Raw genomic sequence first — 57,671 nt, 5'->3', positions numbered from 1 at the left:
TGATCAACAAAACGGTTGCTGGATGTGACTTCTTTGTATCACAAGCGGTCTACAACCCACAGGCAACTGTAGACATGCTGAGCCAATATGCTCGCACTTGTCGTGACAACGGCGATGAGCCAAAACGCGTGATTCTGACATTTACACCCTGCGGTAGCGTTAAGACATTAGAGTTTATGGAATGGCTTGGCATTTCAGTACCTGACGCGACGAAACACCGTATTTTGGATGCCGAGTTTCCATTGGATGAATCCATCAAAATTTGCCGCTCAGCATTAGAGCAAATCATTGAAGTAGCATTACCACTCGGCATTCCGCTTGGTCTAAACATTGAAAGTTTGACTAATCGAAAAGAAGAAATCGATGCGTCTATCAACCTATACAAGCTGCTTAAGGCCACACTTGACCTTAAGCTTGCGGAAGAAAACCTAGTTTAAACTAGAAGGCTTAATCACTTTTTGCAGCTGAGCAATAACTCGATCGGCTGCAATCAGCGACATAGCATTTGGATCATGCACTCTTGACGCCCACGGCAATTCCTCTACTGGCTTACCATATTCTTTCTCTGCGCAGGATTCATAAACACTGACGACCTTATCTAAATCTTTAAAGGGACCCGTACGCATAGGATTAGAATGTGCATACAAACCAATCACGGTTGTGCCAACCAACGTTGCCATATGCGCTGGCCCAGTATCAGGGCTGACAACACACTCCGCGTCAGCTAAAACCCTCAACATTTGCGGTAATGAAGTACGTCCAACTAGATTCACTACACCTTGTTTTACCAACGCCTGCGCTAGTTTTTTTTCGGAATCACTAGGGCCACCCGTTAAAACCACTTGTATTCCCTGCTCTTGCAACCATTCGATCACTGACTTATACCCATCTAGCGTCCAATTACGCTCCGCTTTGGAGGCGCTTGGATTAATCGCGACATAAGGACTTTTCAAAGCCGCAGGTTGCTTAGCTAGCGTCAGCGGCAAAGGTAACGTAACCTCAAAGACATCTAATTTAGCTGTTAACGATAAGAATGAGTCCAGCACATGACAAGAATGGGGTATAACGCCATATTCATTGACAAACCAATGCTGCTTTTCACGGGAATAGGCTTTTTGAAAGCCTATCTTTCGTGTTGCTTTTAGCATTTTCGTTAACAAACTGGCTCTTAAAGACCATTGCATGTGCAGCAATACATCAAACTTAGTCGTGACCAAAGACCGACGTAAAGCAAGCATGCCTTTTATACCAGACCGTTTTTCGTATACTCGCACGTCAATATTAGGTAACAAACGTATCAGCTGTGCTTCCAGCGGACCTGTAATCCAAGTAATTCGAGCTTTGGGATAACGCTTCTGAACCGCAGCAACGACGGCCATCGCATGACAAACATCCCCAAGTGCCGAGAGACGCACAACCGCGATGTTTTGAATTGTCTGGTCCATTTGTTCACCTGGGGCTGTTTATATATAAGAACTATTATAAAATAGACGCGTTCAAAAAGACCTTCATATTGCGTCATCTCATTCATTTTTTTAGATTAATTACATGCCAAGCATTCACCCGACCGCAAGTAGCGACATTGTTTTTATCAGCCCCAATTACAAAGGGGTCACAAAGGATTGGTTTCAACCCGAGTACTGGCAAGCACAAGGCAAACTTACCCATACTGCAACAGGGCGAGGTACCGTTTGGTTTATAGACACTCCGCAAGGTACAGCTGTTTTACGCCAGTATCGACGTGGCGGATTGATCGCAAAGTTTAATAAATTTAAATTCTTAGCTCAGCCAATAGAGCAAACTCGTGCCTTTAAGGAACTCGCTTTGCTGGAAACACTGCAGCAATTTGATCTCCCTGCCCCGCTCCCTATTGCAGGAATGGTGCGAAGAGAAGGCCTATTTTACCAAGCATGGTTGCTTACAAAAGTGATCTCTAAAGCCCAAGACTTATTTGAGGTGTTGCAACAACACACTTTAAGCATGGACACTTGGCGCCAAATTGGTCATACCATCAAACGCTTCCATGATAAGAACGTCTACCACAGTGACCTAAATTGTCACAACATCATGCTAGACCACGATAAAAAGGTTTGGCTAATCGACTTTGATAAGTGTGCAATTAAGACCCATCAGAACCGCTGGAAGAAAGATAACCTAGAGCGATTACAACGCTCATTTGAAAAAGAAGCCAATAAGCTCAGTGACTTTAAGTTTTCGGACCAAGCTTGGCAACATTTACTAGATGGATACCATAATAGCTAACAAAAAAGCTTTGCTGGAGAACCAGCAAAGCTTTCAGATAACACTCAATTAGTAAGTACTACCGATTTTCCAAACGATTGTAATCTAATATACCACTTGATAAAGGCTTCATTGCTTTGTTAAGACGGGCCATTTCGTCACTGGTTGCCCAAAACTCACGGCTGGTACGACGAACACCAAACTCATTCAATAGCTTAATGTAGTCTTTCTCAGAGCGAATATGCGCAACACTCTCAACAAAGGAGGAAACATCCTGTTCACGCATTTTTAACAGCACATTCGGATAATCACCCACAATCCCACGGGCCACTATTAAAGTGTCTTCTTCAGGCAAAAGCGTGGACTCCTCATTTAACAAGCTGGTGATATTTGAGTGAGCTCTGTTATGAATTATCGTAGCTAATTCAGCAGGTTTCTCACCTCGAGTAATCATTAGCATCGCAAGTTCTGGGAAAAACTCGGCACTCTTGCCTTGTAACTTTTGTAAACTCAAAAGCTGAGTTTGAGTTGCTTGACTCAACGAAGATTTTTGTAATTCATGATGATGATTCAATACTGGGCTTAACCGCTTATGGATCAACGATAGCAACTCTTTTTTCGGGTGGTCCGTCTGATAATCAATGGCGGAAGGTACATCAACTTTTAAAAGATCACTGAAAATATAATCTTTAATCTTTTGATCGGCATCTCGATACCAAAACTTACGGATCTCCTTACGCTCTTGAGCCGGCAAGAACATCAAAAAGTTCATCTCCCCTTCCATACGAAGAAAGTCCATATACAGACGAGTGATCAGCTGATGACCAACGTTACCAAAGACATCAAAGCCAGCGACTAATAAATAATGAATACGCTCTAAAAGGGGATAATCGATTACCCAAGCCGTTTTAGGGATAGGGCCAATCAAACCTTGCTCAACTGTCGCATTATCAAAGTGGCGCATGACGGTTAAAGCAGCGTTTGAATTTTTGCCTTCACCATCCCAAATCATCGACGTAGAAAACTTCATGCCATCTCGCCCCATTTTTTCCATCAAATCCGCTTTTGAAGATAGGTATTCTTTCTGCTTCTCAGAATATTTGACCCATGAAGAAATTGGCAAAGCATTACTGCTTTGCGAAGCGGGTAGACTCAATGCAGACGCATTTTCACGCAAGAAGTCACTACCGATATTATGTAAATCGAACTCAGGGTCGATAAAATACACCCAGAATTGTTCATTAATGACATTTACAGCAACCTGCCCCCGACACACTGGGCCTTTAATGAAAGACATAATAGTATTTTGAGCATGATCTAAAAGAAAACGGTAGCGGCTATTCGCTGGTATTTGCTCAAAGGTCTGGAAGGGGTTACTTGCATGCTCAACCTCGTAATCGGCCAACGACGTAACCTCATAATCAACATCGTAAAACCAATTAGACCAACGCTTGTAGCGAGCTTCATCCATTTTCATCGGGATAAACGTTTTTTGCACTCGGCTTTCCGGATCAAGCCATAAGCGGTAATAGACACGGTCTACCCCCGGATCGCCATAAGGACGTCGCGTACTTATTCTTTCAATTGGTTCACCTGGAGGTGTGCTTGAACGCACCAACTTAAAGGTATAACGTGCCTGATCATCAAAATATAAGCTATAAAGATAAATATGCTCAAAGATGTAGCGATTGACTAACTGTTCCTTGAGTGAATTACCATTGAGACGCTTCTCCCAAGTTTGTTTAAGCTTAATAATGCTGTTGGGAAGGTCATTAGGCACACTCTTTTTCGCACCCTTAGCCAGCCAAGTCGATAAAATGTCATATTCACTATCGCTTAACTCTGGTAAACCATATGGCATCCCCCACGTTGGATGAGATTGCTCAAAGTCGGAATATTCTTCAACGGTCGCACAGACTTGATCACGATTTAATGAGAAGTCGTATTGATCTGAGGGCAATACATCTGTTTGAAAAGCTCCTTGTTGTCGGCGCAGCGCAATGGATCGATACATTACACTGCCTTGAAGATTGCCTGCGGGGCTCTGCTCTCGCTCATTCAAAATGGGATAGAAGCCTTTCTCGCGCCATTCTTGAGTCGTTCGAGCATCTTCAAATAATCGTGTAGGCTTTAAAGCAAGAAGACGATCACCCTCATAAACCTTTTCTTTACTGCCGCCACGCTCAATACCACTGAACGCCGTCAATTTAATCTGACAAGGAGCGTCATAACAGGCATGGCAATTAATACACCGGCTTTCAAGAATAGGCTTAACTTGGTCTTGGTAAAAATTATCCGGAATGGCTTTAGATGTTACTTGGCGGTTTTCTATTTTGGCAGGACCAAACACATTATCTAAATTATTGGTCGCATAGACAGCACAACCCGACAATATGACTAAAAACAGTGCTAAAGACCATTTTGAAATCACTTTCATTCACTCATCCTAACCAGTTCATAGATTTTCAATACGTTTAAAAAAAGCAATTGGTTTACCTTTTGTACAAAAACAAAAAAGGGGAAGCAAAGTTCCCCTTTTACTAACACCTTAACTGAAAGGGTTATTTCGTTTCTTCTTCGTCATGAAATTCAACTAATTCAAAAGCGTCTTCGCCCATGTCTTCGTTGGCCAGTAATAAGGCATCCTCATAGGAGCTACCGAATTCGATGCGAGTAATGTCATATAGGTCGTATTCGTAAGTTTCATCGAACCAGCGTGCATCGGAACCAATTTCTTCCAACTCAAACGTCGTTGAATCTGCACGAACCACACGACCGATTTCACAGCCATCAGGATCGACCTCCTCACGATGAAGGGTTACTAAACCGTATTCTTCACTGACATCCATTAGCAGAACAGCCAAATCTTCAAGTTCTACTTCAGGATCCTCAATGTCTTCGCCACGTAGCTCTAGGACACGTTTTTGGAAATCATTAAACGGTGCAGGATGCATAAAATCGCTAATGTCTTCCAAAAATAGAACTTGATACCCATTCAGGTGAACACCATCGTCCACTAACTGCATCAGTACCATTTCTTCGTTTGCCGCAATAATAAAACCGTCAGTCCAATTATCTGGTCCGTCGATTTCTTCGCGAAAGATACGTACGACATTCTTACGCGTTCGGGCTTTTTCCAATTCGATGAGCATAATGGCTCCTACAAGGACATCATTAAAAACAGTGGCTAGTTTAAACCTTGACTACCAAAGGAACAACTCATTGCTGAAAATCATGCCAATTTTCAATCAAATCAATTAGATCATCCAAACCACATTCGGATTCAACACCATCATTTGAGGCTTGAAAAAAGCCACTTTGAGTATCAAACATGGCTTTGATTTCATCTTCTGCTTGGCTCATGTCAACGCGACGTTTAACAGCTACACCTTCTGGACTGATCATCACATGAAAAATACCATGCTGAAATTCGGTAATCTCATTGTCCTTTTCGGCTAGTGAAGCGGCTTGCCAAACACGTTGCACAGCTTCTTTATCTTTTAAATATTCGCTGACCCATTCAGCAATGGCGGCAAACTCAACGTCTGCAAAAACGCGGTAAGCGTTTTCTTCTTGATCAAATGCTATTTCATAGTCCATAGAGCAATACCTCACTCTTTATCATCGCTAACTGGCGCACTGTCATGTTTATTCTGACGGTATTCCACATTTTTTTGTTGCTGTCTTTGTGGCACAGCGGCCGCAAGACGTGCTTTACGAGCGGCTTCTTTGGCAGCTTTCACTTGCTCAACTTTAACCCACTCTTCTGCCACCATGTCAGGCGTCTCCATAACATAGGGACCAATCGCACCGCTTCGAACATCGACAAGAAATACTTCAGCCGCTTTATGCATATCGACTTTACCACCAGAACGCAGTGCTCCACGCTTAGAACCAATGATTTTTAAGGTCTCGACAGCATCAACTGGAGGCGTTTTAAGCTTATAGCGGGCCACCATGGCATCAGAGTAATCCGATATGAAAAAATTCAGACCAACAATGGCAACATCTTCATAGTCGATCGCGGTATCCCGCACTGCACCGGTCACAGCTAAACGATAGCTCGCATCAGGATTCTCAATCTTTGGCCATAAAATACCCGGTGTGTCTAAGATTTGAAAACCATCGCTGACACGTAACTTCTGCTGCGCTTTCGTTACCGCAGGCTCGTTACCTACTTTGGCAACACGCTTACCGAGCAAGGCATTCATTAAGCTGGACTTCCCAACATTAGGAATGCCCGCAATCATGGCTCGAATCGGCTTTTCTGCAGTGCCACGATGCGGCACAAGCTTTTGCACCCAACCTGACAATTTTGCTAAATCGGCTTTATCCTGCGTACTAAAAGGGTAAGCAGTAATTTGGTCAGCCTCACGCCAGTGCTCTAACCATAAGTCGACGCGACCACGGTCAGCTAAATCTTTTTTATTCAGCAAACGTAAAACCGGCACATCGCCACGCAATGTGGTTAACATTGGGTTTTGGCTCGAGTCAGGTATACGTGCATCCAGAACTTCGATGACCAGGTCTACTTGGGTCATGACCTCTTCGATTTCTCGTCGAGCCTTGTTCATGTGCCCAGGGAACCATTGAACGCTCACGTTCTCACCTCTTTGTTACGATTCAAAAATTGGCGCGCAGTCTACCACAAAGTTTAGTGCACTACGGCAAAAACTCCGTGTCGAATTTTAAAAACAAACCATTAAGGTAAAAGTCAAAGCAGAAAAGCCCTTTGAATCCTATCGAACCTTAAAGCTGACCTGCGTCAACACACGCAAATCGCTCCCCCCCTATACTGCAAAACATCCAGAAACCTTAGGTGTTTAGGCGCTTGAAGCTCTCTCTGGGTGTTCTCTCGATCGGGCTATCGCCCCTTAGGCCGCAGCGACATTTCGCTGCGGCTTTTCTTTTTTAAATCCCGTCTAAAACCCTTTTTTGTGCTGCGCTAATAACATCAGGGTACAATCGTTTAAACGGCTCATGAGCTTGCTCGAGTAGCACATCCAATTCATCAATAAAGGGGTCCAAATAATGCCCCAATGACCAGCGTTTCTGAATCGAATGAATTGCCCGCTCGACACCTTGGTAAGTGCCCAACTCCTTTAACCAATTATAGTCTTCTAATGACGTAATCATGCGCTGCAAACGTTCAGGACAATAGGCCTTATCTGCGATCAGAGCCAATACGGCCTCCGAAGCAAAACTATCAAACGGCTGTACGTCATAATCTGACCAATGGCGAATCAGCCAATAGTCCATCGCAATATCTTGTACGATTCCAGCGAAACGTCGACGACCTTGCCTTGGCATAGATTTAAAGCGAGCAGATTCAGTATGCGCGTCAACAAATGTGTCAACGGCTTGATGCAAACGCCACCCCTGCAATAACTTCGGCACACTTGGATCTGGCTGCCATGGAAAATCCCCTAACAAGCTTCCGGCATAGGAAGTTTGGGTAATCTTGGCTAAATGGAGGTGAGCGACATAATTCACAACAGACTCTTACAAATTTTAATCAGCATACTTGCAACCTATAAATAGTGACGATCAATAAAATTTGCTAGACTGCAGCAAATTTTAATCAATTGGATCATCTCTTGAACGCACCAACACCCATGCAGCTTTCTGAAACACTACCACCAAAACTTACCCAGCTTTTAGCAGATATGGGCATTCACTCCTTTACCCCTATCCAAGAGCAAGCTCTGCCTGACGTACTGGATGGCAAAGACGTGATCGCACAAGCACAAACAGGTAGTGGTAAAACGCTGGCCTTTGCGATCGGCTTGGTGATGCAATTGAACCCACGCTACTTTGGCTGCCAAAGCCTAGTCATGTGTCCAACACGTGAATTAGCCGACCAAGTTGCCAAAGAAATTCGTAAAGTGGCGCGTTATTTGGAAAACATTAAAGTTTTAACACTTTGCGGCGGCATGCCATTTGGGCCACAAATTGCTTCTTTAGAACACGGTGCTCATATTGTAGTCGGTACTCCTGGTCGCATTATGGAACATTTGCGCAAAGGTCATTTAGACCTAAGTGGCGTTAATAATCTCGTACTTGATGAAGCCGACCGCATGTTAGACATGGGCTTTATCGATAGTATTCGAGACATTGTTGAGATGACCCCTAAATCTCGTCAAACATTGCTCTTCTCTGCCACGTACAGTGACAACATCGCTAGCATTAGTAATGAGTTCCAACGTCAGCCTCGTTTCGTAAAAGTGGAAGTCGCAGAAGAAACGCGCCCAAACATTGATCAATACTTTGTTCGCGCAAACAACCCAGAAAAACCTAATCGTCTACTAGACACTTTAGCGCATTTTGAGCCGACTCAGGTCATTGTATTTTGTAACACAAAAGTAGAATGTGACGACGTTGCCGAGTGGCTAGTCGATCATGACATCAGTGCTTTAGCCATTCATGGTGATTTTGAACAAAAGCAACGTGACCAAGTGTTGGTGCGCTTTTCTAACAAAAGCTGTTCAGTATTAGTCGCAACCGATGTCGCCGCTCGTGGTATCGACGTCAAAGAAATCGATTTGATTATTAACTACGACACAACACGTGATACGGATGTACATACACACCGAATCGGTCGTACGGGTCGCGCCGGTGCTGAAGGTATCGCCGTTAGCTTTATTACCGACCGAGATGATCGAAAATTGGCTGACATCGCAACACGTTTTAATATTGAACCCGAGTTTTTAGACTTAAAAACGTGCCCAAGCAGCTATCAATTACAGCCTGAAGTGGCGACTATTTTGTTCGATGCTGGCAAGAAAAACAAACTACGCGCTGGCGACATTCTAGGTGCTTTAACAGCAGGCTTAGGCCTTGAGAAAAGTGCTGTTGGGAAAATTGATATCTTTGACTTTCAGGCCTATGTAGCGGTTGAAAAAGGCCAAGCCCGACAAATTGTGAAATCCCTTTCCGATAAAAAAATTAAGGGCCGCACCATTAAATCTCGCGTACTTCGTTAATCATGGTTTGGGGTCGATGGTTGTACAGTGCTCGCACGCAATACCTTGGTTTTACTGTAGGTGCAGCAACGGTATTATTAGCAACACTGTTACCGGTTTCAGAGATCGCGACACCACCCGGTTCAGATAAATTACACCATGTACTGGGCTTCGCTTTCTGGGCAAGCCTCTGTGCATGGGGTTCGAGCCTCCGTTATTTTGTCTTCGCATCCATCATCATTGCCCTAGGTGGTGCCATCGAGCTTATACAGCCCTTTGTTCATCGCCATGGTGAATGGAACGACTTCTGGGCCGATGCCGCAGGCGTTGTCCTAGCCTCATTGTTACACCTATTTATCCGCTATGTTAAAATGCGTGGTACAAATACTGCATAGTCTTACTTTGTATGTTCAGGCAACACATCAGTCATGCCTGACCAATGCTTACAGAGGGAGATTTACAATGACCAGCTCGACGACCGCCCACACACAGTTATTGCATTCACTGTTTGAAGCCGCATTGGATGTGGCACAACCTCATCGATGTGTTCCAAGACATATGCCCTGCCCAGTAAAAGGCAAAACCATTGTCATTGGCGCCGGTAAAGCGTCCGCCGCAATGGCGCAATCCTTTGAACAAAACTGGACAGGAGGTGAGATCAGTGGTTTGGTCGTCACTCGTTATGGCTACGCTGTGTCGTGCCAGCATATCGACATTGTAGAGGCCGCTCACCCAGTGCCGGATGCAAACGGCTTAACAGCCGCTCAAAATATCCTCAAAAGGGTTGCCAATTTAACCGAGGATGATCAAGTTGTCGTGCTCATTTCTGGCGGTGGATCTGCTCTCTTACCTCTTCCCTACGATGAAATCAGTTTATCCGATAAACAGACAATTAACTCTGCTCTGCTTAAAAGTGGTGCAAACATCATAGAAATGAATACGGTGCGTCGCCACCTATCACAAATAAAAGGGGGTCGTTTAGCCGCTGCCTGCTATCCAGCAAAGGTCAGCACTTTATTAATATCCGATGTCCCAGGAGACGATTTACCATCGATTGCCTCAGGACCAACGGTAGCCGACCACACCACCTGCCTAGACGCATTAGCGGTCATCGATAAATATCAAATCGACATTTCTAAAGCCGTACGTCAAAAGCTCGAACAAAGCGCCTACGAAAGCATCAAGCCTAACGATCCGTGCATCAAAAACACCGTTACTAAGCTCATCGCCACCCCCCAAATGGCGTTAGAAGCTGCGGCAAAGCGTGCCAAAGAATTGGGCATTCACAGCATGATTTTAGGGGACAGCATCGAGGGAGAAGCCAAAGAAGTAGGCAAAGTCATGGCCGGTATCGCTCGCCAAGTACGTACCTTTGGCCAACCCATCAAGCCACCTTGTCTGTTATTGTCCGGAGGCGAGACGACTGTCACCATTAAAGGGGATGGCGTTGGTGGTCGAAATGTGGAGTTCCTTTTATCCCTTGCCATTGAGTTACAGGGGCAGCCTGGTATTTCAGCCATTGCCTGTGACACAGACGGTGTTGATGGCGGTGCAGACATCGCTGGCGCCATGATTACGGAGCATTCTCTAGACGACGCCATCAGTAAAGGCATCAACGCTTCAGACTACTTAGCCAATAACGATGCTCATAGCTTTTTTGAAAAAATAGGCCAATCTGTGATGACAGGACCAACGCTCACCAACGTGAACGACTTTCGCGCTATCTTCATCGATTCTCTTCCTGAGTAGCACTGCAATACCACGCACCAAGCATTTGAAGTTGGTTCATCGATTGTGTATAAACGATCGGTCAAAGTTTTAACCATTCATTTACATCTATCATCGAGGCCTCATGGCATACATCAAAGCATGGCGATCTGCTATCCTCCACTGCATCGAAAACCCTACTGACGTCGGCTCTGAGAAGGCCTTTGAATATTATCCAGATGGTATTCTAGTCGTAACTGATGGCATCATCAGTGCTATTGGACATGCCTCGGAAATCCTTCTTGAGCTGCCCAATTCTATGGACATTGAGCATCATCCTGAGGCCTTGATCATTCCAGGCTTTATCGATACGCACATTCATTACCCACAAAGCGACATGATTGCTTCGTACGGGGAACAGCTATTAGATTGGTTAAATCACTACACCTTCCCTGAAGAGAGTAAATTTTCAGACAAAGAGTATGCCCGTGACGTAGCAGACCGTTTCTTAAAAGAGCTCCTACGTAACGGTACAACGACGGCATTGGTATTTGGTACGGTACATAAACAATCAGTTGATGCATTTTTTGAAGCAACAGAGTCGCTCGATCTGCGCATGATCTGCGGAAAAGTCATGATGGACCGTCATGCACCGGATGACCTAACGGATACACCTGAAAGCAGCTATCAAGACTCCAAAGCATTGATCGAGGCCTGGCATGAGAAAGGTCGCTTACATTACGCTGTTACACCTCGCTTTGCCCCGACTTCAACATCAGAACAGCTGTCCGCTGCAGGAAAACTACTCACCGAATACGATAATCTTTACTTACACACCCACTTGTCGGAAAACGTGCAGGAGTGTGAATGGGTACAGGCACTCTTCTCAGAGTCGAAACACTATTTAGATGTATACGACCAACATCAGCTTCTGAGTGAACGCTCCGTTTTTGCTCATGGCATTCACCTTTGTGACCATGAATATCAACGCCTGAGTGAAACCGGGTCGGCCGTTGCATTTTGTCCAACATCCAACTTATTCCTTGGTAGCGGATTATTCGATTTATCCAAGGCTGAGTTTCATAAACTGAATGTCGGCATGGGTACCGATGTGGGTGGCGGGACAAGCTTCTCTATGTTCAAAACGCTCAACGAAGCCTACAAAGTCATTCAGCTACAGGGGCAGAACTTAGATCCAATAAAGTCTTTCTATTTAGCCACTCTAGGAGGTGCCAAAGCACTAAGACTGGAACATAAGGTAGGTAATTTGGCGGTCGGCACAGAAGCAGACTTTGTGATACTAGACAAAACTGCTACACCGTTAATCAAAACCCGCTTGACGCGTTCTAAAGAGATTGCCGACACCTTGTTTGCATTGATGATTTTGGCTGATGATCGCGTCGTGAAGGCCACTTATTCAATGGGCAAGTGTGTTCACCGTAGAGAGGAATAATCACATTAGGCAACGGCAACGCTAGGGATAGAGTCTCACTATCCCTGTTTTGCCTTCCATATCACCGACCATCCAAATTTTTTCAAACGGATGGTTTTCTGGCACAGAAATATGGCCAATCAGTCCTTTAATATCGTCCTTGGTCCATTGTGGGTGCGCGTTTCGAATGACCAACCAAGTTCGATCCGAGCTGTAGCGCTTACCCGCTTTGTTTTGCAATATTCGATTCAGTGCTTTGAGCAAGCGTTCATCCGCCTCCTGATCCAGTGAATGAAGCTCACGCTTTGTTTGATCGGTTAAGTCCCGCCCGAGAATAGCCATAGCCTCTGCTTCCGAGCCATAAAGATGCGCTATCTCCAAATCCAGCTTCTCACCTTCAAGCACACATGACACATCTGGCCGCATAGGTTGATTATGCCAAATATGACGGATAGGCTTATGAGTGTTGGTTTCATACCAGCGCATAAATAACTTGGCTGCCTCGTGCTCCAACCTAATTTTCTCATGTTCACTACTATGACCTTGAGTGACTTCTAACATACTTACTCCTACCGAAGGCCAACACTGATCTCTTTATATCTATATTAGATGAGTTTAACGCCTTCTCAACTTTCAAGGTATAAGCCCCCCTAGGAGACACGTCATATATAATTAGTATTTACAGACCATCCCATAAAAACAACGATTTAGACACAGCGACAATTAAATTTTTTAACAGAGGCTAAAACATGCGTAAAACAGATAAAAAAATCGAAAATAACATCCGTGAAAGTCTCACTGAAGTATGTGATGAGTTACTTGAACTAAAAGTGGGCTTTGAATGGATTACTCATTTAGTTGATTTTCAGCGCTTCCCTCAGAGCTTAAAAATAGTCTGTATCTTTAACGATGATGAAACAGAACAGGCCTTTTTGAACAGTCCCCATTTTAATGACCTTAAACACGATCTGCTCATTCGCTTCAAAGCTATGGACATATCGCTAAAGGACATCGATAAGCATCTTTTTCTTGATAATGAAGCGGCCTGTCTACGCACTCATGAGGGAAAATGGGGAGATCGACTCAGAGCGCAATAATTAATTTGCGCCATTTCATGACGAAAATTTTATCATCAAACACAACATTATGAACTCACAGTAAAATTGTACACTTTCTTTACAGTCATGTTGTTTTATCCCCATTCATAACATGTTTCTTGCGCTTAATTCTTTTTTAGCTGCTCTATTCTGAAATTGTTCTAGAGAAAAACGCACACACTTACAGGAGAAAGGATTATGTTAGGCTGGTCGTTATTATTTTTAATTGTGGCATTGATTGCAGGCGCGCTTGGTTTCACTTCCATTGCTGGTGCTAGTATTGGTATCGCTAAAATTTTATTCTTTGTGTTCTTGATCTTGATGATCGTATCTGCGGTACTGCATGTTGTAAGAGGCAAAAAGCCCTTGTAGAGCCCCTACTGTAGAACCGCGAATTCAACTACTAAATCGCACACTAAAAAGCCCATGATTTTTTCAAATCATGGGCTTTTTTAATTAACGCTTTATTTGTCACTTTTGATCAAGCACATTCACGTAGGATAGAGTTACTTATAAATTCAAATAGCAAGGCAATGGATATGACTTTACGCAAGCGCTTCGGACTATTATCTCTCACACCGGCGGTGTTGCTCACTTTCACTGCAAATGGCTACGCCACTGAATGGAATGCATCATTAGGCGCGACAGGGTTATGGCAGCAAAGCCATGTTGTCGGCGAAGACGATCGTAAGAAAATTTTACCTTACATTAATCTAGCATACGAAAAATTCAGCGTTAGTACAGGTGGTATAGGGTTTACCCAACCGCTCAATGAGCGCAATAAAATCAGTGCTTTAGTTACTTTGCGCCACTCTCCGATCGATGTTGATGACAATAATGCATTGCGAAATTTTCGAGAGCGCGACAACGCAACGGAATTAACCCTAAAATGGTCAACGTCTTTATCATCCCTCAATATTGACTCCAGTCTTGCAACAGACATCAGTGACAAGCATCAAGGCTATGAAGCCAAAGTGAAATTGTCCAAACCCTTTAAAACCCAACTGGGTATGTTTATTCCAGCATTTGTGGTTGGCTATCAATCTGACAAACTTGTCGACTATTACTATGGCGTAAGCCAGCAAGAGTCTAGCAATGGATTTGCTGCCTACGAAGGTGATGATACGGTCGTAAGCCGATTAGCATTAACGCATATCTTTCCGTTAGGCGATCATTGGCAAACCATCACCAATGTTGGCTACACTAATTTGGGCAGCGGCATTAAAGACAGCCCTATTGTAGAGCGCTCTGATATGTGGGGCGGGAGCTTAACAGTCGCTTATAAATTTTAATAGAATCAATGAATTGTCATGAGATTGCTGTGTTGCATAAACGACTTTTGCTTTAGACTGCTAAGAACGCCATAACTGAGGTGCTTATGAAAAAACTGAAGAATGAAGCTCAACTCATTAAAAAAGCCATGCAAGTAGGCGAAACCTACGCACAGAATCGTGGTTACGCAGCTTTCTCTGCACAAACATCGGCTAATAAAAAAGTAGAATCGCTGTATCGTTTGCTGGTGCAAGATAAACTTGTGGTCGCTTTACCACCCGATAAAGAAGACCTACCAAGCATGAAACACAAGCTGGCTATTTGGATCGACAAAATGCTGCCAGAAGATCACCCTCTTAAAGCCACAGGTTAGATCACTTCACATTATACAAAGCAAAAAATGGGCGATTAATGGCCCATTTTTTATACGCCAAGATGAGTACATAGTTAACATCTGTAATAAAGATCATCTATCACGACATAAGACTCAATGGCTTGCTTGAACATCAAAATGCCGTGATTCTACTTGGCCTTTTCGATCTGCTACTACTAACTGATGCGATCCTAATGGCGGCACGAAGTGCCAGCTACGATCACTAATTGGTTGCAAAACACCATCTAAATACCAGAAAAACGGCCCCTCGCCGCCTGATACACTGAGCTTAAGAGACAACTTTCCATCTTGCGTAAATCGTTGACCTGACTCCACCCCCTGTAGACTAAGACCGGCTTGCAAAGGCGGCTCACCATTAAGTTGACAGCGAGGGTCTAGAGCTGGAATACGTGATTCACGCCGGAATCCAGCTGCTAACCATGGTTCAAGCGGTGCAGGCCAAACACTTGTGTTGAAGGTATAAGTACCAATACCACTTGGTAAATTACAGGTAACCGGGACGCGCAACCCGAGATCTTGACTGAGCGTTAAATCGACAGAAGGCGACACAAATGCTTGCTCCTTTTGACGCGTACTGTACCAAGTAATCGGCATAGTATTGTCTAGCACCCAAGCAGAACGATGTTCATCACATATATCGCTAGCAAACCCCTGAGGCCAACAGATGTCTTTTTGCGTTACGGATATTGGTTTCGCTTCCAACATACCGCTTGACCCACCATGCAAACGCGTGACCTGACGTAATAAAGGCACGGCGGTTACACGACCATAATGTCCCGTTACGGGTAAATTATCTGGCCGTCCAATCCAAACCCCGACCGTATATTGACCTGTGACGGCGATCGCCCACGCATCACGATAACCATAACTGGTACCCGTTTTAATGGCCATATTTTGATCGCCCTTCATTACGTTACGTATAATCCAAGCGGCCCCCTCACTCAGCATAGTCTTGGTCTGAGATGGATCGGATACCTGATAGCGCAGTGATTGACGTTTACCTTGATTACCAAATGCTGTGTAGGCGCTAACTATGTCCTCTAGTCGCATACCAGTGCCACCCAACGCGATTGATAAATTGGGGCGCGCGCCATCCGGTAAAAACATGGGTAAATCTGCTTCACTAAAGGCTAAATACAAACGTGCTGCCCCTAACTGCTCTAACACCTGAACAGCGGGCATATTAAGACTGCTTCGTAATGCGTCACTGACTGCGACGGGGCCACGAAAACCGCCGTTAAAATTTTCCGGGCGGTAGTCGCCGAAGCTCAACGGTACATCCATTAATAAAGATTCACTGTGAATCAGGCCATCATCCAATGCTAAACCATAGATAAAGGGTTTTAGGGTGGAACCTGGAGAGCGTATCGCTTGGTTCATATCAACAAACCCAAATCGCTCGGTGGACGAAAAGTCCGCTGATCCGACATAGGCTTTCACTTTACCGGTGGTGTTTTCCACGACCAGTGTCGCCGCTGATACATGGCGGCCTATTCCGCTCACATGGCGTTTCACTAACCCTTCGACAGCACGCTGCCAACGCGGATTAATATAGGTTTCAATTTTGGCTGATTGGCTCAAATTCGCTAGCCTGCGTGCTAGCAAAGGCGCATGCATAGCGTGTTCTAACGGCAATACCGAAACCCTTTCTAAAATCGCATCGTCAAATCTTGCAGCATTCCAAACCCCTTGCTCGACCAAACGCTGCATAAGTTTATTGCGGGCTTGCAGTGCTCGTTCAGGGTGTCGATCGGGGCGGTAATAAGAAGGTGCTTGAGGCAAAATAGCCAGCAGTGCGGCTTGAGCGTCCGTTAACGACTCAGCGCCATAGCCAAAATAGTTCATTGAAGCCGTTTGTACGCCTTCTAAGGTGCCACCAAAAGGTGCGTGATTCACGTAATAGTTGAGAATGTCAGACTTGCTATAGTGTGCCTCTAGTTGCAAAGCACGCAGGACCTGCATCAGCTTTGCATATATAGATCGCTTAGCGTATTGAGGGTAACGTATTCGCGCCACTTGCATCGTCAGCGTCGAGCCGCCGGATACGATTTCACCGTTGCGCAACCATTGCCAACCTGCTCGCATGAGCGCTATTGGATTAACGCCGGGGTGCTGGAAGAAATACTGATCTTCGTAACCCACAAGCGCTTCGATATAGTTGCTCGACACGGCATTTAGCGACACAGGGTAACGCCAAACGCCTTGTCGATCTGCGAATGCACGCAACACCGAGCCGTCTTCAGCTAACACCACTCTACTTTGGTCACGAGAAGCCAAATCCACTGGCCAAAAGTAATCGAGACACAAAATCAGGCTCAGTAGGAAAATCACACCACCGAGCCCATATTGCAACAGCCTGGTCACGGTAAAGAAGGCACCACTGTTAAGATCGGTTGTGCTGCACTGCTGCCTTGCAGCGCAGGTCGGTACATATCTTCTGCGATCGCACTAGGTACTAGGTATTGCCCTGGCGTGACAGCTCGTAATAGATAGAAGAGTTTCACAGGCTTACCTTTCTCAAGTCGCAAGGCCGCAACGTATCGATCATCCTGATAAGAATCGTATTGCACTGGCGCACCGTACTCGAAATAGCGGTCTAGATTCACACTGCCAATCTGCAAGTCACCCAGCTGGACATTTGCGTTGTCTAAATTCTGATTTTCTGGCTCTAATCCAGCAGGTAGAAGATCGACGTACAGAGCATCATTTATGGACTCTTCAGTGGCCTCAAGTGTCGCGGCGGCAATCACAAGCTGCCCACTTTTTACTTGATCTAAATTTAGCATCTTGCCGTCTAAATTATAGTAATCACGAGTCACATGAATACCATGAGTAGACTGTTCAGGAGCCGATACAGGCGCACCTTGATACACAGCACTGACAAAAAGACGCTGATCGCCAGCTTTGACCGCTTTGAGTTGCCTCATATTTGTTTCATTGAGGCGATAACGTGCAGCGCGTTCTGTGGTAACCGCTTCCTCATTGGCATCCGTAAGCCATGTGAATTGGTACTCATCAGCGTCGGTCCATTGACTCGCAAGACGCAGTAATGCAATACGGTCCTGTGTACTCAGCCAACGACGCAGCTTTAGTGCCTCAAACAGCATTTGGTAGCGGCTACTTTCGTTACGCCCCATTTCCTCTGCCAAAATCAGCTTCAAGGTAAGATCGCGCAAGCTTGAACCGTAATCGCCATAATAACGTTGACTAGAACGCTCATATTGCCAAGCTTTAGCGTAGCTTTCATCAGCTCGATCATGATCTTTCAATCGATCAAACGCCGCAGCCAAATGCATCCAAGCCAATCCAGACTCGGACATTGCTTGATCTGAAACCTGATCCAGCAAACGACGCACGTCACTCAAACTGGCACTGTTGGCTTTTGCCAACACATAAGCCGAATATGCTCGATAACCAAACTCACTGTAACTTGGAGAATCACTCCAAGCGATGGTCTCTCCCTCTTGTTTTAAATAGGTGGTTAGCCGAGACAATGCGCGTTTCAATACGCCTTGATCCACCTCAAAGCCAGCTTTACGAGCATCAACCATCAACTCTGTTGCATAGACAGTTCCCCAGCGACTTTCTTCTGAGTTACGCTGCCAATAGCCGAAACTGCCATTTTCCTGCTGCTTTTTATAAAGTCGAACAAGCCCCTGCTCAAGTTGCTCTGCACGAAGTTCATTGGAAAACGCTTGATCCACTTGGCGGTTAACATCGCCTTGCAGTTGATAGTAATCGACCACCGCTTGGTCCATTAACAGCCATGGATACGTGCTGCTGGTCGTTTGTTCAAGGCAACCATAAGGGTACTGCAATAAATATTGTACATAGGCACTGACATTCAAAGCTGGACGATTGGACAAGGTCAAAAAGCCCGTCACGGTCTGTGATTGTAAATCCTCAAGATTAAAATCCGGCTGCCAACTTTGTCCCGCTAAAATCTCAGCGTAGCGGCTTCGGGTCGGCCAGCTATACGGGCTGCGAACGCCCAGTTTCCAATTGCGTGACACAGCAACACCATTGCCATTGCTGACCGTTAGATGGACACTGGCTTGACCTTGCTTTTGTCCGCCTTTAATGGGCAGCGTTAAGACTTTCTTTTCTCGATCCGAAAGGTCAATCGTCTGTGTTAATGCGTCTGCCATAAGAGGTCCGTCGACCCAAGCTTTCACCTCAAACGTTTGCTCAGTGCCCGACATATTACGCACATCAAACGTTAACTGAGAGGTGTCATCCATCGCTAAAAAACGTGGCATAGAGACTTGCGTGACCACTTTATCCGCGACAATGGTTTGCTGTGTGGCATTACCGTAACTGCGATCACCATATACAACCACCATCCACTCTAATCGTCCGTTGAAATTGGGAAGATCGAAACTTATTTCTGCCTTGCCTTTTTCGAAGGCAACTGGATGGCTAAAGTAAGACACAATTTGCACATCACTTTTCGGTTTTTCGCCACCACGTGTTAAGTCATCTTCGGCCGCCGCCCTCTCAAAAATATCGCCACCAAAACGCTGACGCACGGTGTCATAGCCAAGGTTATTGATGATGTCGTCATAGGTGTCGAATATATCCGTTTCGTAACGGCGCTGTCCATAAAAGTAACGCTGAGGATTCGGTGGTTTAAAGCCTGTTATATTGAGAACACCTCGATCGACTAACGCGACCGTAGCGTACAGCTTTTGACCCCCTAGCTGATCGATATTAGTCACCTCAATCTGCGCAGTGATCGCTTTATTTGGCTCCGTACGTTGAGGCACGTTAAGTACTATTTCTGCGATAGAGTCTTGACGTAATATCGGTAAATGCAGCACACCCAACGCTCTCTCAGGTGCCAATTCCGTGACTTGATCAGCCGCATTAAGTGCCAACAAGGTTACGTATACATCATGACGATTCCAATTCTCATCGATGTCGAGCGCTAAGGTATTTTCACCTTTTGCCAAGCTCACCATCTGGGTATGCAATACACCATCGGCAGACTCAACGGTCAGTCGAGCGTCCCCACCTATAGGCGACTCCACTAGTAGATTGGCTCTTTCACCCGGTGCGTAATGGTCTTGATCAAGCCCCATATCAATCTGTGTAGGCTTCATGCGATTAGAACGATTACCGCCGTACCACCAGCTACCAGTCGTTCTAAAATAATACCGAGCGACCGCACCCGATTTTGACTGGGCCTCTAAGTAGTATCGCCCCCAATCAAGTTGGTAATTTTGCTCAATGCCTGATTTCTCAGCCACCACATTACGTAAATCAACCAACGTTGATTCATCACTGTATTCGCGATACCAGCCACGACTGGCATCGTACTGCCAGTGATAATTCCAACCGTAACGATAGAGCTTCAATTGCAGATCATCTGTCACCGGCTGACCATCGGGGCTTACACTGCGCAACAAGAAGGTGACTTCCTGATCTTCATCGGCGGGCAAAGATGAAAGTGCCTTAATGCCGGGTAATTTATCATGGCCCGTCATACGAACAACTTTTTGGTGACGAGTAATAGGCCGACCACCACTTTCATAAACACTTGCCGAGACCGTTAAATCAAGAGGGACTGACGCCCCTTGCCAGCGATCAGGAATGTCTAGCACACCCGCACCTTGTTCATCCAAAGTAGTACGAGGGATGGTCATGCGGCGTTGCTTTGGCTCGTACCTTTCATCACCAAATACGGTCTCCGGGTACTCTTCAAATACCATCTGAGCTGCTTTCGCCGTGATGATCGCGTCGACTTGATTACCCGACGCAGGCGCGCCATATAAATAATCGGCTTGAATAGGAATGGTCAAAGCATCAGGTTGCACCCGTCGCTGCACCGAGCGATCGCCATCATAAAATTGCAATGCCAACATTTCTGGCATGAAATCTTCTACTTTGAAGCGATAAGATTGATGGAGCTGCAGTCCTTCAGAGGTCACTTGTAAGGTCCATGTGCCCATGGCCGCATTCTCTGACAGCTGATGTTCGAATTCGATGAGACCGGTATCGTCTGCTTGACGCATTTGACGTAGAACTTCTTGCCCTTGCGCATCGAGCAGTACCAATTGCAATGGTTGGTCTCGCATTTTTTGGCCATCGTAATCGCGCAGTAACACATTCACATTAAGCGTTTCGCCGGGTCGATAAAGATCTCTCGGGCCGTATAAAAAAGCTTGGGCACTTTGATGGCGTATATTGCTGTTATTAAATTCGGAAAGGTCTAAACCGTTGTATTCTAAGTTTAAAAAAGCAACTTCCTCGCCTTGGGTGGCAATAACGTGCTCGGGGGCTTTATCAAACACATGTTGGTAAACCCCTGACTGATCTGTTCTCCCCCGCTTTGAGGCGCGTTTTTTATCTCGATAAATAAACTCTAATTCTATATCCGCCCGTGGTGAGGCCGTTTTGATTGAGTGCGTAAAGGCTATTAACTGCTGATCCAAACGACGTACCTGCAGCCCAATATCTGTCAAGGCAAAAAACGTGGTGGCATAGGAATAGTCAAACTGACGAGGATCTTTAGCGACTGCGACAAAAATACCTTGGTCATACTTGTTTACCACTGAGGAGATATCTAGATTGACTGTGCGGCGCTGATTAACACGCGCTTCGACCGGAAAGAATGCGGTGTGTACTAATTCAGACGATTGGCGCAAGGTATCCAAATTATAATAATCTACATTGCCCTCAAAACCTTGCGAGTTATATAGCTGGTTTAAAAAGGCGCGCTGATCCGTAACTCGAAAAACTTGTAGCTGGACTTCAGGCACATTTATGACAGAAACAGGTAAACCGCCAGCCAAGTCAGCATTAATAAAATTACCCTGGCCAGAGAAATTAACCGATGCATCATAGGCTTTTGTTGTCAGGGTGCGTGTCAAAGGGAAGTCGGGCTCAGATTTTTCCTCTACATTAGGTTCATAGAGACTTAAACGAGCACCAGATTGGGCTTGCAAACGTTTCGACACATTTACTTCGTAGGTAGTACTGGCGTCCACAAAAGGCAACACCCACGTTTTTCCATCCTCTGTAATCCAACGGCTGCCTTGTTCAGGTTCAGGCGTAAGTGACACATAAGACGATAAGTGGGTATTGGATCTAATGGATTGAGTAAACGTCAACTGTAAAGCGGGAGCTTGATCGTAACTGACTTCTGAAAAGCCCGTTAGATAGTAAGGCGTCGCTGCGCTAGCCTCATCGAGGTTAAAACAAAGTAGTAATAAACCAAATAACACAGCACGCAATCCTTGCGCGCTCCCTGCTTGTTTAGCCTGCATAATCATTCCCTAGCATTCTAGTAAAGTGTCCACTGAATGCTAAGCTCATTCTTTGAAGAAAGCGATTACACCGTCTAATTTTTTACGTAAACTTTGCAACCAATGATGAATTCACATTACAGCCCCGTAGTCTCCAGCAGTACAGCCGTTGTCTGTAGCGGACCAATACCATGAATATCCGTTTCCATAAGTGGTAAGTAGTAATGTACGCAATCGGTAAACCGTTGCTCAATCGTGTTTAAGTATTTTTGCTCAACTACACGCCGTTGAGCAAAAAACTCACCAGCGTCATCAGCAGGTAATACACGGTTAACTACGATACCAAACAAGGGGATGGCATTTTCTTTATACGTTTGAAAAATACGTTTAGAGGCGCAAGTAGCACGTTTATCTGGCGTAATCGCCAGTAATAAGGCTGTATTTTCTACGTCTTGAAAACGTTTTAGGCTACGCTGATAAAAAGAACCCTGTTCATGAAGCGAACCCGACTCATCTTGATTAGAGGTGTTGTTGAGCAAACGTAAAGCATAGTCACTCGGCGCCCAATCAAGAATAATCGTGTCATAGTACTCTTCCGCGTCGTCTATCAGTCGACCAATACGTTCCAGTACCGCAATTTCTATCAATTCAGGCGACCACTCAGAGAGCGGCTTTTGCTGAGCAAAGCCACCTTCAGTATACGTTTTTACGGCCGCACTCGGGGCAATTTCCAAAGCATGAACGCCAGCACACACCGCAGCACCTGCTTCCCCTATTTGCCAATCAAAAGCATCGCTTAAACTGTTTGCTGAATCGACTGATATCACTAATACACGTTGTCCTCGACGGGACAATAACAAAGCCAGAGCTGCGGCAAGCGTGGTTTTCCCTACGCCATGGTGCCCACCAATTAAAATCAAACGCTTATCTGTAATAGATGACATCATGGCCTCAATTCATTTCTTAACTACAAGCTGCAACTCAACTGTACGAATTCTTTGGCGCTGACCACACTTACCGAATATTAAGACGTCTTACTCGGAGCACGATTCTGAGAGCGGCTACGATTCGGAGTACGCTTCGGTGCATCACCAGACTCAGTTTGCGGTTTTGGTCTGCGCGCGGCAGGTTTCGAAGCGTTCTGACCCTCAGCAGGCTTTCTGTCTTGTGGTCTTCGCGAAGGCGCACGCTTTGTATCAGACGATGGCGCTCGATTAGAGCCTTGCTCTGGCGATTGCGACTTCGGTTTCTTAGGCTTTTTCGGCTTACTTGGACGTGTATCCAATTTTGATTCTGGTAATGGCTGAGACGGTTTGAATTTCGCTTCAACACTTCGCGGAATCAGCTCACCGATGACACGTTCAATAGCAAACAACTCTTTGACATCTTCACCAGTCACAAATGACACAGCATGGCCTGTTTCACCAGCACGGCCAGTACGACCGATACGATGCACATAATCTTCAGGCACTTTAGGCAAATCAAAATTCACAACATACGGCAGTTGATTAATATCAATACCACGCGCAGCAATGTCCGTTGCGACCAGCACTTTCACATCACCTGACTTAAAATCAGCCAATGCTTTTGTACGAGCTCCTTGACTCTTATTACCATGAATCGCCGCTGCTCCAATACCGGTGCCATTTAACGCCGTTGCGATACGGTTTGCACCGTGTTTGGTTTTCGAGAAAACCAACACCTGACGCCAACCTTCTTGCTTGATCAAATGCGTCAGCAACTTCAGCTTATTGGCCTTATCGACCTCAAAGACTTGATGGGTAATGGACGTAGCTTTGGTATTCGCTGGGGATACAGAGACTTCAGCAGGATCATTCACCATACGCGCAGCCAATTCTTTAATTTGCGCTGAGAATGTCGCTGAGAACAGCAATGTCTGACGCTTAGGTGGTAACAACGCCATGATGCGTTTTAAATCATGAATAAAGCCCATATCCAACATGCGATCGGCTTCATCCAATACCAAAATCTCAATCTGATTCAGTTTCAGAGCATTTTGGTTATGCAGATCCAACAAACGCCCTGGTGTTGCAACCAATACGTCTACACCGCCACGCAGTCGTTGCATTTGCGGGTTAATTTTCACACCGCCGTAAACCACAGCGCTTTTCAAAGGTAGATGTGAACTGTACAAAGCAACGTTATCGGCCACTTGCTGAGCCAACTCACGAGTCGGCGTCAAAACCAATGCGCGTACCTGATTGTTACGGGCGCTACTACCTTTCAACAGGTTCTGTAACATGGGCAATGTAAAGCCCGCTGTTTTACCTGTACCGGTTTGCGCAGCCGCCATAAGATCTCGACCTGACAGCACCACTGGAATGGCTTGCTCCTGAATAGGGCTTGGAGTGCTGTACCCCTTTTCAGCTAAGGCTTTCAATATACGGGGATCTAGGCCAAGTGACTCAAAATTCATAGATATTCTCAATTGATACAAAGGCGCGAAGCTTAACCTTTGTGGGCAAAATATGCGAAGGATTTTGAAAATGATTAGGCATTGATTGGTCGCTTAATAGCCAAAACTGCCAGCCTTGCAGTAAGCCAAGAAATGACTCACTCGCAAGGACTCAGTCACTTAATGGTATTGATCGCTTGCCACGTCTCCCCAGAGCTCTTCGACACGGCTATCACGACCACAATTAAAGCGATAAAACTTGTAACGCAGACTGTTTTTCAAATAGTAGTCTTGATGATAGTCTTCTGCTAAATAGAAGGTTTTAGCGGGCATAATTTGCGTGACAATTTTGGCGTCAAAGGGCTTATCCATAATCGCTTGGTTAAGAGATGCTTCAAATACATCTTTTTGCGCTTCAGACTGAAAGAACAACCCCGTGCGGTAGGGCTCGCCCTTGTCACAGAACTGACCTTTAGCATCCGTCGGATCAATGGTGCGCCAATAATAATCCGTCAGTTCTCGCAAACTTACAATGTCATCGTCAAAAGTAATTCTGACCGCTTCATAATGTCCGGTTTTTTTACCCGATACTTGCTGGTAAGTTGGGTTAGCAACATGGCCTCCGGTGTAACCAGATACCACATCGGTCACCCCATCAATGGCTTCAAAATCTGATTCGATACACCAGAAGCAACCTCCGGCGGCAATCATTGTCTGCTCCGCAGCGGATGCTGTCGGCGTTAGTATAACTGCGCCAACTAGTATGGCACTGCTTAAAATTGTACGTTTCATGTTCTGTCCTCACATGCTTGCAAGCCTTGCAAGAACAGCGTTCACTACAAGCTTGCGGCTATTTTGGTTCCTTGAGCAATGGCTCGTTTGGCATCTAACTCTTTCGCCACATCGGCTCCGCCGATTAAAGTGTACGGCTTATCTAATCCTTCACATAAGCGACGATCTGAATCCTGACCCGCACACACAATAATTGTGTCAACCTCTAAACAGATCTCTTCACCATCACGCGCTAACCAAAGACCTTGGTCATCGATATGAGAGTAATTACAGCTAGAAAGCATCTTAACACCATGCTTATTGAGCTGCGCTCGATGTATCCAGCCGGTCGTTTTACCCAATTTGGCGCCCACTTTCGACGATTTTCGTTGTAACAAATAAATTGTACGACGTGGCGATGCGCTTAGTTCATTTTGCTGGCTATGGTCATTAAGACCGCCGCGATGCTGCAACGTTTGGTCAATTCCCCACTCTTCAGAAAATTCGGTGTCCGTCTGGACACGCTTATCTTCTCCTAATAGGAATTCAGCGGTATCAAAGCCAATACCACCAGCGCCAATAATCGCAACCCGCTGGCCTACAACGACGCGCCCTTTCAGCACATCTAAATAGGAAACCACTTTCGAATGCTCGATACCCTTAATATCAGGTGTTCTAGGACGAATGCCCGAAGCAATCAAAACATGGTCAGCGTTCGATTCATTGAGTGATTGAACATTGGCGTTAGTATTTAGACGTAGCGTCACGCCCAAATCTTTCAGTTGATGCGTAAAATATCTTAATGTCTCACTAAACTCAGACTTTCCGGGGATGGTCTTCGCCACATTAAACTGTCCGCCAATGCGATCATTGGCGTCGATCAAGGTCACTCTATGTCCCCGTTTCGCAGCGGTGGTCGCTGCCGCAAGACCTGCTGGCCCTGCACCAATCACGGTAATATTCCGAGGCTCTTCTGTCGGCGTAATCAGTAATTCTGTTTCATGACAGGCTTGTGGGTTCACTAAACAACTGGCGATTTTGCCTTCGAACACATGATCTAAACAGGCTTGATTACAAGCAATGCAGGTATTGATCGATTCACTTTGCTGGGACTGAGCTTTATGGACAAAGTCGGGGTCTGCTAGAAACGGTCGTGCCATAGACACCATATCTGCTTGGCCTTCTGCCAGTACCTGCTCAGCAACCTCTGGCGTATTGATACGATTCGTTGCAACCACGGGAATAGTAAAAGCCTCTTTGAAATATTCAGTCACCCACGCAAACCCTGCTCTGGGCACACACGTCGCAATGGTTGGAATACGGGCTTCATGCCAACCAATCCCAGTATTGATAATACTGGCACCCACCTTCTCAACTGCTTGCCCAAGTGTTATTACCTCGTCTACGCTCGAGCCACCTTCGACCAAATCCAACATAGATAGCCGGAAAATAATGATGAAATCTGTCCCCACCGTTTGGCGGATACGCTCTACAATGGCCACTGGCAAGCGAATACGATTCACATATTCTCCCCCCCAATTATCGTCACGCTGATTGGTGCGTTGACAGACAAATTGGTTAAGTAAGTATCCCTCGGAGGCCATTACCTCAATACCGTCATAGCCCGCTTGCTGAGCGAATACGGCCATATTCACAAAGTCATTAATTTGTTTTTCGATGGTTTCGTCGGTTAACTCGTGGGGTGTAAATTGATTAATTGGCGCTTGGATAGCAGAGGGTGCCACTAAGTTTGGATGGAATGCGTAGCGGCCCGTATGAAGAATCTGTAAGCAGATCTTACCGTCTTCTCGATGTACCGCTTCAGTTACCTTTTGATGGACCTCTAATCGAGGTGGATGATAGGGAAATGGATAAGGAGAGCCTTCAGCATTGGGGCTATAGCCTCCAGTCACGATTAACCCAACCCCGCCACGAGCACGCGCGCTATAGAAAGCGGCTAACCGATCCCCATCTTGGTCAACCTCTTCTAGCCCCGTATGCATGGAGCCCATTAAAAAGCGGTTTTTCAATGTGGTAAATCCAAGGTCTAACGGAGTAAAGCTGTGTGGATACGCTTTGTTTTTGTTATTTGGGTGTGACATTCACGACGCTCCAGTGTGATCCATTATCATCACTTCATCATGGCAAAACCTTGGTTTTCTTCATATAACAAAAGAGCGCATAAGCTCTTGCAAATTAGCTTATTCGTGTTCAACTCCGGAGTAACGAAAAGCCTCTCTGGTTCGCGCGTCAATTTCTTCAGCCGACATTTGATCATCCACCACTTCAATTCGCCCTAGATAAATCTTTGGAATCTCAGAAGTACGACCTTCTAGGGAGAATTTGATGGCTTCAGCTGTTGCAACGCCCACATCATCACCCATACGCATTGGCGTAGCATTCAGGTTACCCTGCTTGATTTGTTCTATCTCTGCCGCCGTGCCGCCCCAACCTGCCACATACATGGAATCGGTTAATGCTTGTTCTGCCAAATATTCTAATGACCCTAAGGTCATGGCAGTATTAGCGTTATGAAGCATTGTTACCTCAGGAAAATTTTGCGTAATTAATGCCGCGCCATCACGTCCACCACCTGCTTGATATTGACCAAAATGTTCATAAAAATTCATCCACGCCCCCTCTTCTTCGACACACGATTTGAAGTCGCCCGAGCGCTGATCATCCGTAATCCCCGGTATGCCTCGATTCATAGCAAACGAGACATCACGACCAAGGCGTTGTATCATAAATTCACATAATGCAAACGCACCTGCTGAGCTGGAAAAGTCGAACCAAGCATCGGGTTGAAATTGCCAACTCTTCATCGGTGTATGAAAAGCCCAAATGTAAGATTGAAAATTTTCTGATTTTGCTAAACGCTGAATGTTGTCGGCTTGTACATACAATTCCGAAGGACCATAAATGACATAATCGTATTCATTTTGCCTAGCTAATACTTCATCAATATAACGTGTCTGTAATGCATGTTCGATCTGACGAGAGCTGAATTCATCAATCACATAATCGATATTTAATACATTTAAACGTGCTGTCAAAGCTTTGTAGTTTCGTACCCAGAAGTCCGATAAATCGGCGCTGGGATAAATTAGCGCAATACGTGTAGGTTTTGGCAAAGGGTCGGTAATTGCCCGAGGGGCTGAACTAACAATAGACTGAAATTCTTCCACCACTTCTTCATCGTTAACTTCATTCGCTAACCAATAGTTCAAAGCAGAATGTTCCTGGTCTGCATTAACCATCTCTATTGCAAAAGCAACAGAAGGAATCAAGACAGTGATGAATACACTTTTTACAAATAAAGACATTTATCAATCCTTTTTAAACGGAACAGATGCTTCTTTAAGCATACAATACATAAAACTCGCTACACGGATTTTCTCTTAAAAGTTTCTATAAAATAGGTAACTGATTGTAATCGTGAAAACCTTTAAGTTGTCTAATTACCTTTATAACAAGCTGATTGTATTAACCTTTATGTTGATCATATCTAGCACTCTTTATTCCGCTGATGACTATGCGAAAGTAGATCAACGCGTACAAGAAGCAATAAAAGTTAGCACCTCTTGGCAAGGACCTACCTTCGGCAACCCTATGGCACCGGACAAGTACATTGTTTTTGTTGCCTCAGACTTACGTAATGACGGTGTTAACAGTGTCGTCAAAGGCATGACTAAGTCGATTGAGGGTCTCAAATGGAATCTACATCTGCTTGACGGAAAAGGCTCCAAGGTTCGCCAATCAGCAGCGTTAAATCGTGCGATTATGCTAAAGCCCGATGGCATTGTTTTGGGCGGTATCGACGCTAAATATCATGAAAATACATTAAAAGCAGCACAAGCATTTGGCATAAAAATCATTGGCTGGCATGCGGCAAACGAAGCAGGGCCTCACCCTAACTTAGGTTTATTCACCAATATAACGACGGATGCAGAACAAGTAGGAGACATTGCCGCATCACTTGCGATCGTCGACTCAAAAGAGAAAGCCCAAGTCGTTATATTCACTGACTCCAACTATAGTATTGCCACTCTAAAAGCAAATAGCATGGCTTCACGCATCATTGCATGCGAAACATGTGAATTACTTTCTGTTCAAGACATCCCTCTTGACAATATCGCTAATGAAATGCCTAACGCCATCGCAAGGTTACTCAAACAGTTTCCAAATCAAATCACGCATTTTCTTGTCATCAATGATCTTTACATCGATTTTGCAATCCCTTCATTAAAAACCTCAGGCTTGGCCCCGGAGGATTTACCTAAAAGTATCTCAGCAGGTGATGGTAGTCGAGAAGCTTATCTGCGCATTCGCTCAGGTAAGCATCAACTGGCCACAGTTCCAGAACCTCTATTTATGCAGGGCTGGCAAATAACTGATGAATTTAACCGTGCTTTTCATGATGCACCGGATAGTGGCTTCTTAACACCGGTGCATTTAATTGTTAGAAGCAATATCCAAAACATCGACTTAAAAATAGGCGTTTACGACCCTGACAATCAATATCGTGACGCTTATAGAAGGATCTGGAAATGATATTCTTCAATAAGATCAATTTAAGCGTTCGCTTTGCCTTAACCGTTATTCTCTTGTTAGGGGTATTCGGCATGGGCATTGCTATGCTTATTCGTTCATTGAGTGATATCGAAATGTTACTTGAAGAAGAGTCTACTCGTCATGTCCAAGAGCTCAGTATTAACTCTGCAATTAGTCGAGAAACCTTTGAGCTTTCTTCTCGAGTGAAGCTGCTTGAACAAAAATTTTTATACGATGAGGCCATCCTCTCAGAAGAAGGTTTTAATATTGATGAGCAATTACAACGTATTCGCTCACTGTCAAAAGATAAAAACTTTGTTACTAAAATGGACGGATTCATAGTCGATTTTCATCGTTTTCTAGGTAATTCTGTTACCTTAAACCGTATTCTTAAAGAAGTTTCTATCATTGATGCTCGTCTTGGGGTTGAAATCGATCAGTTAGATGACGCACTTGCAAAAAGCTCAGTTGAAAACCTTGTTGTGGATCCAAAATACGACTTTAGGAATGATCTCGATGTTATGTACTTAATTCGAGAGTCCTATTTAAGCGCAGGTAAAATGGCTGCATCTGTGCGTAGCAGTATTACACCAGATACCGAGCAGGTCGTTATTATTAAGGTTTTGAAAGAGCTTAATATCCTTGAAATGCATCTAAGCAACATGAGGAAAGTCTCTCCTCTAGTAAGCCAAGCAAGTCGAAAAATGCAGAACACCATTAAACGCTACAAGGTCAGTTTACGTAAGATGACTGCAAACCTTAACCAACGCTGGCTAGTCATGTCAGCATTAGTTGACGCTCAAAATACCTTGATTGGCTTTGTTGAACAAACTGAAAAAAATGTACAGAGCAGTGCATTACGAATCTCGAATGATTTGCGTAGTGATTTAAGTGACATGCGTGGCTGGATTTTCATGACTGGCTTCTTTTCACTCGTCATTGGTATCGGTTTAATTTTGTTCATGGTACGCCACCACATAACCAAACCGTTAAATCAACTTAAGCAAAGCTTCAAGGAAATTGAAACAAACAATTTTGATGCCCCTATTAACCTGAACCGAACAGATGAATGGGATGTAATTGAAAATGCCTTCAACAGAATGGCCAGTCGCCTTAAAAAAACATATCGTGACTTAGAAAATGAGCGTTCTAAGTTGCATGAACTCGCGCATCAAGACCCTCTCACAGGTCTTGCTAATCGCTTACTTATTTACAAAAGCATCGATACAGCTATTTCTGAAGCCAAAAGGTCGCACCAGCATTTCGCTTTACTGTATTTGGACATTGATCACTTTAAAACCGTCAATGACTCAATGGGGCACAGTGCTGGAGATGTATTACTGCAGGAAGTATCGCAGCGATTATCCAATCTAGTTGAACCGTCGGATATGGTCTCTCGCTTAGGCGGAGATGAGTTCATGATCCTAGTACACTCAACCCAAAACATTACAGAAGCCGCCATGCTAGCGGAAGCGGTAAACGAAGTATTACGCAAGCCATTTATAATTGAACAAGAAACGCTGTTTGTTGGCAGCAGTGTAGGCGTCTGTCTTTATCCAGAACATGGGGGCAGTGCTGAAACCTTGGTTCGAAATGCAGATACAGCCATGTATCATGCTAAACGAGGTGGTCGCGATAGCCATTGTATCTATAAAGACGTTATGACTTCAGAAGCCCATAACTTGATGTCAAAAAGCTCAGGGCTAAAACAAGCGCTCTTAAGCAACGAACTGTTTGTACAGTACCAACCGCAATATGACAGCTTTACTGGAAACATTTATGGTGCTGAGGCTCTCGTTCGCTGGAATCACCCCTCTAAAGGCGTTTTATTACCAGGAGAGTTTCTAGACATTGCAGAGCAAACAGGCATCATTGTAGACATTGACGACTATGTTTTTGATATGGTGTTTAACGATCTTTTAACACTCAACCAACAAGGGCTAGTTTCTAAAGACTTTTCCTTATCCGTTAATGTTTCAGGGCGTAAACTGCTCTCCGAACATTTATTAGAACACCTTAAAATTTGTCATGAACAAGCACCTGATATCACTTCTCGAATGATTCTAGAACTCACTGAACGAGATATGATCACCAAACTTGATCAATGCAGTGACTTTATCAGTGAAGTCAAAAAACTTGGTTTTAAAATAGCCATTGACGACTTTGGAACTGGTTACTCTTCCTTAGCAACATTGAAGCATCTACCAGTCGATATTTTAAAGCTGGATCGAAGTTTCGTAAGTGGACTAGGCTCTGACAACGTGGACTTTGTCATTATCGACTCTATTTTGACGGTCGCCCGCGGTTTGAATTTAAGTGCTATTGCAGAAGGCGTAGAAACAGTTGAACAATTAGAAGCACTCAAAACTCTTGGCTGTCAAACCGTACAAGGATATCTGCTGTCTTACCCGATTAACCGAGATGAGTTAATCAAACTCCTTATAGAGCAGTCCCCTCCTTCTCTTCCTCTGGAATAAAGATTGCCTTAGCCAATATTAACCGAACGGTTTATAATAGGCCGCTTTTTAGCGCTCTACTACGCTATCACGTTGTCTAAAAGGGAAGGAATATGGCAGGCGCCAACACACCATTGCAAACAGAGCCACAGCAAACCGCTTGGTTAGAAGTATTCTTACTGTGGTTTGCAGGCATCAGCGCTGCTATGCAATTTGCTAAATTCTCTGTTTCTTACAACGAGCTGCTCGATTATTACCAAGCCGGTCCAACGTTAACCGGTGCTTCGATTTCTGTGGTGGGTACCATCGGCCTAATCTTTGGTGTTACCGCTGGCCTTGTAGCAGGAACAATAGGCTATCGTAAAGTGCTGATTGGTGCATTGTTGCTCGGTGCCAGTTTGTCATTGATACAGTCATTTATGCCAGCTTTTGAAGTCGTTATGGCGACCCGTGTACTCGAAGGCTTTTCACAATTAGGAGTTGTAATTGCCGCGCCCACCATGATTGCAAAATTAAGTGCACCGCAGCATCGCTCAATCACTATGGGATTATGGGGCACTTTTTTTGGCGTTGCCTTTGCCATTACAGGGTTAGTCGGCAAACCGCTGATCGCCCACTTTGAATTATCAGGGTTGTACCTTGCTCACAGCTTACTGATTGGTTCGATGGCCATTGCACTGTTCGTACTGTTGGAACGTAACGAGAGTCGTTATGGCTCAGCACCGCAAGCCAGCAGTGACAGCTACCTGACCAAACTTGGAAAAGTATATCGTACACCGCGAACGCTACTGCCAGGTCTCGTTTTCGTCTTTTACACTTGTACTCTAGTATCGTTACTGACGTATATACCCAACTTTATTGAGCAAGACTCGCTACGTACCACCATGCAAGTAATATTGCCATTACTTAGTACTGCTGGCACCTTCATTGCCGGCGCATTGTCACAGTATGCTTTAAAGCCCCAACGCGTAGCACAGATTGCCTACATAGGATTGGCATGTGGCGCACTGGCCTTAATACAAGGCATCGAGACGCCGCTTATTTTCTGCCTAATCGTGGGGCAAATGATCTTGTTTGCTGGTTTAATTCCGGGAGCCGCATTAGCAATGATTCCACGCTTGGCACGCAATAGCGAAGAACAAGCCAATGGTTACGGCATTATTGCTCAGCTAGGTAACTTAGGGGCAACCGTTGGACCGCCAAGCTTTGCTACGTTCATCACGCTTTTTGGTCTATACGGCTTGGCAGGTTTTGTCATGTTTATTTGTCTAATGGGCAGTCTATTCGCCTATCTATCACTGCGTCTTGAGTCATAACGATTGCAATAAAGGTGTCAGGCTAACCTCTTCATCAAGCTGTCATCATTGACTCGCTACTATGAGGTATGAAGACGACCTTATTACAATTTTTTCAATTTAGCCTTGTGGGCCAAGTAAGCTTCACCGTAGACGTTGCTGTTCTATGGCTTCTAGCGGATCACGTTGCACTAATCTGGGCACGGATCATTGCCTTTACGCTTGCTGTACTGACAAATTGGCTGTGTCATCGAATCTATACGTTCAAAGAACATGCAACGCAGGACGCGAAGTTTAAAGAAGCCGTACAATTTAGTGTGGCCTCGTTACTCGGGCTAATCCCTAATGTGGGTTTATACTGGTGGGCTATCAGCACCGCGACTTATCAGACCTATGCTAATTATGAGCTGGCCCCAGTAGCCGCTATGCTACCGGGGATTCTCGTTGGACATTGCTTGAATTTTTTACTGTCAAAACACTGGGTGTTTAAAGGTAAAGCAGATAACGTGGTGGACTACCCTTGATGTTTAGACTGATCTACAAAAATTAGTTTTTCGGTATCAAACCCTTTCTTAGCAGCAATATCTATGAGTTCAGCTTTCTTTTGCTCAGTTAACTCAGGTGTACGCGATAGTAGCCAAAAGAATGAGCGACCAGGTCCCGTAACCAAAGAATATTGATAATCGTCGTCAAGATTGAAAATTACATAAGCCCCATAGAAAGGTCCAAAAAAAGATACTTTGAAATGCCCCGTTTGAGGATCTTTTACAAAATAGGCTTTGCCTTCTGCTTCGTCCCAAGCTTGATCTTTTTCAGAATAGCCGCGATTGACCACTGTCACACCGCCATCTTCACGCATGCTGTAATTCGCAGTTACGTTTGTTAGACCTTTCTCAAAACTATGATTCAAGCGAGCAATTTCATACCATGTTCCTAAATATTGGTTCATCGAAAACTGTTTGACCGGCTCAATGCCTTTAGGTGGTGTAATCGCACAACCACTCAGAATCACACCTGTAGCCACCGCTAAACCAACTAATGATAATGTTTTTAACATAACACCTCCCTCCGAATGAATAATCACTATACGGAGGAAAGTAAGCGTTGGCTTAACGAGTTAAAATATTCACACAAGTTGTTTTATTAGTTGCACGAAGTCCTCACATTTCCCGTCACGGTGAGTGACGGCAGGCATCAATAAAGCTTCTTTTGACACCGCATTCAATACAAAGAAATGCTCTGAAGCAATATTATGTACAGCCATCCATTGACGCAGTTGCTCTGAAAGCATGCCTTCAAATTGCTCGAAATACACTTGCTCTTGTTCGGTCAATTTGTGGCTCTCTCCCCAGTGGATACGATACACCGCTAAGCGATCTGGCGTGTCGATCCAAGCAAGCCAAATAGCTTGCCATCCTTTGTAAAAATCCACATCGTTGTCTTTCAGTGTATCCAATGTATCGATTAGAATGGATTCGCTACGCTTGATAATTTGGCAAAGTACTTCTTGCCATAAACATAATTTGGACGGGAAATTACTATAAACCGTCGGCTTTGATACCCCAGCCTCTACGACCACTTGATCTATACTGGTCGCTTGGTATCCCAACACTTGGAACAAATTTAACGCTGACTCTGCAATCAAGCCTTTTTTGGAGGGTCTGCCTCTGGCCATTACTGATCTCTTATTCATGAATAATTGTTCAAAGTATGCCATTTTTAAACGATAAAAGGGGGAAATTGACTTCGACGAACTTATTGGGTTCCCTGTAAACAATAACAGCGATTTTTGAGATATCAGAACTGATACGCCTCAAACATTAATAAAGCGTTACATTAAAATTCACCTGACGGTCAAAAATCGCTGGTACACTAATGAACATATAATCTATTGTAATTTTACTAAGCTTTAAGGATGTAAAAATGAGCAGTGAAAAATTTCGACTTGTCACTCGCAGTGACTTCGATGGCTTGGTGTGCGCCGTACTTTTAAAAGATCTAGACCTCATTGATGACATATTATTTGTCCACCCTAAAGACATGCAGGATGGCAAAGTAGACATTACTGACAATGACATTACGACAAACTTGCCCTACGTTTCAGGCTGTCATTTGGCCTTTGACCACCATTTAAGTGAAACCGTCCGTAACGACAGTCACATTGAAAACCACATCATTGATCCAGATGCGCCATCTGCCGCGCGCGTGGTTTACGACTACTATGGTGGTAAAGAGCGCTTCCCAACTATTTCTGTAGACATGATGGATGCGGTCGATAAAGGTGATTCCGCTCAGTTTAATGAAGACGAAGTGCTTAACCCTACTGACTGGGTACTATTAAACTTCATTATGGATGCCCGCACAGGCCTTGGTCGCTTCCGCGATTTCCGTATCTCAAACTACCAATTGATGATGCAGTTAATTGACTACTGCAACAGTCATACTATTGAAGAAATTTTGGCACTTGATGATGTCAAAGAGCGTGTTGACTTATATTTTGAGCACGACGCGAAAGCAAAAGATCAAATTAAGCGCTGCGCGACCGTTCACGACAACCTTGTTGTGCTCGACTTGCTAAACGAAGACACCATTTACACCACAAACCGCTTCGTTATTTATGCGATGTACCCAGATTGCAACATCTCGATCCACAAATTGTGGGGACTGAAAAAGCAAAACACGGTATTCGCTATCGGCAAATCGATCTTGAATCGTTCATCCAACACCAACGTTGGCGAGCTGTGTTTGCAATACGGTGGTGGCGGTCATATGAACGCAGGTACGTGTCAGATCGACAACGACAAAGCAGATCAGTCATTACAAGACATCATTGCCATTATTAATAAAGATGGCTAAAAACGTGCCCGTCGAACAACCGGACCACACTGGCCAGTTAACAGGAAGCGTATTTCTGAAAACTGGCCAATCCAGCGATTTTGCATCGAACCAGATTGATTTGCTGCGTGCCGTCCAAAAATGCGGCTCAATCTCAAAAGCCGCGAAAGAAGTGGGCATTAGCTATAAAACAGCGTGGGATCGGATTGACGCAATGAATAACCTGTCCACTACCCCACTGGTACTGCGTGCAAGTGGCGGAGCCAAAGGCGGCGGCACCCAACTGACTGAGCTGGGTGAACGCATTATTGCAGGCTTTCAAGCACTGATGGATGAACATGCGACGTTTCTCGCGCGTCTAGGGGATCAATTGCACAACATTGACGACATAGCCAATTTCGTTCGTTCCGAACAAGCTCTAACCAGTGCTCGCAATCAATTTCGCGGCACAGTCATTGAACTCACCCCCGGTGCGGTGAACACAGAAGTCATTCTTGATATCGGTGCTGATCAACATCTTGTTGCCATGATCAGTTGTGACAGTGTTACAACGCTTGGTTTAGCCATCGGCAAAGAAAGTATTGCGATTGTCAGTGAGTCGACGATCATCTTAAGCCGAGAAACAGCGCTGGCCACCAGTGCAAGAAATCGCCTTTTGGGCACTGTTGCACGCATTACGCAGGGTGCCGTAAACAGTGACATTGCTCTCGACATCGGTCAAAGCAAAACTCTTAATGCCGTGATTACCAATGCGAGCTTAAGTGATTTGATGATTACCGAAGGCGATGCCTTACTGGCTCTATTCAAAGCCCCCAGCGTTATCTTGATGAAAGCCGACTGACCGTCGGCTTTCGTTTCTTCTTATCGAACAATGGCCACAGACTTAATCTGTGCCCAAACTTCTTGGCCTACCTGCAACGCCATCTTATCCAACGATCGTTTAGTCAATCGAGCAATCAAGACTTCCTGACCACAATCCAAGCGTACTAATATCATAGCCTCATCACGATCTGGGCATATATCAGTGATCGTCGCTGGCATACGATTCAAAATACTGGTCTCATCCAGCGCGGTGCGTGCCAGGCTCACGTCACGCGCTAAAATACGCACTCGGATTGAACTGCCCAAGGCCTCTCCGGTATCTCTGACCCAAAGCTCAGTCTGCTGGAAAGACACTTTTACCAAATGCCATTGTTCGTCACGTGCGACTAACTTGCCTTGCCAAACAGCCCCCGTATCAAAACCAGATAAGGCGTTCAAATCCGTTCGCGCAAATACCTCACCAATGTCACCTTGAGCCACCACGATGCCTTGTTCCAGAACCACCACATGATCGGCTAACTGAGCAATCTCATCCACTGAGTGACTGACGTATAAAATAGGAATCTTAAGCGAAGCTCGTAACCGCGCAAGATACGGCAAGATCTCTTGCTTGCGCTGATGATCTAACGAAGCCAGTGGCTCATCCATCAACAGCAAGCGTGGTTGAATCAACAATGCTCGCGCAATAGCAACACGCTGACGCTCGCCACCGGACATATGTTTCGGCAAGCGTGTCAGAATAGACTCAATTCCCATCAATTCGATAATCTGCTGTAAGTCCGCATCTGAAGTTGGCGTTGGAGCACGTTTCATAGCAAAGGCCAAATTGCCCATGCCAGTTAAATGCTCAAATAAACTCGCCTCTTGAAACACATAACCGATGGGACGCTGATGGGTCGGCACATGACGGCGCTCGTCCTGCCAAACCTCACCTTGCACGGTTAACTGACCTGCTTGGGCTCGCTCAAGACCAGCGACACAGCGCAAAAAAGTGGTTTTTCCTGAACCCGAATGACCAAATACAGCGGTCACTCCACTGCTAGGCAATTGAATATCCACATCGAGTGTAAACGGCTCGCCAGAAGCGTGTGATCGAGACAATTTGAATGCGGCATGAATCCCATGTTGACCTGAATTTACCATCACTTAACCCCCAACATTGAATTATTACCCTGACGTTGAAAGCCATAAACTCCTAGCAGCACCACAAACGAAAACGCCACCATCAAACCCGCCAATAAATGCGCTTGGCCATATTCCATGGCTTCCACGTAATCATAAATCTGCACCGACACCACTCGTGTTTCTTGAGGGATATTACCGCCAATCATCAGCACCACACCAAACTCACCGACTGTATGGGCAAACCCTAAAATCGCCGCCGTAATAAAGCCAGGTTTAGACAAAGGCAACACCACACAAAAGAAACGCTCCCACGGGCCAACACGTAATGTCGCCGCAGCTTCTAACGGGCGTTCCCCCAATGCCTGCATGGCATTTTGAATCGGCTGAACCACAAAAGGCAACGAGTACACCACCGACGCTATGACCAACCCCCAAAAACTAAACGGCAACAAGCCGATCCCTAGTGCTTGAGTGAACTGGCCAATAGCTCCGTTAGGTCCCATAGCAACCAGCATATAAAATCCCAACACTGTCGGCGGCAACACCAATGGCAACGCCACAATGGCACCGACCGGGCCTTTCAGCCATGATCGTGTGCGTGCTAACCACCAAGCAATCGGTGTCCCAACGATTAACAATAACACCGTCACTATCGAAGCTAACCGCAAGGTAAGCCAAATGGCATCCAAATCCGCTGTTGTAAACATCTCGCCTGTTACTCTGTTGTATAACCGTAAGACTGAATGATCTGCTGCGCCGCATCGCTTTGTAGATACGCCAGCAACGCCGTAGCGGCAGAATTGTCCTTAGCCGTTTTTAGTAATACCGCATCTTGACGAATAGGGCTGTATAAATCGCTTGGCACAATCCAGCTGGAACCTTCTGTCACATGCCCTTTCGACATAATTTGCGACAGCGCCACAAAGCCTAAATCCGCATTGCCCGTCGCGACAAATTGATAAGTTTGGGCAATATTTTCCCCCTGCACCCATTTAGCTTGCGTTGCATCCTTCAAACCTAACGCTTGTAATACCTCCGTTGCAGCCAAGCCATACGGCGCGAGCTTAGGGTTTGCCAATGCCAGCTTATTGTAATCATCCGACGTCAAACGGCTATAATCGTTTTCAATAAAATCTGGCAGAGACGACCATAAAGCAAGCGCACCAATGGCATAGGTAAAACGACTGCCCTCTTGCACAAGCCCCTTGTTTTGCAACGCTTGTGGCTTAGCTTGATCGGCCGATAAAAACACATCAAACGGCGCACCGTTTTGGATTTGCGCCAGAATTTTACCGGACGAACCAAACGACAGCCGCACATCATATCCAGTGTCTTGTTCGAATTGCGCAACCACAAACTTCATCGCCCCAGTGAAATTCGCAGCCACCGCCGCATGCACCTGCTCCGCCCACGACTGACTTGTCACCGTTAGCCCCATCGCCAACCATGGCAGATACTTAGCAACATTCATGTCACCCTCCTTATTGTCAGATACTTAAATTAAGCCGCACAACTATTACGCTATATAATCATTTATATAGCGTAATATCACAATACTAGTGTTTGAAAATTTAAAGAGGAACTGACTGTTATTAAATTATGGACGGGGAAATAATAGAAGGGGTGATAAGATATTATGAAAAAGTCGTTAACCATACCGCCTGCATTTGACTAAAATCAGAGCGAGACTAGCGAATCATTAAAGACTACCTAACATAGTCACCTGATTTCTACCGTTGCGTTTTGCCTGATAAAGCGCCTGATCAGCCATTTCAATAACCGCATCAGCATCCGCAAAACCTTCAGCGCTGCACACTATACCCGCTGAAAACGTACAGTTAAAATGGCTGTCTGAACAGCTAAACTGAATACTTTTAAACGAGTTTAAAAGTGACTCAAGCCGTTTTTTGGCATCCGCCGCTGAACAATCAGGCAACACTACCAAAAATTCCTCCCCGCCATAACGACCTGCACGGTCAGTGCGACGCAATTTTTTTTGTAGCAAGGATGCTATGGTGCTGATCACCACGTCACCCACGGCATGTCCTTGAGTATCATTGACGTTTTTAAAGTGATCCAAATCGATCATGGCGACACAAAATTGTTCACCACTGTGTTTCGCTTTATCAAACTCACTGTAAACCGTATCCTTAATCGCACCATGTCGCACTAACCCGGTCAAACTGTCACGCTCAATCAACGATTTAATATCACGATTACGCGCCAAGCGAAGCTTTACCGTGCTGACCAAGTTCTGATTGCTGATCGGTTTAGTAATAAAATCATCCGCCCCAAATGACAAGGCCTGCAGTTGTTGCTTAATATCATGCTCCGCAGATAAGAACATAATATGAAGGCTGCTTAATTGATCATATTGACGAATCACACCAGACACTTCAGAACCTAAGTATTCTGGCATATGCATATCCAACAGCAACAGGTCCGGTTTAAACGACAGCAAATCCGACACCGCTTGATCAGGAGACTCGATAATCTGAACCTCTATTCCCGCGGACTCAAGCACCCAGCTATAATGTTCCGCCAGTAACAGGTCATCGTCTAAAATGCTGACTTTTTTATCTGAAAAATTCATCTCATCAAACAATCGAGTTATTTTTTGCAATAAAAGCGTCATGTCGGGCAAACCGACAAAAAAGGCTTGAGCTTGGTGTCGCACGGCATTAACTCGCGCTTCAAAATCATCATCTTCGGAGCAAAGCAGTAGTTTGGTATCACTCTGTATGACATGCTCAAGCAGAGCATCTTGTGAAAAGAAAAGTTCATCAGCCACACGGGTGGCACAAAATAACAAAGCCGGCATATGTTCGTATAATGCCACCCTACAGTCGGCGAAAGATGAAAAACTTCGTACGCTAAAATCAAATGCTGTCAGTTGGGTTTCAATCGTTGCGCGATATTCAGAATCGGGCAACACAAGCCAAACATCTTGATTTATTTTTGCGGCGCCTTTAGCCTTGACCAAAGGCTGAGTCGATACGGAACGATCTTGGTTAGTCTCTCTAATAAAATCATCAATCGCGTCACTTAAGTTTAAACACGCAATATCAGAGTCTGGAGAGTCACGCACAAGCAACGCATTCACTTCAATTTGACGAGCCAAACGACCTAAGTAGTGCCACCCGAAACTACCGCAAGCGCCTGCCAATTGATGTGATAGGCTAATAACTTCGGGCACTTGAGAGAAGTCATGCAGCTTAAGTGAACAAGAAGCATCCGTAAGTAAAGCCGCTTTTTGTATTAACGTTTGATCAAAGTTGGCCTGTAACGACTTCATTGCCAGCTGTATCTCCTCAGGCGACTTTTTAATAGGCAAAACTCGTTACCCCTTCCTCATATTCATTTAAAAAGCTGGCGTAATTGGCAAACGCACATAAAACCTAGCACCACAACCAACAGCTGAAGTATAGCCTATACTGCCACCCATCCCTTCGGCTAATTCTTTACATAAAGAAAGCCCTAACCCTGTCCCGCCTTTTGTTTTGGAGCTGCTTGCATCCGCCTGTGAAAAGCGCTGAAAGATACATTAGCTCGCTGGCAACTAGCTTGTCGTGATCATGCTCTTGAAGTCGATCATGGATTTCCTGCTCGATCGCAGCTGCAAAACCTGTGGCGATTTCTCGCTCTTCAGCAGAAAAAATACGTGGTCGCAGACTAATAAAGCAGAGCGTACCAATCAACTGACTCCCATGCTTTAGCGGCACCCCCAGATAGGAGCGAACGAATGGCTCACCTAATACAAGAGGATTATTTGCAAAGCGCTCATCCTCAAGAGCATCAGCTATCTCAAAAATGGACTCACTAAGAATCGCATGACCACAAAATGATACGTCTCGCCCCATTTCGCACACGGTTAACCCTTGCTTTGACTTAAACCATTGACGATCGTTATCTATCAATGACATGAGCACTATATCGCTCTTCAAAGTCAACTGAGCCAAATGAGTCAATCGGTCAAACCTTGGCTCTGGAGACGTATCTAGCAATTGTGTCAACGTAAGAGCTGCCAGTCGATTCGCTTCATATGTAGGTTTGTCAGGCGCTTGCATAAAAGATCTCTACAAATTATTACGTATTTATAGTTTTTAAGTGTTGCTCGAAAATAGCCTCTAGTTGATTACCCAAATTGGCGACGTCAAAAGGCTTTTCAATCACCGCGATGGCACCAGCATCGAGATATTGCTGTTTCTCCGCGCTCTGCACACGAGCGGTCATAAACACCACGGGTATCGACTGGCAACTGTCTTTTTTCCGAATCTCTGATAACGTTTGCAACCCGTCCATACCCGGCATCATGGCATCCAGCAAAATTAAGTCCGGCTGCAGCCCAACGACTGCATCGCACGCCTCTTGTCCGCTACTGTAAGAGAAAAGGGTATAGCCGAACAAATCCACCAATGACATTTCAACAATGACCCTAATCGATTGATCGTCTTCTACATGTAAAATGCTATTTAATTGCATGTGATCTCCAAGAACAGCGGGGCTAGAAAATAGCTGTTACTAATAATGATAAAACTGGACTTTTATTGAAAATAAGCGTCTCAGCTAGTGTGGACTTACAAGCGCTTTTTCACCATAGAGTAACTTCCCTTTGATCTGCTTGCTTTCTCATAGTTCAAACGCCCTAATTCATTTATTCCACATAAACTAGGAGCAAGACAAAATAAGAATCAATAATTATAATCTATTATTTTTTATCGATTGGCATTATCACGGTTACTTAAATGCACAAATCATGACAAACACAAACTTATTATTTACTAAAAGATACCTTAAGGTATTTATTGACCATTATCATTTATCAACCACAATCATCTATAACAGTGCTACTTAGGAGTGTCTCGATGGACGTTTTGAGTCGAAACAATGTGCAAATCTCAGGAATACCGAGCAAGCCTGTGATTCTCTATGCCCACGGTTTTGGTTGCAGCCAAGCCATGTGGGACAGTACTCTTCCCGCTTTCAATGACAAAGCACGCCAAATTGCTTTTGATTTTGTAGGCAGCGGTCAATCTGATGTAAATGCATACCGCTTTGAACGTTATAAAACATTAGAAGGCTATGCTGAAGACATTATTGAAATCTGTGACACACTGAACCTTGAATCGGATGTCATTTTCATAGGCCATTCAGTCAGTTGCAGTATTGGCACTCTCGCCGCCAATGCTAGACCTAATCTGTTTAAAAAAATGATTTTTCTGGGGCCTTCCCCTTGCTTTTTGAACATGCCACCAGATTACATAGGCGGTTTTGAGAAAGCAGACTTAGAAGGTTTATTGGAATTAATGGATCAAAACTACCTTGGCTGGGCAAGTTACCTTGGTCCGGTGGTTGCCGGAGCGGATGCCGATCCGAAAATATCGGGGCAGTTGTCCGACAGCTTTTGTTCGACTGATCCTGTTATTACTCGGCATTTCGCCAAAGCCACTTTCTTTTCAGATAACCGAGAAGATTTTGCCAAGCTTGAAGTACCTAGCCTCATATTACAGCACAAGGAAGACGCGCTTGCGTCTATTGATGTGGGCAAGTATCTGCATCAACAGATAAAACACAGCACCCTGAAAGTGCTTGACGTAGCAGGCCACGCAGCTCATATGAGTCATCCGCATTTAGTCATTAATGCAATTGAAGAGTATCTTGGTTCGGATTTAAGTCGATGACGCCACCGTCAGAACTTAATGCACTTCCCTGCCCTCTGATTATCACGGATCAGGAGGGCAGAATCGTGTTCATTAACGACTGTGCTATAACGTCTTTTGAGCTAACAAAACCACACAACCTAGAACGTATTGAGCAGTTACTCCCCGCACCAGCTAAGGTTTTTATGCAAACCCACCTCTGGCCAATGCTTAGAGCTAATCGCGCGATCAATGAAATTTATTTAAAAATCAATCTGGCTAGCGGAATCACTATACCCGTATTATTGAATGCCGAAGCAGGTCAATTTAATGAGAAGCCCTGCTATCGGTGGGTTATTATGCCCGCGGCAGAGCGAGCCAGCTTCGAACAAGAATTACTGAAAGCACGCCAGCAATTACAAGAATACGCTCAAGAAGCAGATTCCAACCGCCATCTTTTGCAAACAGTGCTCGATGGTGCAGAAGACATTGCTATTTTGGCCATCTCAAAACTGGGTAAAGTACGTTTTGGCAATAAAGGTGCTGAAACGTTACTAGAACGGCAGACAGACAACTTAATTAACCATGCGATCGATAGTTTGTTTCATACCCTCGACCCCTGCCCACAACTAGAAGCATTTTACAAAACAATGAGCCTTGGTTCCTTAGCATCGAAGACAACCGCTGAAGACACTCCAAGTCCATATGTGTTCGAAACGAATATTCATCGAAAAAACAACACCTTCATCGATGTCCAAATCCAAATACGATGCCTTGACAGTCAGCTCGTGTCTGATGACATACATTATATTATGCTCATCACAAATATCAGCGAACGAAAACAGTATGAGACCTTACAAAACAACTTTATTGCCACCATCAGCCATGAGCTAAGAACGCCTCTCACCTCTATTTTAGGCAGTTTAAACCTACTCAATTCTGGTAAACTGGTGGACCTACCTAGCCCCGCAAAAAAACTCATACACATTACGGAAGAAAACACCCATCGCCTGAAACATCTTATCAGCGATATTATGGATTTCTCCAAATTGAAAACCACTAAAATGTCCATCAATATGGACTATCACCCTCTTTCTACTTTATTAGAAACCGCTGTAGAAGAGCATCGTTTTTATCGTATTGAAAAAAACATCTGCATCATCGCTGATACGCCCCCTGCTACCTTGGTATACTTGGATCCACAACGTTTCTTACAGATCATGTCGAACTTATTATCCAATGCCATTAAGTTTTCACCGAACCAAAGCACCATTACCTTAACCTCCGAAATTCTAGAAAGCAGCGTCTCTATAACCGTAACCGATCAAGGACCTGGGGTAAGCGCAGAGTTTCTTCCTATGTTGTTCACACCTTTTCGCCAGCAAGACGAGGTCACCAATAGACAATTTGAGGGATCAGGATTGGGGCTGGCTATCAGTAAGGGCCTAGCTGAAGCCATGGGAGGAAACATCACCTACGAGACAGCCGCAAACAGTGGAGCCGCCTTTACGTTGCACGTCCAACGAAACGCTGAATGATCAAATTGGTGATATGGTAATACGCCTTGACTCTAAGGTTTTCATTGCTGTGCAAGCTGGACAAGTCCATCTTATTTCAAACAAGGAATGGGGCTTATCAGTAGCGTTACTCTTTTTAAAAGGACTTCATGTAAACTTCACCTTACGCAAACGATAATCCGCAGTGGGTAGTTCTTTTTCGCTATTGGCGTTTCAACATAAGGATGCACTATGTATTTATTGCTGGTCGAGGATGATTTAGGCCTAGGCAATGTCTTGCTCAAGATTTTAAGTCGCACTTATCGGGTAGACTGGGTTCGCAATTTAGCGTCTGCTAAAAGTCACTTTCAAGCGGCACAATACGATTTAATCTTGCTTGATCTTGGGTTACCTGATGGTGATGGCATCGACTGGCTATTGCAATTACGTCGAGAAAGCGCTGATCAGCCTATTCTCATTTTATCAGCGCGAGACGGATTAGACGATCGAGTACAGGGCTTAGATACCGGAGCGGATGATTACTTAGTAAAGCCGTTTGAACCAGAAGAGTTGCAAGCGCGCATACGCGTGTTACTACGACGACACTAGGGCCGCCAACAGGAAATCTGTGAGCATGGCGACTTAAGCTATGATCAAAAATTAGATCAATTTCATCTCAATGGCGACGCTCTAAATCTGCCACAAAAAGAAGCACAATTACTGCTTATGCTTTTGCAATCGGCGGGTAATAAAGTGCATCGCAAGCGCCTTCTACAACGTATCTATGGCCTCGGTAATGATTCCGAATCCAATACGCTAGACGTTCATATTTACGCTTTACGAAAAATCATTGGCAAAGAACGCATTGAAACCGTGCGCGGTTTTGGTTATCGCTTGGTGAAACGATGAAATCAGCCAAAAAGAGCTTCAGCATTAAATCCATCGCATGGATTTTAGGTGCGTCCATGATCATCTCCAGTTTGATGGGGGTTTTCATTACCTACTTAGCGGCCGATGAAGAATTCAACGAAGTCTTGGAAGACGATTTGCAACAAAACGCAGACTTATTAAATGCCATGCTGGTGGCAACGGACGCCACACCAGAAGAGCTCACTGTATTTCTAAAAGAACACATTCGTAACGATGATGAAGACACAATATGGGTGACGGTTTATGACCTTGAGCAAGGCTGGCAAGTCTCTAACTTAGATCACACACGTCCTCTTGTAGAGCGAGGCTCCGATTTTATCAAAGCGGATTTTGAGGATTACGGCTGGCACGGTTATCAACATGACGAAGACGGGTTGGTCGTACAAATGTTTCGCCGTGATGACTTAACCGACGACATCATTGGTGATATCGCAGAAGACATTACCGCCCCAACGCTGATCGGCTCTGCATTGAGCGTATTCATTTTGATCTGACTTGTACGACTGATTGTGCGCCCCCTAACCGCTTTATCTAAAGAGCTTGATCGTCGTAGCAGTGATGATCTGTCCCCATTGCGCTGCGACACCCGTAATCAAGAAATCCAAATGCTGACCAATAAACTGAATCGTTTAATGTCAGAAGTCGATGAGGTGCTGACACGGGAGCGTCAATTTGCCAATGACGTGGCCCATGAGCTCCGTACACCATTAACGACCATTAAACTCGAACTGTCTTGCCCTGACCCAGACACACAAGCAATTAAGTCCGAAACCGAACGCGTTAACCGCATTGTAGAACAACTGCTAACCTTAGCGCGCTTAGAGCAGCAACATTGGAAAAAGCGCTTTGAAACCGTGATACTTGATGCACGTATGCAGGGTATTTTAGACAAATATCAAGATCGCTTTGCAGACCAACACATCGAGTTAATGACTGATATTACTCCCTGCTCAGTCCAAGGCGATGCCACCCTATTGCAGGTACTGATCGAAAACGTGCTGAGCAATATATTGCGCCACAGTAACGACTGCAAGACCGTTCAAGTAACACTCAGTCAACAGCAACTGGTCATACAAGATAACGGGCAAGACGCGCCAGAAAACTTACTCAACACAATCGATACTTCATCGCGCCGCCTCGACAGTAAAGGCGAAGGTCTAGGCCTAGGCTTAACCATCTGTCAGCGTATTGCAGCGATCCATCAGGCTTCGTTGCACTTTGAAAATGCCCAACCTGGGCTAAGCGTATGCCTTACCTTCTCTCACTCAATGACCACTTCAGGTTAACTTCATCTAAGACCAGTAATCTCTTCATTAACAACGACCCAAAAGGAGATGAACAATGAAGAGATTACTACTGACTACCGCCCTACTTGCCGCTAGCACTGTGACGATCGCAGCTAATGACATGCACGTATCTGACGCCTTAGACGCGCGCGACAACACTCAAGCCACTCTTACCGGCACACTGGGTAAATCTCTTGGTCATGAACGCTACGAATTTAGCGATGACAGCGGTCAAATGACGGTAGAAATTGATGATGATATTACCCGTCACATCACCTTGAAAAGCGGACAAGATGTAACGCTTTACGGCGAGATTGACCGCGAACACGACACCAATGAATTTGAAGTCGATTACCTAACCGTTAACTAATCGTCCCACGACTACAAGGAGTTCATAATGTCTGATCAATACCGCTTTAACATTCAAAAAAACCAGGTCGTCGGCATTCTAGAATGGGACGATGGCCGCTGGCAGCAAGAACATATCGATGCGGACGAGCGTTACTATGTTGAAAACAACATCGTCTACAAAGAAGAGCGAGACGATGGTGGCTTAGAAGTAACCGCATTTACCGATGATGACAACGACGGCATCTTTGTAGAAGGTCAAACGACCTACAGTCAAAGTACAACGGGCCAAGATTACTATACGTTCGACGTACAAGATAATGTCGTCATCGGAAAAACCGAATACGAAGCAGATGGCGATGTAGAGGACGAATCGATCTTTAATCACAGTTTTGAGATCAACAACAACCTCATCACAGAGTTTGAGCCTGAGCGTTCAGTTTTCGAAAAGACGGTCTACCAAGATATAAACAACGACGGTCAATACCACAAACTCTCCGAAGAATTTGTCCGCGATAACCATGACAGCGATCGCCAATCGACAGACCCTTTTGAGCCATTAAACACTGAGGATCAACAAGAAACCGTGCTGATTTTAAACACCCATCAGCAAGACAACGTTAGCTTTAATGTGGGCGATGATCTGAAAATCTTTAATTTCAACGCCACTGAAGGTGATCAGATTAACCTTTCGCAAGAATTTGGCATCAGCAACGCAGAGGAATTCGTGCAGCGTATAGAAGACATCGAACACGATGGTCACACCCTAGAAGTCGACCTAGGTCAATTAGGCGAAATCGAAATCGTCGGCATCACCAGCGAAGACATAACTTGGGATATCGTTAACTTTAGCAGTTAATGGCTATATTGAGCCTTACTGATCATGAAGAAGCCAGTTCGTGACGGAACTGGCTTCTTCGATTGGCTAAACTATTAATAAGTGACACATCACGCTTTCACGTAAGTGATTTTTAAACTTTTTTGCTTCAATCACTTAAGACTCTTTAGCATCATGTTTGCGCTCTTGCCAAGGCCAACGTCCCGTCAGCTCAAGATCCAGTGTGAAGCTCAAGAAAGTACGTATCAACACCACTAAGGCCAATACACCAACGGACTCAAAAGTCAGCTCAACCGCCACGGTATGAATAATATCTGCTGCTACAAGAAACTCTAACCCAAGCAAAATACCGTAACCCAACGTACGACGAACTTTTTTAAACACATCTTCTCTTGGTAGACCTTTGATAAGAAGCATCACGCCTTTAATCAAAGATACCGCCGCAAATAGAATGATAATACTTAACCCGAGAAATTCGATTCCCGCTGCACACCACTCAGCGATGGGCCTGATAAACTCGCTCATAGAAATCCTCACTTTAATTGTATTAACATTTAATAAGCAAAATTCTGACTTTCTTTACATCTCCAAAAAGACTAATGCATTTACAAACGAGAACCAATAAAGCGGCTTTACAATCCTCAAAGTGTGCTCATAGCGCTTTTTTTACTGCTTATTTGATATCTTGGAACATAGCAACCCAAAGGCTAGCTTGTTTTCGACTGCGTTCTTCATAATCGTCAATAGCCGTTTGTAGATCAGGCTCGTTATTATGTTCATCGACATTACCTAATCGAGCTAAAGCCATGGTATACCATGCCGTCATTCCTCCCTCAGGAGGCGACTCGAATCGAGGAAACTCTGGAATAGTGTTTATACCGTGTAACCAATCTGTTGGTAATTCTGGTTTCAGGATTAATACTCTCCCTAATCCTATAAAATCTACCATCTTTGAAGACATCACATTTAGAGCTTGTGTACACTCCTTAAAGCCTCCCGTTAGCGCTAAAGGTTTATTCGTTATACTTCTTGCCCTCATTGCAAAATCAATATAATAAGCACCACTAGACGCCCTATCAGAACTTGCTTTTGCTCCGGGAAAATAAGAGCCACCACTTATCTCGATCAAATCAACCGTTGTATGATTAAGAACCTGAACAACACCTAAGGCCTCTTCCTGAGTTAGTCCGCCCTCTAATTGATCAGAAGAATTCATCTTGATAGAAATGGGAAAAGCACCTCCAACCATTGCTCGAACTTTACTGATAATTTCTACAACAATCTTACTGCGAGCTTCGACAGAACCACCGTATTTATCTGCTCGACGATTAAAAAGCGGAGACAAAAATTGGCTAAGCAAAAAACCATGATCTGCATGAATTTGCACACCAGTAAAGCCTGCCTTTTTGGCGATTTTTGCTGCACTGGCGTACTGATCAGGTAAGCAAGATACTTCTTCTTCGGACATGCCCAAGCATTCAAACTCTCCGATTTTAAGTGTCGAAGGACCTTTCAATTGGCGTATAGGCTGGTAAGCAAGCGCCCCAGCGTGACCTAATTGAGCCCAAATATGAGCGCCATTTATTGAGGCTCGACTGGTTAACGCCTGTAGCGATTCATAATTTGAATGATCACCTAAAACAATGTTCCCTGGTGATTCTGGATAATTTGGATCCACTTGCACCTCTCCAACGATCGACAACCCCACGCCACCTTCCGCCCAACGCTGATAGAGGCGAATTTGGCATTCAGTTGGATTGCCTTCGCCATCAGCAAGTCCATCGGACATTGCAGATTTAAGAAGACGGTTTTTTATGGTTGCGCCACAAGGCAAATCAAATGAGCAGTCCAATAAAACATTGCTTTCTAAAGTTTGAATCATATCGGCCTCTTGAACTCGTCGTGTTTAGATACTGTATTAATTCTTAGCACTAGAGACATTATGGCCACATACTACTAAACTAAAAACAGACCAATCCTATAAACACTATTAAATATTTGTTAACAATGAACCTATCTGATCTACAGTTATTTATTCGAATAGTTGAAACTGGCAGCCTGACAGAAACAGCTAATCAGTTAAATATCACGACTGCTGGTGTCAGTTCAGCGCTTAAAAGATTGGAAAAAAATTTAGAGGTACAACTGTTTATTAGAAGCACTAGGCAACTTAGAATTACTCCTCAAGGGGAACAGTTTTTGTTTCACTGCCGTCAAGCCTTAAATAGCCTAGAACAGGGCCGCCTTTCAGCACATCAAACACAGGGTAACGTAACCGGTAAACTCAGACTGTCTGTGTCATCGGATTTAGGTCGTAACACCCTATTACCGTGGATAGACGAGCTATTAGAAGAGCATCCGTTATTGTCGATTGATTTAACCGTCGGTGATTCAGTTTCTGATTTTTTTCTTGAGCAAGTTGATATTGCCCTGCGTTATGGGAAACCTGAAGACTCATCCATGGTGTCGTTTAAAATCGCAACGGTAAAACGAATCACCTGCGCCGCGCCTGATTACATATTGGAGCATGGTGAGCCTATTACGCCAGAGCAACTCACCACTCATAAGTGTTTATTATATCGTCGAGCAGGCCGTTTTTTTGATCAATGGCATTACTCAAATCTTACGAATACCTACAAAATTAAGGTCGAAAGCAATCGCGTCAGTAATGACACAGATATTGTCAAACGATGGGCCGTTGCAGGAAAAGGCATTGCATACCGTTCTTATATAGATATCTACTCAGAACTAAAAAACGGACAACTTGTTCAACTGCTGCCTAACTATGAATCACCAACAGTAGAATTGCATTTGATCTGTCCTAGTAGAGAACAAATTACCCCTGCCGTTATTGCCCTCAGGGAGCTACTAAGAAGCAAGCTATCGGCAAACGTATTCGCACCGTGATAGACGCTAGAAGAAATAGGTTTGAGAGCATAAAAACAGTTCAGGCAAGAATTTGGGGATGATCCTCAGGTATTAGAAGCCGCCTGAAAGTCAGTAATAATACTAATTAAATCTGGCCCCCGATTGATTTTAACAGTCGTTTTTGGCGGTCAATGACGCTAAAATCAATAAACCATAGATAAAGGACTAGACGACAACGTGATAAATAAGATCCTGAGTAAATGTTTTAATATTGATTCGTCTGATGAACAACATCGATATCTGACGATCTTACTTACTTCTATTATTTTTGTCAGTGCTGGGATTATTGGTTTTTTAATCTATAACATTAAAACTGGCCGCTACCCAGTTTTAATCGCTGCTGAAGCCATCAGCGCCGTTCTTTGCCTATTGAGTCTTTATCTACTATTAGTAAAAAAACAAATTAACACAGCTGCGTTCCTACTGCTTTTAGTTGTCATGGCAATTTGTTTTCTGGTAATGCTCCAAGTCGGTAATAAGTCAAGTTCATTAGCTTTGGCGCTCCTAAGCCCTGTGCTTAGCGTGTTTTTATTAGGTTTTTGGCGTGGCGGTATATTCAGTCTGTTGTATTTTGCTGCTTTTTCTTGGTTGTGTATTCATCACATTGGGATATGGAAACCCGCTCCCTTCCACTTTGTCAGCTATATACAGCTCTCTATGATTTACATCCTGCTGTTTGTGTTCGCTTGTTTCTACGAATCCAGTCGCATCAGATCACATCAATTATTGAAAGCATCAAACAAGAAGCTAAAGACACTTGCCTCAACTGATGGCTTAACAGAACTTAAGAACAGGCGCTTCTTGGAAGATATGCTGCGTAGCACCCAAGAATCAGCGCATTTCGCCATGTTAGATGTTGATAACTTTAAAAGCATCAATGACAACTACGGACATGAAGTTGGTGATACCGTTTTACAAAAAATCGCTTTCATATTGAAAGAGACAGTTGGTCATGATGGTACAGTAGCTCGCTGGGGCGGTGAAGAGTTTGCCATACTCTTTAACTACGAAGATGAGAAGAAAGCAAAGTTTCAAATAGATACTGTTCAACAAATTATTGCAGAATATGACTTTGAAATAGGCCGGAACGTCACTGTTAGCATCGGTGTAGGCAGCTTCTTCCCTAAAGATCATAAAACCTCACTCATCAATATTGATAAAGCTATGTATGTTGCCAAATCCTCTGGGAAAAACTGCATTCAATTTGTTCTTGAATAAAGGCAAGCAAAGAACAACAACAGTCCTGAGATCACCGATAGCTCAATAACCCTTACTCCACAAATAAAGAACCACTTCGCCATTTCAGATACGTGGCTCTACAACCTTGTTATTTTTTATTCGCTTATTTTAGTAATCAGATCATTACTAAGGCCGGTTTGAGCTACTTAAGTTATGGTTCAACAAAAACTTCTCCACAATACTTTTAAGGCCTAACAACATCTTTGCTAACTATTGAGACCCTACTCCATCTTTCGCTTAGACGTTGCTACTATTAGTGATTAGTGATTAGTGATTAGTGATTAGTGATTAGTGATTAGTGATTAGAACTTTATTATTTCAGATCTAGTTGGAATAGAGTTTCTAACAGGCTTCCAAACACCATCTCTCCAAACCTCATAGCTTTCAAAGCAACACGGAAGACCTTTAGAAGATTTTAGGTCAACGCGATCCATCAGCTGCACATGTAAGTGTGGAGCTGATGAGTTACCTGAATGACCAAGCTCGCCAATTAACTCACCAGCAACAACCATATCACCTACTTTTGGTTTGATTGAGCCTGTTTTTGCATGAGCAATAAATACACAGCAGTTTTTTCCTTCAATTATTAAATAGTTCCCGCCAAGCTTATGGATCTGTCCTCTCTTATATGAAAAGAAAAGCTCATTGTAGAAAGCAAAACCAATATCACTAAGAATATGTAAACGATTTCGTTCTTTAACAGAATTGAATACATCACACACTAAACCATCAATTGGTGAGTAAATAGGTTGTCCCCAACCAAAGGTATCTGAAAGTTTCACCCTAGCGAGGAAGTACTCCGAAAGAGATTTATTGTGCCATGTTAGTAAGTCGTTCTTATTTTTCCTAACTTGGATAAAATCATAGGCGTAAGTCATGCCCCATTCGTGTGTGCCATGACTTGGAACTCTATCACCTGGTGAAGTAGTCGCCACATACTCACCCTGCAAAGGGGCTTTAATTACTATTGGATCCACATATCAATCCTCGAGCTACTCCTTAAAAAGAGGCGTGTTGTTTGCACACCCTTCTTGCTTGACTTGTTACGTTTTGGACCATACAGCAAGCTAAGGCCAAACATGAATAATACTATTGCCAGAAACCCATAGTATTACGCCCAAGAAATGATGCTACCCGTAGGGTGCAGCAATGCAAAAGAAATTAAGGCTACATATTACCCAATCTGAGTATTCAATAACAAATGACATCGACTTTCGGACGATTAATAATGCGACCTTGTGGGCTGGCCCGCCTTTGAAACTAAAATACCCAGTACTAGTAACCGCGCATAGAGCACTTACCATCTCTGTGATCTAATTTATTAATTCTCAGTACATTCAACACTCTGATTGACTTGTGAACGCTACCCCATCTTCACCCGTACTCAAAATGGAACGCCTAGTTGCGCGCTTTAACTTCAATCCTAGCTCCGAGCAACAGCTACTGCACAAACCATCAAAATGATTGTGACTGGAGACCACAAGATTCTTTCCTTTTTACTCGGTGTAATGGTGTTTAAAATCGCACTTAGTACACACAAAGTAACAACAAACCAAATAGCCGATTTTGAGAACACAAAGTAATTTTCTAAAACTAAACCTGCGCGTGTTAACACTACAATCGCTGCAAATCCCATTAGCAGCATTTGTACTATCGCACTAACTCGAAGTATTGGCGAAAAACGGCCAGGGAACTTACCACCCATTGCCATTTCTCCCCAAGGTGCACCTAGTGCTAGCGCTAATTGAAACAGCATGACAATTGCAGTAAAAAAACCAAAAACGTATGCAGCTGTGTTTGTATCAAGCATTCTTTTCCCTAAATTTCATTTACGCATAAAACTTAAATCAATGGCCCGACGTTAGCAGGATCAGACTGCATTTTCATGTTACTCGGTAATTGGCTATGTTTCATAGTGTAAGTGCAGTAACTTGTTCATAGTATTTAGTATTAGTTTAGAAGACATTCTTAAGCTAGTAACGATTTTTACAGCACGTGTTTAATTATAAGAAAACTCCGATACCAAAAAATCAAAGACTCGTCTGATTCGACGGCTAGTTCGCAATTCATTATGGGTCACTAGCCATAGATCCATGGTAATTAGAGGAAGTTCCGAGATAACAACACGTTCTACCAACGGCTCGTTATCTCCAATTTCTTCTACTGTGGCAGTAATAGCCATACCTTGTTTGACTAATTCCCACTGAACAATATGGCTATTTGATATAATGGGGAAGTTCTGTTTGGTCAGATTAAAGCCTTGTGAATTGAGCAAAGTCATCAGGCGGCCTGATTTCTCACTATCAATAAAGTTCGCCTTGTTCAACTCAGCGATCGACGGAGGGCTTTCCAGTTTCTGTAGATAGCTTTTTGCTGCGTAGAGGTGACCTTGAACACTGCACAATTTGTTTGCAATCAACCCTGGCTGCGTCGGACGAACACTTCGGATCGCAATATCAGCCTCTCTTCGACTGAGATCACGTTGCTCATTAGTTGAATATATTTCGATTTCAATGCCAGGCTCCTGCTCCCGTAACGACTTTATCATGGGCGGCAGCATAAACGTGGAAAGGAGTTCGGACGCAGTAATGCTAACGTCACCCTTTAGCACATCTGATTTACCCGAAGCAGATAAAGAAAATTGGTTAGCGGCATCACCCATCAGTCGTACATGTTCCAACAATTTGATGCCATTAGGAGTTAACTCCAGGCCTCGACCTCGTCGGATAAATAGATCAAATCCAATTTCACTCTCCAGCGCCGCTACTTGTCGCCCCAAAGTAGGTTGCGTCATTCCCAATGATCGAGCTGCTGCAACTAAAGAGCCTTCTTCCGCCGTCACCAAAAAAGCCCTGGCACGATTCCAATCGAATGTTATTGATTTCCAATCCATACAAATATGCATATCTGAAGCCAAAAATTGATTGTATTGCTTTCATTTACACATTGGTAGGCTTATCAACGTTAAATCACGTTAACAGGATTGGTAGAGATGAAATTACCCACTATTGCGCTTCTAGTAGCAACGCTTTCGCTGAGCGCGTGTGCGAGTCTGATGCAAACGGCTTCTATTTCCGAAGCATACAAGCACTATGATCTTCAAAAATACGAACGTACGCTGGCGCTAATCTCCCAAGCAGAAAACGCAAAGGAAATGTCGACTGAAACAAAAGCCGAATTGACTTACTTAAAAGCAAATACATATGAGAGGCTAGGTAAGAGCGAAATAGCTTACACCTATTACGAATACTTAGCACAAGAGCACAGCAATTCGCAATACGGCTACCTCGCTGCTCTGCAATTGAATGCACGTTAATCACTCAACCTTGAGTTAACTTTTACCAGAGATTCTACATTGAAAGACATCATCGTTTGGGCAATACATGCCCCTGCAGGAACGCTTGCATTAATAACATCAGTCGTTGCCATGTGCGCAAAGAAAGGCAGTGTGCTTCACAAGAAAGCAGGTACCTATTTTATCGCATCCATGATGGTCATGTTGGTTTCAGGTATTACAACCGGTTACCTCAAAAGCTCAATTGATGACATGGTATTAGGCACAATAGTGTTATATACCTTGTTTACCGCTTGGTTAACCGTACACCATAAAAAAAATGAAACTGGTGTCCTAGAAGTAATTGCCTTGGTATGGGTTGTCGGTTTCGCCATTACTGCATTTTCTATCAGTATGGGTGGGCTCGAGGCAGATGTGTCGCCCCTAGCCTATCTAATCTGGGGTTGTTTCGCGATTTTCTGCGCACTAGGGGACATCCGTAACCTTTATCAGTGTGGGTTTTCTGGCACTCAACGCATTATCCGTCATGTCTGGCGCATTGGTTTTTCAATCCTTTGGGCAGCATTAGCATTCACCGACAAAATCGTAAAAATGATGGGCGCTAACCTTAAGAGCATGCAAGAAGAGCAACTACTATTCATTGTGGCGATACCAACTACGCTCATACTTATCACTATCTTATATTGGGTAACCCAAATCCTGTTTTTCTCCCGAGAGAAATTCGCGCGTTACGGAGAGCAAACTGGATAAATGACAATGCCTAAATTGTCCAAAAAAAACGTCAAGTGTAATTAGAATCTGGGCGTTTTCTACTAACTTGCTGGAGTTTTCTGAATGTCAAATAACGCCTGCCCGACAAGCAGCTTGTAGTGAACTTTTTTGTGTGATGCTAACGCACAGCGACAACACAAATATACGTAGCGAAAAGTTGTCATAATCATACTAATTTTCACCTGATTCCGATTGATTATTGATCTGCATTATCGTCAGCATGTCAAAATTCGGCTTTGAGGCATGATCGGGGATGGCAGTAGGTCGGCATAGCT

56 protein-coding genes and 1 pseudogene (1 of these 57 running past the window's edge) are annotated in these 57,671 nt (G+C 44.3%); 29 read left to right on the top strand and 28 right to left on the bottom strand.

Translation table 11 applies throughout. The annotated features are described in order from the left end of the window. A protein-coding gene (locus AYW75_RS09450) for a methylenetetrahydrofolate reductase (RefSeq protein ID WP_067098675.1) crosses the window boundary here: on the top strand, window positions 1–437 show its final stretch. It extends 523 nt beyond the left edge of the window; 437 of the gene's 960 nt are visible here — the last part of the coding sequence; its start codon lies beyond the left edge, outside the window; it ends in the stop codon at window positions 435–437. On the opposite strand, the gene AYW75_RS09445 is transcribed toward AYW75_RS09450, so the two are convergent. Then, entirely contained in the window at window positions 429–1,445 is a 1,017-nt protein-coding gene (locus AYW75_RS09445; protein ID WP_067098672.1) for a glycosyltransferase family 9 protein, read from the bottom strand. The genes AYW75_RS09450 and AYW75_RS09445 overlap by 9 nt on opposite strands. Before the next feature lie 103 nt (window positions 1,446–1,548). Here AYW75_RS09445 and AYW75_RS09440 point away from each other — a divergent pair, with 103 nt between their 5' ends. After that, window positions 1,549–2,262 (top strand): 3-deoxy-D-manno-octulosonic acid kinase, encoded by a 714-nt coding sequence (locus AYW75_RS09440; protein ID WP_067098670.1) that lies wholly within the window; start codon window positions 1,549–1,551, stop codon window positions 2,260–2,262. Window positions 2,263–2,320: 58 nt separating this feature from the next. Here AYW75_RS09440 and AYW75_RS09435 read toward each other — a convergent pair whose 3' ends face one another. The 5 genes from AYW75_RS09435 to AYW75_RS09415 all read right to left on the bottom strand — a co-directional run bounded on the left by AYW75_RS09435 (window position 2,321) and on the right by AYW75_RS09415 (window position 7,734). Continuing rightward, window positions 2,321–4,678, bottom strand: coding sequence for a fatty acid cis/trans isomerase (locus AYW75_RS09435; protein WP_231886178.1), 2,358 nt, complete (start codon window positions 4,676–4,678; stop codon window positions 2,321–2,323). Between the two features lie 124 nt (window positions 4,679–4,802). Then, window positions 4,803–5,393, bottom strand: coding sequence for a hypothetical protein (locus tag AYW75_RS09430; protein WP_067098667.1), 591 nt, complete (start codon window positions 5,391–5,393; stop codon window positions 4,803–4,805). 67 nt (window positions 5,394–5,460) lie between these two features. Then, window positions 5,461–5,841, bottom strand: a complete 381-nt coding sequence (locus tag AYW75_RS09425) for a YacL family protein (protein WP_067098665.1) — start codon at window positions 5,839–5,841, stop codon at window positions 5,461–5,463. Between the two features lie 11 nt (window positions 5,842–5,852). Then, complete coding sequence (gene ylqF / locus AYW75_RS09420; RefSeq protein ID WP_067098662.1) at window positions 5,853–6,842, bottom strand: ribosome biogenesis GTPase YlqF; 990 nt, start codon at window positions 6,840–6,842, stop codon at window positions 5,853–5,855. 310 nt (window positions 6,843–7,152) lie between these two features. Beyond that, a complete protein-coding gene (locus AYW75_RS09415; RefSeq protein ID WP_067098658.1) occupies window positions 7,153–7,734 on the bottom strand; it encodes an ACP phosphodiesterase in 582 nt (193 codons plus the stop codon). A gap of 122 nt (window positions 7,735–7,856) precedes the next feature. On the opposite strand from AYW75_RS09415, the gene dbpA reads away from it, so the two are divergent. The 4 genes from dbpA (at window position 7,857) to guaD (ending at window position 12,363) form a co-directional block, all read left to right on the top strand. After that, window positions 7,857–9,224 (top strand): ATP-dependent RNA helicase DbpA, encoded by a 1,368-nt coding sequence (dbpA, locus tag AYW75_RS09410; protein ID WP_067098655.1) that lies wholly within the window; start codon window positions 7,857–7,859, stop codon window positions 9,222–9,224. Window positions 9,225–9,244: 20 nt separating this feature from the next. Next, window positions 9,245–9,598 carry a VanZ family protein gene (locus AYW75_RS09405; protein WP_231886177.1) on the top strand — a complete coding sequence of 118 codons (354 nt, stop codon included), beginning with the start codon at window positions 9,245–9,247 and terminating at the stop codon, window positions 9,596–9,598. 67 nt (window positions 9,599–9,665) lie between these two features. Beyond that, window positions 9,666–10,952 carry a glycerate kinase type-2 family protein gene (locus AYW75_RS09400; protein WP_067098649.1) on the top strand — a complete coding sequence of 429 codons (1,287 nt, stop codon included), beginning with the start codon at window positions 9,666–9,668 and terminating at the stop codon, window positions 10,950–10,952. Between the two features lie 103 nt (window positions 10,953–11,055). After that, window positions 11,056–12,363: a guanine deaminase gene (gene guaD / locus AYW75_RS09395; protein ID WP_067098646.1), complete on the top strand. Its 1,308-nt coding sequence runs from the start codon at window positions 11,056–11,058 to the stop codon at window positions 12,361–12,363. Window positions 12,364–12,384: 21 nt separating this feature from the next. Here guaD and AYW75_RS09390 read toward each other — a convergent pair whose 3' ends face one another. Next, window positions 12,385–12,903: a hypothetical protein gene (locus tag AYW75_RS09390; protein ID WP_067038797.1), complete on the bottom strand. Its 519-nt coding sequence runs from the start codon at window positions 12,901–12,903 to the stop codon at window positions 12,385–12,387. A 188-nt stretch (window positions 12,904–13,091) separates the two neighbouring features. Here AYW75_RS09390 and AYW75_RS09385 point away from each other — a divergent pair, with 188 nt between their 5' ends. From AYW75_RS09385 to AYW75_RS09370, 4 genes are all read left to right on the top strand, one after another. Next, window positions 13,092–13,439, top strand: a complete 348-nt coding sequence (locus tag AYW75_RS09385; protein ID WP_067098643.1) for a hypothetical protein — start codon at window positions 13,092–13,094, stop codon at window positions 13,437–13,439. 198 nt (window positions 13,440–13,637) lie between these two features. Further along, the gene (locus AYW75_RS09380; protein WP_067038801.1) at window positions 13,638–13,811 is read left to right on the top strand and encodes a DUF1328 domain-containing protein; all 174 of its coding nucleotides are present in this window, start codon (window positions 13,638–13,640) and stop codon (window positions 13,809–13,811) included. Between the two features lie 167 nt (window positions 13,812–13,978). After that, entirely contained in the window at window positions 13,979–14,731 is a 753-nt protein-coding gene (locus tag AYW75_RS09375; RefSeq protein WP_197478930.1) for a MipA/OmpV family protein, read from the top strand. Between the two features lie 86 nt (window positions 14,732–14,817). After that, on the top strand, window positions 14,818–15,084 hold the full coding sequence (locus AYW75_RS09370; RefSeq protein WP_067038806.1) for a DUF5062 family protein: 267 nt from the start codon (window positions 14,818–14,820) through the stop codon (window positions 15,082–15,084). 114 nt (window positions 15,085–15,198) lie between these two features. Here the strand turns inward: AYW75_RS09370 and pbpC are convergent, their stop codons facing one another. The 7 genes from pbpC to AYW75_RS09335 form a co-directional block, all read right to left on the bottom strand. Further along, window positions 15,199–17,469, bottom strand: coding sequence for a penicillin-binding protein 1C (pbpC, locus tag AYW75_RS09365; protein ID WP_067098638.1), 2,271 nt, complete (start codon window positions 17,467–17,469; stop codon window positions 15,199–15,201). Next, window positions 17,466–22,373 carry an alpha-2-macroglobulin family protein gene (locus AYW75_RS09360; RefSeq protein WP_067098635.1) on the bottom strand — a complete coding sequence of 1,636 codons (4,908 nt, stop codon included), beginning with the start codon at window positions 22,371–22,373 and terminating at the stop codon, window positions 17,466–17,468. The genes pbpC and AYW75_RS09360 overlap by 4 nt, the downstream gene beginning before the upstream one ends. Window positions 22,374–22,489: 116 nt before the next feature. Then, entirely contained in the window at window positions 22,490–23,299 is an 810-nt protein-coding gene (locus AYW75_RS09355) for an ArsA family ATPase (protein WP_082856463.1), read from the bottom strand. Window positions 23,300–23,376: 77 nt separating this feature from the next. Next, complete coding sequence (locus tag AYW75_RS09350) at window positions 23,377–24,789, bottom strand: DEAD/DEAH box helicase (RefSeq protein WP_067098629.1); 1,413 nt, start codon at window positions 24,787–24,789, stop codon at window positions 23,377–23,379. A 159-nt stretch (window positions 24,790–24,948) separates the two neighbouring features. Beyond that, complete coding sequence (msrA, locus tag AYW75_RS09345) at window positions 24,949–25,560, bottom strand: peptide-methionine (S)-S-oxide reductase MsrA (protein ID WP_067098626.1); 612 nt, start codon at window positions 25,558–25,560, stop codon at window positions 24,949–24,951. Window positions 25,561–25,604: 44 nt separating this feature from the next. Further along, window positions 25,605–27,641, bottom strand: coding sequence for an NADPH-dependent 2,4-dienoyl-CoA reductase (locus AYW75_RS09340; protein ID WP_067098623.1), 2,037 nt, complete (start codon window positions 27,639–27,641; stop codon window positions 25,605–25,607). Between the two features lie 99 nt (window positions 27,642–27,740). Further along, a complete protein-coding gene (locus AYW75_RS09335; RefSeq protein ID WP_067098622.1) occupies window positions 27,741–28,865 on the bottom strand; it encodes a substrate-binding domain-containing protein in 1,125 nt (374 codons plus the stop codon). 112 nt (window positions 28,866–28,977) lie between these two features. Here AYW75_RS09335 and AYW75_RS09330 point away from each other — a divergent pair, with 112 nt between their 5' ends. The 4 genes from AYW75_RS09330 (at window position 28,978) to AYW75_RS09315 (ending at window position 34,368) form a co-directional block, all read left to right on the top strand. Next, the gene (locus AYW75_RS09330) at window positions 28,978–30,093 is read left to right on the top strand and encodes a substrate-binding domain-containing protein (protein WP_197478929.1); all 1,116 of its coding nucleotides are present in this window, start codon (window positions 28,978–28,980) and stop codon (window positions 30,091–30,093) included. Then, window positions 30,090–32,570, top strand: coding sequence for an EAL domain-containing protein (locus AYW75_RS09325; RefSeq protein ID WP_082856462.1), 2,481 nt, complete (start codon window positions 30,090–30,092; stop codon window positions 32,568–32,570). The genes AYW75_RS09330 and AYW75_RS09325 overlap by 4 nt, the downstream gene beginning before the upstream one ends. 92 nt (window positions 32,571–32,662) lie before the next feature. Continuing rightward, window positions 32,663–33,865, top strand: coding sequence for an MFS transporter (locus AYW75_RS09320; protein WP_067098619.1), 1,203 nt, complete (start codon window positions 32,663–32,665; stop codon window positions 33,863–33,865). A gap of 68 nt (window positions 33,866–33,933) precedes the next feature. Continuing rightward, on the top strand, window positions 33,934–34,368 hold the full coding sequence (locus tag AYW75_RS09315) for a GtrA family protein (RefSeq protein ID WP_067098616.1): 435 nt from the start codon (window positions 33,934–33,936) through the stop codon (window positions 34,366–34,368). Here the strand turns inward: AYW75_RS09315 and AYW75_RS09310 are convergent. Both AYW75_RS09310 and AYW75_RS09305 read right to left on the bottom strand, forming a co-directional pair. Continuing rightward, window positions 34,359–34,901, bottom strand: a complete 543-nt coding sequence (locus AYW75_RS09310) for a lipocalin family protein (RefSeq protein ID WP_067098613.1) — start codon at window positions 34,899–34,901, stop codon at window positions 34,359–34,361. The genes AYW75_RS09315 and AYW75_RS09310 overlap by 10 nt on opposite strands. Before the next feature lie 69 nt (window positions 34,902–34,970). Continuing rightward, window positions 34,971–35,519, bottom strand: a complete 549-nt coding sequence (locus AYW75_RS09305; protein ID WP_067098610.1) for a TetR/AcrR family transcriptional regulator — start codon at window positions 35,517–35,519, stop codon at window positions 34,971–34,973. 248 nt (window positions 35,520–35,767) lie between these two features. Here AYW75_RS09305 and AYW75_RS09300 point away from each other — a divergent pair, with 248 nt between their 5' ends. Both AYW75_RS09300 and AYW75_RS09295 read left to right on the top strand, forming a co-directional pair. After that, window positions 35,768–36,700 carry a DHH family phosphoesterase gene (locus AYW75_RS09300; protein WP_067098608.1) on the top strand — a complete coding sequence of 311 codons (933 nt, stop codon included), beginning with the start codon at window positions 35,768–35,770 and terminating at the stop codon, window positions 36,698–36,700. A gap of 4 nt (window positions 36,701–36,704) precedes the next feature. Next, window positions 36,705–37,520: a TOBE domain-containing protein gene (locus AYW75_RS09295; protein ID WP_231886176.1), complete on the top strand. Its 816-nt coding sequence runs from the start codon at window positions 36,705–36,707 to the stop codon at window positions 37,518–37,520. A gap of 20 nt (window positions 37,521–37,540) precedes the next feature. Here the strand turns inward: AYW75_RS09295 and modC are convergent, their stop codons facing one another. From modC to AYW75_RS09265, 7 genes are all read right to left on the bottom strand, one after another. Continuing rightward, complete coding sequence (modC, locus tag AYW75_RS09290; protein ID WP_067098602.1) at window positions 37,541–38,644, bottom strand: molybdenum ABC transporter ATP-binding protein; 1,104 nt, start codon at window positions 38,642–38,644, stop codon at window positions 37,541–37,543. After that, on the bottom strand, window positions 38,644–39,333 hold the full coding sequence (modB, locus tag AYW75_RS09285; protein WP_067098599.1) for a molybdate ABC transporter permease subunit: 690 nt from the start codon (window positions 39,331–39,333) through the stop codon (window positions 38,644–38,646). The genes modC and modB overlap by 1 nt, the downstream gene beginning before the upstream one ends. 8 nt (window positions 39,334–39,341) lie before the next feature. After that, window positions 39,342–40,097 (bottom strand): molybdate ABC transporter substrate-binding protein, encoded by a 756-nt coding sequence (modA, locus tag AYW75_RS09280; protein WP_067098597.1) that lies wholly within the window; start codon window positions 40,095–40,097, stop codon window positions 39,342–39,344. A 228-nt stretch (window positions 40,098–40,325) separates the two neighbouring features. Further along, window positions 40,326–41,921 carry a sensor domain-containing diguanylate cyclase gene (locus AYW75_RS09275; RefSeq protein WP_067098594.1) on the bottom strand — a complete coding sequence of 532 codons (1,596 nt, stop codon included), beginning with the start codon at window positions 41,919–41,921 and terminating at the stop codon, window positions 40,326–40,328. Window positions 41,922–41,987: 66 nt separating this feature from the next. Next, on the bottom strand, window positions 41,988–42,167 hold the full coding sequence (locus AYW75_RS19225; RefSeq protein ID WP_082856460.1) for an ATP-binding protein: 180 nt from the start codon (window positions 42,165–42,167) through the stop codon (window positions 41,988–41,990). Next, a complete protein-coding gene (locus AYW75_RS09270) occupies window positions 42,088–42,693 on the bottom strand; it encodes a GAF domain-containing protein (RefSeq protein ID WP_067098592.1) in 606 nt (201 codons plus the stop codon). Before AYW75_RS09270 ends, AYW75_RS19225 begins: the two co-directional genes overlap by 80 nt. 19 nt (window positions 42,694–42,712) lie before the next feature. Further along, window positions 42,713–43,108, bottom strand: a complete 396-nt coding sequence (locus AYW75_RS09265) for a response regulator (protein WP_067098590.1) — start codon at window positions 43,106–43,108, stop codon at window positions 42,713–42,715. A gap of 383 nt (window positions 43,109–43,491) precedes the next feature. Between AYW75_RS09265 and AYW75_RS09260 the strand changes: the two genes are divergently transcribed. From AYW75_RS09260 to AYW75_RS09230, 8 genes are all read left to right on the top strand, one after another. Continuing rightward, window positions 43,492–44,307: an alpha/beta fold hydrolase gene (locus AYW75_RS09260; protein WP_067098587.1), complete on the top strand. Its 816-nt coding sequence runs from the start codon at window positions 43,492–43,494 to the stop codon at window positions 44,305–44,307. A gap of 65 nt (window positions 44,308–44,372) precedes the next feature. Then, a complete protein-coding gene (locus tag AYW75_RS09255) occupies window positions 44,373–45,803 on the top strand; it encodes a PAS domain-containing sensor histidine kinase (RefSeq protein WP_197478928.1) in 1,431 nt (476 codons plus the stop codon). Between the two features lie 210 nt (window positions 45,804–46,013). Further along, window positions 46,014–46,370, top strand: a complete 357-nt coding sequence (locus AYW75_RS18895) for a response regulator (protein ID WP_197478927.1) — start codon at window positions 46,014–46,016, stop codon at window positions 46,368–46,370. A 15-nt stretch (window positions 46,371–46,385) separates the two neighbouring features. Continuing rightward, window positions 46,386–46,670, top strand: a complete 285-nt coding sequence (locus tag AYW75_RS18890) for a winged helix-turn-helix domain-containing protein (protein WP_331709522.1) — start codon at window positions 46,386–46,388, stop codon at window positions 46,668–46,670. Then, window positions 46,667–47,185 (top strand): hypothetical protein, encoded by a 519-nt coding sequence (locus tag AYW75_RS09245; RefSeq protein ID WP_067098582.1) that lies wholly within the window; start codon window positions 46,667–46,669, stop codon window positions 47,183–47,185. The genes AYW75_RS18890 and AYW75_RS09245 overlap by 4 nt, the downstream gene beginning before the upstream one ends. A gap of 15 nt (window positions 47,186–47,200) precedes the next feature. Further along, window positions 47,201–47,977 carry an ATP-binding protein gene (locus AYW75_RS09240; protein ID WP_067098579.1) on the top strand — a complete coding sequence of 259 codons (777 nt, stop codon included), beginning with the start codon at window positions 47,201–47,203 and terminating at the stop codon, window positions 47,975–47,977. Window positions 47,978–48,032: 55 nt separating this feature from the next. Then, window positions 48,033–48,347 (top strand): NirD/YgiW/YdeI family stress tolerance protein, encoded by a 315-nt coding sequence (locus tag AYW75_RS09235; protein ID WP_067098576.1) that lies wholly within the window; start codon window positions 48,033–48,035, stop codon window positions 48,345–48,347. A 27-nt stretch (window positions 48,348–48,374) separates the two neighbouring features. Further along, on the top strand, window positions 48,375–49,184 hold the full coding sequence (locus AYW75_RS09230) for a hypothetical protein (protein ID WP_067098574.1): 810 nt from the start codon (window positions 48,375–48,377) through the stop codon (window positions 49,182–49,184). A 135-nt stretch (window positions 49,185–49,319) separates the two neighbouring features. On the opposite strand, the gene AYW75_RS09225 is transcribed toward AYW75_RS09230, so the two are convergent. Continuing rightward, window positions 49,320–49,688, bottom strand: coding sequence for a DUF1622 domain-containing protein (locus AYW75_RS09225; RefSeq protein WP_067098572.1), 369 nt, complete (start codon window positions 49,686–49,688; stop codon window positions 49,320–49,322). Window positions 49,689–49,836: 148 nt separating this feature from the next. Further along, complete coding sequence (locus AYW75_RS09220) at window positions 49,837–51,045, bottom strand: oxidoreductase (RefSeq protein WP_067098569.1); 1,209 nt, start codon at window positions 51,043–51,045, stop codon at window positions 49,837–49,839. A gap of 125 nt (window positions 51,046–51,170) precedes the next feature. Here AYW75_RS09220 and AYW75_RS19005 point away from each other — a divergent pair. The 3 genes and pseudogenes from AYW75_RS19005 to AYW75_RS09210 form a co-directional block, all read left to right on the top strand. Further along, a pseudogene (locus AYW75_RS19005) lies at window positions 51,171–51,344 on the top strand (LysR family transcriptional regulator); the annotation flags it as partial. Between the two features lie 18 nt (window positions 51,345–51,362). After that, on the top strand, window positions 51,363–52,070 hold the full coding sequence (locus tag AYW75_RS09215) for a substrate binding domain-containing protein (protein ID WP_231886180.1): 708 nt from the start codon (window positions 51,363–51,365) through the stop codon (window positions 52,068–52,070). Between the two features lie 198 nt (window positions 52,071–52,268). Beyond that, window positions 52,269–53,309, top strand: coding sequence for a GGDEF domain-containing protein (locus tag AYW75_RS09210; RefSeq protein ID WP_067098565.1), 1,041 nt, complete (start codon window positions 52,269–52,271; stop codon window positions 53,307–53,309). A gap of 323 nt (window positions 53,310–53,632) precedes the next feature. Here the strand turns inward: AYW75_RS09210 and AYW75_RS09205 are convergent, their stop codons facing one another. From AYW75_RS09205 to AYW75_RS09195, 3 genes are all read right to left on the bottom strand, one after another. Next, window positions 53,633–54,307, bottom strand: a complete 675-nt coding sequence (locus AYW75_RS09205) for a M23 family metallopeptidase (RefSeq protein ID WP_067098562.1) — start codon at window positions 54,305–54,307, stop codon at window positions 53,633–53,635. A gap of 446 nt (window positions 54,308–54,753) precedes the next feature. Beyond that, window positions 54,754–55,140: a hypothetical protein gene (locus AYW75_RS09200; RefSeq protein WP_067098560.1), complete on the bottom strand. Its 387-nt coding sequence runs from the start codon at window positions 55,138–55,140 to the stop codon at window positions 54,754–54,756. Window positions 55,141–55,329: 189 nt separating this feature from the next. After that, window positions 55,330–56,223: a LysR family transcriptional regulator gene (locus tag AYW75_RS09195; RefSeq protein ID WP_197478926.1), complete on the bottom strand. Its 894-nt coding sequence runs from the start codon at window positions 56,221–56,223 to the stop codon at window positions 55,330–55,332. A 99-nt stretch (window positions 56,224–56,322) separates the two neighbouring features. On the opposite strand from AYW75_RS09195, the gene AYW75_RS09190 reads away from it, so the two are divergent. Beyond that, on the top strand, window positions 56,323–56,646 hold the full coding sequence (locus AYW75_RS09190; RefSeq protein ID WP_067098555.1) for a hypothetical protein: 324 nt from the start codon (window positions 56,323–56,325) through the stop codon (window positions 56,644–56,646). 39 nt (window positions 56,647–56,685) lie between these two features. Then, window positions 56,686–57,375, top strand: a complete 690-nt coding sequence (locus AYW75_RS09185) for a hypothetical protein (protein WP_156490835.1) — start codon at window positions 56,686–56,688, stop codon at window positions 57,373–57,375. The last annotated feature ends 296 nt before the right edge of the window (window positions 57,376–57,671 follow it).

This window comes from Marinomonas atlantica (genome assembly GCF_001639725.1).
GTDB lineage: Bacteria > Pseudomonadota > Gammaproteobacteria > Pseudomonadales > Marinomonadaceae > Marinomonas > Marinomonas atlantica.
Note: the sequence above shows the minus strand (reverse complement) of the source record. Positions and strands in the feature narration are given on the sequence as shown.

What these genes read in the sequence shown, in the direction of transcription:
- AYW75_RS09445 (WP_067098672.1), bottom strand. Translation starts at nt 1,445, where the DNA reads ATGGACCAGACAATTCAAAACATCGCGGTTGTGCGTCTCTCGGCACTT.
- AYW75_RS09440 (WP_067098670.1), top strand. Translation starts at nt 1,549, where the DNA reads ATGCCAAGCATTCACCCGACCGCAAGTAGCGACATTGTTTTTATCAGC.
- AYW75_RS09435 (WP_231886178.1), bottom strand. Translation starts at nt 4,678, where the DNA reads ATGAAAGTGATTTCAAAATGGTCTTTAGCACTGTTTTTAGTCATATTG.
- AYW75_RS09430 (WP_067098667.1), bottom strand. Translation starts at nt 5,393, where the DNA reads ATGCTCATCGAATTGGAAAAAGCCCGAACGCGTAAGAATGTCGTACGT.
- AYW75_RS09425 (WP_067098665.1), bottom strand. Translation starts at nt 5,841, where the DNA reads ATGGACTATGAAATAGCATTTGATCAAGAAGAAAACGCTTACCGCGTT.
- dbpA (WP_067098655.1), top strand. Translation starts at nt 7,857, where the DNA reads ATGCAGCTTTCTGAAACACTACCACCAAAACTTACCCAGCTTTTAGCA.
- AYW75_RS09400 (WP_067098649.1), top strand. Translation starts at nt 9,666, where the DNA reads ATGACCAGCTCGACGACCGCCCACACACAGTTATTGCATTCACTGTTT.
- guaD (WP_067098646.1), top strand. Translation starts at nt 11,056, where the DNA reads ATGGCATACATCAAAGCATGGCGATCTGCTATCCTCCACTGCATCGAA.
- AYW75_RS09390 (WP_067038797.1), bottom strand. Translation starts at nt 12,903, where the DNA reads ATGTTAGAAGTCACTCAAGGTCATAGTAGTGAACATGAGAAAATTAGG.
- AYW75_RS09385 (WP_067098643.1), top strand. Translation starts at nt 13,092, where the DNA reads ATGCGTAAAACAGATAAAAAAATCGAAAATAACATCCGTGAAAGTCTC.
- AYW75_RS09380 (WP_067038801.1), top strand. Translation starts at nt 13,638, where the DNA reads ATGTTAGGCTGGTCGTTATTATTTTTAATTGTGGCATTGATTGCAGGC.
- AYW75_RS09375 (WP_197478930.1), top strand. Translation starts at nt 13,979, where the DNA reads ATGACTTTACGCAAGCGCTTCGGACTATTATCTCTCACACCGGCGGTG.
- AYW75_RS09370 (WP_067038806.1), top strand. Translation starts at nt 14,818, where the DNA reads ATGAAAAAACTGAAGAATGAAGCTCAACTCATTAAAAAAGCCATGCAA.
- AYW75_RS09360 (WP_067098635.1), bottom strand. Translation starts at nt 22,373, where the DNA reads ATGCAGGCTAAACAAGCAGGGAGCGCGCAAGGATTGCGTGCTGTGTTA.
- AYW75_RS09355 (WP_082856463.1), bottom strand. Translation starts at nt 23,299, where the DNA reads ATGATGTCATCTATTACAGATAAGCGTTTGATTTTAATTGGTGGGCAC.
- AYW75_RS09350 (WP_067098629.1), bottom strand. Translation starts at nt 24,789, where the DNA reads ATGAATTTTGAGTCACTTGGCCTAGATCCCCGTATATTGAAAGCCTTA.
- msrA (WP_067098626.1), bottom strand. Translation starts at nt 25,560, where the DNA reads ATGAAACGTACAATTTTAAGCAGTGCCATACTAGTTGGCGCAGTTATA.
- AYW75_RS09340 (WP_067098623.1), bottom strand. Translation starts at nt 27,641, where the DNA reads ATGTCACACCCAAATAACAAAAACAAAGCGTATCCACACAGCTTTACT.
- AYW75_RS09335 (WP_067098622.1), bottom strand. Translation starts at nt 28,865, where the DNA reads ATGTCTTTATTTGTAAAAAGTGTATTCATCACTGTCTTGATTCCTTCT.
- AYW75_RS09325 (WP_082856462.1), top strand. Translation starts at nt 30,090, where the DNA reads ATGATATTCTTCAATAAGATCAATTTAAGCGTTCGCTTTGCCTTAACC.
- AYW75_RS09320 (WP_067098619.1), top strand. Translation starts at nt 32,663, where the DNA reads ATGGCAGGCGCCAACACACCATTGCAAACAGAGCCACAGCAAACCGCT.
- AYW75_RS09315 (WP_067098616.1), top strand. Translation starts at nt 33,934, where the DNA reads ATGAAGACGACCTTATTACAATTTTTTCAATTTAGCCTTGTGGGCCAA.
- AYW75_RS09310 (WP_067098613.1), bottom strand. Translation starts at nt 34,901, where the DNA reads ATGTTAAAAACATTATCATTAGTTGGTTTAGCGGTGGCTACAGGTGTG.
- AYW75_RS09305 (WP_067098610.1), bottom strand. Translation starts at nt 35,519, where the DNA reads ATGGCCAGAGGCAGACCCTCCAAAAAAGGCTTGATTGCAGAGTCAGCG.
- AYW75_RS09300 (WP_067098608.1), top strand. Translation starts at nt 35,768, where the DNA reads ATGAGCAGTGAAAAATTTCGACTTGTCACTCGCAGTGACTTCGATGGC.
- modC (WP_067098602.1), bottom strand. Translation starts at nt 38,644, where the DNA reads ATGGTAAATTCAGGTCAACATGGGATTCATGCCGCATTCAAATTGTCT.
- modB (WP_067098599.1), bottom strand. Translation starts at nt 39,333, where the DNA reads ATGTTTACAACAGCGGATTTGGATGCCATTTGGCTTACCTTGCGGTTA.
- modA (WP_067098597.1), bottom strand. Translation starts at nt 40,097, where the DNA reads ATGAATGTTGCTAAGTATCTGCCATGGTTGGCGATGGGGCTAACGGTG.
- AYW75_RS09275 (WP_067098594.1), bottom strand. Translation starts at nt 41,921, where the DNA reads ATGAAGTCGTTACAGGCCAACTTTGATCAAACGTTAATACAAAAAGCG.
- AYW75_RS09270 (WP_067098592.1), bottom strand. Translation starts at nt 42,693, where the DNA reads ATGCAAGCGCCTGACAAACCTACATATGAAGCGAATCGACTGGCAGCT.
- AYW75_RS09265 (WP_067098590.1), bottom strand. Translation starts at nt 43,108, where the DNA reads ATGCAATTAAATAGCATTTTACATGTAGAAGACGATCAATCGATTAGG.
- AYW75_RS09260 (WP_067098587.1), top strand. Translation starts at nt 43,492, where the DNA reads ATGGACGTTTTGAGTCGAAACAATGTGCAAATCTCAGGAATACCGAGC.
- AYW75_RS18895 (WP_197478927.1), top strand. Translation starts at nt 46,014, where the DNA reads ATGTATTTATTGCTGGTCGAGGATGATTTAGGCCTAGGCAATGTCTTG.
- AYW75_RS09245 (WP_067098582.1), top strand. Translation starts at nt 46,667, where the DNA reads ATGAAATCAGCCAAAAAGAGCTTCAGCATTAAATCCATCGCATGGATT.
- AYW75_RS09235 (WP_067098576.1), top strand. Translation starts at nt 48,033, where the DNA reads ATGAAGAGATTACTACTGACTACCGCCCTACTTGCCGCTAGCACTGTG.
- AYW75_RS09230 (WP_067098574.1), top strand. Translation starts at nt 48,375, where the DNA reads ATGTCTGATCAATACCGCTTTAACATTCAAAAAAACCAGGTCGTCGGC.
- AYW75_RS09225 (WP_067098572.1), bottom strand. Translation starts at nt 49,688, where the DNA reads ATGAGCGAGTTTATCAGGCCCATCGCTGAGTGGTGTGCAGCGGGAATC.
- AYW75_RS09220 (WP_067098569.1), bottom strand. Translation starts at nt 51,045, where the DNA reads ATGATTCAAACTTTAGAAAGCAATGTTTTATTGGACTGCTCATTTGAT.
- AYW75_RS09200 (WP_067098560.1), bottom strand. Translation starts at nt 55,140, where the DNA reads ATGCTTGATACAAACACAGCTGCATACGTTTTTGGTTTTTTTACTGCA.
- AYW75_RS09195 (WP_197478926.1), bottom strand. Translation starts at nt 56,223, where the DNA reads ATGGATTGGAAATCAATAACATTCGATTGGAATCGTGCCAGGGCTTTT.
- AYW75_RS09190 (WP_067098555.1), top strand. Translation starts at nt 56,323, where the DNA reads ATGAAATTACCCACTATTGCGCTTCTAGTAGCAACGCTTTCGCTGAGC.